The 57,671-nt window shown below is 72.9% G+C and carries 44 protein-coding genes and 3 pseudogenes (1 of these 47 only partly in view); 20 read left to right on the top strand and 27 right to left on the bottom strand.

The window, feature by feature from the left end; genetic code table 11:
* Positions 1-462: the 3' portion of a hypothetical protein gene (locus ACZ6SQ_RS06515; protein WP_469557318.1), read on the top strand. The gene continues 141 nt to the left of window position 1, outside the view; only the last 462 of its 603 coding nucleotides appear in the window; the start codon falls outside the window, past its left edge; it ends in the stop codon at positions 460-462.
* Between the two features lie 86 nt (positions 463-548).
* On the opposite strand, the gene ACZ6SQ_RS06510 is transcribed toward ACZ6SQ_RS06515, so the two are convergent.
* From ACZ6SQ_RS06510 to ACZ6SQ_RS06490, 5 genes are all read right to left on the bottom strand, one after another.
* Positions 549-1,139 (bottom strand): hypothetical protein, encoded by a 591-nt coding sequence (locus ACZ6SQ_RS06510; protein WP_469557317.1) that lies wholly within the window; start codon positions 1,137-1,139, stop codon positions 549-551.
* Positions 1,136-2,587 (bottom strand): ATP-binding protein, encoded by a 1,452-nt coding sequence (locus ACZ6SQ_RS06505; RefSeq protein ID WP_469557832.1) that lies wholly within the window; start codon positions 2,585-2,587, stop codon positions 1,136-1,138. The genes ACZ6SQ_RS06510 and ACZ6SQ_RS06505 overlap by 4 nt, the downstream gene beginning before the upstream one ends.
* A 74-nt stretch (positions 2,588-2,661) precedes the next feature.
* Positions 2,662-3,345 carry a response regulator gene (locus ACZ6SQ_RS06500; RefSeq protein WP_469557315.1) on the bottom strand — a complete coding sequence of 228 codons (684 nt, stop codon included), beginning with the start codon at positions 3,343-3,345 and terminating at the stop codon, positions 2,662-2,664.
* Between the two features lie 24 nt (positions 3,346-3,369).
* Positions 3,370-5,133 carry a murein biosynthesis integral membrane protein MurJ gene (gene murJ, locus ACZ6SQ_RS06495; protein WP_469557314.1) on the bottom strand — a complete coding sequence of 588 codons (1,764 nt, stop codon included), beginning with the start codon at positions 5,131-5,133 and terminating at the stop codon, positions 3,370-3,372.
* Positions 5,058-6,254, bottom strand: coding sequence for a lipid II:glycine glycyltransferase FemX (locus ACZ6SQ_RS06490; protein ID WP_469557312.1), 1,197 nt, complete (start codon positions 6,252-6,254; stop codon positions 5,058-5,060). Before ACZ6SQ_RS06490 ends, murJ begins: the two co-directional genes overlap by 76 nt.
* Before the next feature lie 204 nt (positions 6,255-6,458).
* Here ACZ6SQ_RS06490 and ACZ6SQ_RS06485 point away from each other — a divergent pair, with 204 nt between their 5' ends.
* Positions 6,459-7,670, top strand: a complete 1,212-nt coding sequence (locus ACZ6SQ_RS06485; RefSeq protein ID WP_469557311.1) for a L,D-transpeptidase — start codon at positions 6,459-6,461, stop codon at positions 7,668-7,670.
* 9 nt (positions 7,671-7,679) lie between these two features.
* Here the strand turns inward: ACZ6SQ_RS06485 and ACZ6SQ_RS06480 are convergent, their stop codons facing one another.
* From ACZ6SQ_RS06480 to ACZ6SQ_RS06455, 6 genes are all read right to left on the bottom strand, one after another.
* Entirely contained in the window at positions 7,680-8,756 is a 1,077-nt protein-coding gene (locus ACZ6SQ_RS06480; protein ID WP_469557309.1) for an aldose epimerase family protein, read from the bottom strand.
* Between the two features lie 88 nt (positions 8,757-8,844).
* Positions 8,845-9,903 (bottom strand): LacI family DNA-binding transcriptional regulator, encoded by a 1,059-nt coding sequence (locus ACZ6SQ_RS06475; protein WP_469557308.1) that lies wholly within the window; start codon positions 9,901-9,903, stop codon positions 8,845-8,847.
* Positions 9,904-10,019: 116 nt separating this feature from the next.
* Positions 10,020-11,072, bottom strand: a complete 1,053-nt coding sequence (locus ACZ6SQ_RS06470; RefSeq protein WP_469557306.1) for an ABC transporter permease — start codon at positions 11,070-11,072, stop codon at positions 10,020-10,022.
* Positions 11,069-12,043, bottom strand: a complete 975-nt coding sequence (locus ACZ6SQ_RS06465; RefSeq protein ID WP_469557304.1) for an ABC transporter permease — start codon at positions 12,041-12,043, stop codon at positions 11,069-11,071. Before ACZ6SQ_RS06465 ends, ACZ6SQ_RS06470 begins: the two co-directional genes overlap by 4 nt.
* Complete coding sequence (locus ACZ6SQ_RS06460) at positions 12,040-13,704, bottom strand: sugar ABC transporter ATP-binding protein (RefSeq protein ID WP_469557302.1); 1,665 nt, start codon at positions 13,702-13,704, stop codon at positions 12,040-12,042. The genes ACZ6SQ_RS06465 and ACZ6SQ_RS06460 overlap by 4 nt, the downstream gene beginning before the upstream one ends.
* Positions 13,705-14,430: 726 nt before the next feature.
* Positions 14,431-15,516 carry an ABC transporter substrate-binding protein gene (locus ACZ6SQ_RS06455; protein WP_469557300.1) on the bottom strand — a complete coding sequence of 362 codons (1,086 nt, stop codon included), beginning with the start codon at positions 15,514-15,516 and terminating at the stop codon, positions 14,431-14,433.
* Positions 15,517-16,176: 660 nt separating this feature from the next.
* Between ACZ6SQ_RS06455 and ACZ6SQ_RS06450 the strand changes: the two genes are divergently transcribed.
* Positions 16,177-19,455, top strand: coding sequence for a LamG-like jellyroll fold domain-containing protein (locus ACZ6SQ_RS06450; protein WP_469557298.1), 3,279 nt, complete (start codon positions 16,177-16,179; stop codon positions 19,453-19,455).
* Between the two features lie 232 nt (positions 19,456-19,687).
* Entirely contained in the window at positions 19,688-20,842 is a 1,155-nt protein-coding gene (locus tag ACZ6SQ_RS06445) for a S1 family peptidase (protein WP_469557296.1), read from the top strand.
* Between the two features lie 94 nt (positions 20,843-20,936).
* Here ACZ6SQ_RS06445 and ACZ6SQ_RS06440 read toward each other — a convergent pair.
* The 4 genes and pseudogenes from ACZ6SQ_RS06440 to ACZ6SQ_RS06425 all read right to left on the bottom strand — a co-directional run.
* Positions 20,937-21,371, bottom strand: a pseudogene (locus ACZ6SQ_RS06440) (AbfB domain-containing protein); the annotation flags it as partial.
* Positions 21,372-21,431: 60 nt separating this feature from the next.
* Positions 21,432-23,726: pseudogene (locus ACZ6SQ_RS06435) on the bottom strand (AbfB domain-containing protein); the annotation flags it as partial.
* Between the two features lie 283 nt (positions 23,727-24,009).
* On the bottom strand, positions 24,010-25,236 hold the full coding sequence (locus ACZ6SQ_RS06430) for a glycoside hydrolase family 26 protein (RefSeq protein WP_469557295.1): 1,227 nt from the start codon (positions 25,234-25,236) through the stop codon (positions 24,010-24,012).
* Between the two features lie 91 nt (positions 25,237-25,327).
* Positions 25,328-26,953, bottom strand: a complete 1,626-nt coding sequence (locus ACZ6SQ_RS06425; protein ID WP_469557293.1) for a glycoside hydrolase family 26 protein — start codon at positions 26,951-26,953, stop codon at positions 25,328-25,330.
* Between the two features lie 356 nt (positions 26,954-27,309).
* Here ACZ6SQ_RS06425 and ACZ6SQ_RS06420 point away from each other — a divergent pair, with 356 nt between their 5' ends.
* The 5 genes from ACZ6SQ_RS06420 (at position 27,310) to ACZ6SQ_RS06400 (ending at position 33,564) form a co-directional block, all read left to right on the top strand.
* The gene (locus ACZ6SQ_RS06420; protein WP_469557291.1) at positions 27,310-28,593 is read left to right on the top strand and encodes an ABC transporter substrate-binding protein; all 1,284 of its coding nucleotides are present in this window, start codon (positions 27,310-27,312) and stop codon (positions 28,591-28,593) included.
* 82 nt (positions 28,594-28,675) lie between these two features.
* Positions 28,676-29,638: a carbohydrate ABC transporter permease gene (locus ACZ6SQ_RS06415; RefSeq protein WP_469557289.1), complete on the top strand. Its 963-nt coding sequence runs from the start codon at positions 28,676-28,678 to the stop codon at positions 29,636-29,638.
* A 27-nt stretch (positions 29,639-29,665) separates the two neighbouring features.
* Positions 29,666-30,580: a carbohydrate ABC transporter permease gene (locus ACZ6SQ_RS06410; protein WP_469557287.1), complete on the top strand. Its 915-nt coding sequence runs from the start codon at positions 29,666-29,668 to the stop codon at positions 30,578-30,580.
* A gap of 28 nt (positions 30,581-30,608) precedes the next feature.
* Positions 30,609-32,414: a glycoside hydrolase family 43 protein gene (locus ACZ6SQ_RS06405; protein WP_469557285.1), complete on the top strand. Its 1,806-nt coding sequence runs from the start codon at positions 30,609-30,611 to the stop codon at positions 32,412-32,414.
* An 85-nt stretch (positions 32,415-32,499) separates the two neighbouring features.
* On the top strand, positions 32,500-33,564 hold the full coding sequence (locus ACZ6SQ_RS06400; protein ID WP_469557283.1) for a LacI family DNA-binding transcriptional regulator: 1,065 nt from the start codon (positions 32,500-32,502) through the stop codon (positions 33,562-33,564).
* Here the strand turns inward: ACZ6SQ_RS06400 and ACZ6SQ_RS06395 are convergent.
* Both ACZ6SQ_RS06395 and ACZ6SQ_RS06390 read right to left on the bottom strand, forming a co-directional pair.
* A complete protein-coding gene (locus tag ACZ6SQ_RS06395) occupies positions 33,548-34,618 on the bottom strand; it encodes a glycoside hydrolase family 43 protein (RefSeq protein WP_469557282.1) in 1,071 nt (356 codons plus the stop codon). The genes ACZ6SQ_RS06400 and ACZ6SQ_RS06395 overlap by 17 nt on opposite strands.
* A 135-nt stretch (positions 34,619-34,753) precedes the next feature.
* Positions 34,754-35,662 (bottom strand): oxidoreductase, encoded by a 909-nt coding sequence (locus ACZ6SQ_RS06390; RefSeq protein ID WP_469557280.1) that lies wholly within the window; start codon positions 35,660-35,662, stop codon positions 34,754-34,756.
* Between the two features lie 69 nt (positions 35,663-35,731).
* Here ACZ6SQ_RS06390 and ACZ6SQ_RS06385 point away from each other — a divergent pair, with 69 nt between their 5' ends.
* Together ACZ6SQ_RS06385 and ACZ6SQ_RS06380 are read left to right on the top strand one after the other, a co-directional pair.
* A complete protein-coding gene (locus ACZ6SQ_RS06385) occupies positions 35,732-36,769 on the top strand; it encodes an ArsR/SmtB family transcription factor (protein ID WP_469557277.1) in 1,038 nt (345 codons plus the stop codon).
* 19 nt (positions 36,770-36,788) lie between these two features.
* Positions 36,789-37,314 (top strand): annotated as a pseudogene (locus tag ACZ6SQ_RS06380) (NAD(P)-binding domain-containing protein).
* Here the strand turns inward: ACZ6SQ_RS06380 and ACZ6SQ_RS06375 are convergent.
* Together ACZ6SQ_RS06375 and ACZ6SQ_RS06370 are read right to left on the bottom strand one after the other, a co-directional pair.
* The gene (locus ACZ6SQ_RS06375; RefSeq protein ID WP_469557275.1) at positions 37,311-37,829 is read right to left on the bottom strand and encodes an SRPBCC family protein; all 519 of its coding nucleotides are present in this window, start codon (positions 37,827-37,829) and stop codon (positions 37,311-37,313) included. The pseudogene ACZ6SQ_RS06380 and the gene ACZ6SQ_RS06375 overlap by 4 nt on opposite strands.
* A 369-nt stretch (positions 37,830-38,198) precedes the next feature.
* Entirely contained in the window at positions 38,199-38,708 is a 510-nt protein-coding gene (locus ACZ6SQ_RS06370) for a substrate-binding domain-containing protein (RefSeq protein ID WP_469557274.1), read from the bottom strand.
* Between ACZ6SQ_RS06370 and ACZ6SQ_RS06365 the strand changes: the two genes are divergently transcribed.
* From ACZ6SQ_RS06365 to ACZ6SQ_RS06340, 6 genes are all read left to right on the top strand, one after another.
* Positions 38,691-39,020, top strand: a complete 330-nt coding sequence (locus ACZ6SQ_RS06365) for a hypothetical protein (RefSeq protein WP_469557272.1) — start codon at positions 38,691-38,693, stop codon at positions 39,018-39,020. The two genes, ACZ6SQ_RS06370 and ACZ6SQ_RS06365, sit on opposite strands and share 18 nt — an antisense overlap.
* Positions 38,995-39,996 carry a hypothetical protein gene (locus ACZ6SQ_RS06360; RefSeq protein ID WP_469557271.1) on the top strand — a complete coding sequence of 334 codons (1,002 nt, stop codon included), beginning with the start codon at positions 38,995-38,997 and terminating at the stop codon, positions 39,994-39,996. The genes ACZ6SQ_RS06365 and ACZ6SQ_RS06360 overlap by 26 nt, the downstream gene beginning before the upstream one ends.
* A 359-nt stretch (positions 39,997-40,355) precedes the next feature.
* Positions 40,356-42,113, top strand: a complete 1,758-nt coding sequence (locus ACZ6SQ_RS06355) for a PucR family transcriptional regulator (RefSeq protein ID WP_469557269.1) — start codon at positions 40,356-40,358, stop codon at positions 42,111-42,113.
* Between the two features lie 177 nt (positions 42,114-42,290).
* Positions 42,291-43,694, top strand: a complete 1,404-nt coding sequence (locus ACZ6SQ_RS06350) for a type III PLP-dependent enzyme domain-containing protein (RefSeq protein ID WP_469557267.1) — start codon at positions 42,291-42,293, stop codon at positions 43,692-43,694.
* Between the two features lie 113 nt (positions 43,695-43,807).
* Positions 43,808-44,629, top strand: a complete 822-nt coding sequence (locus ACZ6SQ_RS06345; protein WP_469557265.1) for a dienelactone hydrolase family protein — start codon at positions 43,808-43,810, stop codon at positions 44,627-44,629.
* Between the two features lie 151 nt (positions 44,630-44,780).
* A complete protein-coding gene (locus ACZ6SQ_RS06340) occupies positions 44,781-45,857 on the top strand; it encodes a hypothetical protein (protein WP_469557264.1) in 1,077 nt (358 codons plus the stop codon).
* 98 nt (positions 45,858-45,955) lie between these two features.
* Here ACZ6SQ_RS06340 and ACZ6SQ_RS06335 read toward each other — a convergent pair whose 3' ends face one another.
* A complete protein-coding gene (locus tag ACZ6SQ_RS06335; RefSeq protein ID WP_469557262.1) occupies positions 45,956-46,774 on the bottom strand; it encodes a M23 family metallopeptidase in 819 nt (272 codons plus the stop codon).
* A 214-nt stretch (positions 46,775-46,988) separates the two neighbouring features.
* Between ACZ6SQ_RS06335 and ACZ6SQ_RS06330 the strand changes: the two genes are divergently transcribed.
* Complete coding sequence (locus ACZ6SQ_RS06330; RefSeq protein ID WP_469557260.1) at positions 46,989-47,969, top strand: ArsR/SmtB family transcription factor; 981 nt, start codon at positions 46,989-46,991, stop codon at positions 47,967-47,969.
* Between the two features lie 16 nt (positions 47,970-47,985).
* On the opposite strand, the gene ACZ6SQ_RS06325 is transcribed toward ACZ6SQ_RS06330, so the two are convergent.
* The 5 genes from ACZ6SQ_RS06325 to ACZ6SQ_RS06305 form a co-directional block, all read right to left on the bottom strand.
* Positions 47,986-48,258, bottom strand: coding sequence for a peptidoglycan-binding domain-containing protein (locus ACZ6SQ_RS06325; protein WP_469557258.1), 273 nt, complete (start codon positions 48,256-48,258; stop codon positions 47,986-47,988).
* Between the two features lie 258 nt (positions 48,259-48,516).
* A complete protein-coding gene (locus ACZ6SQ_RS06320) occupies positions 48,517-49,050 on the bottom strand; it encodes a TetR/AcrR family transcriptional regulator (RefSeq protein ID WP_469557830.1) in 534 nt (177 codons plus the stop codon).
* A gap of 22 nt (positions 49,051-49,072) precedes the next feature.
* Entirely contained in the window at positions 49,073-49,909 is an 837-nt protein-coding gene (locus ACZ6SQ_RS06315) for an alpha/beta fold hydrolase (RefSeq protein WP_469557256.1), read from the bottom strand.
* Positions 49,910-50,005: 96 nt separating this feature from the next.
* Complete coding sequence (locus ACZ6SQ_RS06310) at positions 50,006-50,824, bottom strand: hypothetical protein (protein ID WP_469557255.1); 819 nt, start codon at positions 50,822-50,824, stop codon at positions 50,006-50,008.
* A gap of 5 nt (positions 50,825-50,829) precedes the next feature.
* Complete coding sequence (locus ACZ6SQ_RS06305; RefSeq protein ID WP_469557253.1) at positions 50,830-51,216, bottom strand: hypothetical protein; 387 nt, start codon at positions 51,214-51,216, stop codon at positions 50,830-50,832.
* Positions 51,217-51,283: 67 nt separating this feature from the next.
* Here ACZ6SQ_RS06305 and ACZ6SQ_RS06300 point away from each other — a divergent pair, with 67 nt between their 5' ends.
* Positions 51,284-55,702: a CHAT domain-containing protein gene (locus ACZ6SQ_RS06300; RefSeq protein WP_469557251.1), complete on the top strand. Its 4,419-nt coding sequence runs from the start codon at positions 51,284-51,286 to the stop codon at positions 55,700-55,702.
* A 15-nt stretch (positions 55,703-55,717) separates the two neighbouring features.
* Here the strand turns inward: ACZ6SQ_RS06300 and ACZ6SQ_RS06295 are convergent, their stop codons facing one another.
* The gene (locus tag ACZ6SQ_RS06295) at positions 55,718-56,275 is read right to left on the bottom strand and encodes a TetR/AcrR family transcriptional regulator (protein WP_469557827.1); all 558 of its coding nucleotides are present in this window, start codon (positions 56,273-56,275) and stop codon (positions 55,718-55,720) included.
* A 5-nt stretch (positions 56,276-56,280) separates the two neighbouring features.
* Positions 56,281-56,643: a DUF1304 domain-containing protein gene (locus tag ACZ6SQ_RS06290; protein WP_469557249.1), complete on the bottom strand. Its 363-nt coding sequence runs from the start codon at positions 56,641-56,643 to the stop codon at positions 56,281-56,283.
* Positions 56,644-56,794: 151 nt separating this feature from the next.
* Here ACZ6SQ_RS06290 and ACZ6SQ_RS06285 point away from each other — a divergent pair, with 151 nt between their 5' ends.
* The gene (locus tag ACZ6SQ_RS06285) at positions 56,795-57,535 is read left to right on the top strand and encodes a DUF6193 family natural product biosynthesis protein (protein WP_469557247.1); all 741 of its coding nucleotides are present in this window, start codon (positions 56,795-56,797) and stop codon (positions 57,533-57,535) included.
* The last annotated feature ends 136 nt before the right edge of the window (positions 57,536-57,671 follow it).

The following is a 57,671-nucleotide window of genomic DNA, read 5'->3' as shown; positions in this document are numbered from 1 at the left end:
GCCGCGTTCATCGGCGTGACGCTCCTCGCCGTGATGTCCGCCTTCGAGCGCCGGGCGCTGTGGTCACCGAGGCTCCGCTCGCCGTACCTGCGCGCGCTGGTGGCGTACGCGCTGGTCGTCGGTCTGTGCGCGGCGATCGCCCTGGCCCCGCTGCTGCAACGGCACGACTGGCTGTTCCCCGTGCCCCAGGCCCGCAGCGACTGCCAACTGCTGGGCAGGTACCAGGCGTTGGAGGCACAGGCCACGCTGGGGAACCTGGCCGGGCAGGACGAGACCGCCCTGGCGTTCGCGCGGCGGGAGCAGTCCCGCGAGGCCGTCGACGACTGCCTCGCGTCCACGACGACTCGGTGGCTGCCGCTCTACGGGACGGCTGTGGCAGTGCTGGTGGGGACGCTCTGCTGGTTCCGCGACCGCGACCGCGACCGTGCCCGGTCACGGACGCGGTCGGGCGCCGACGGGTAGGGCCCCGGGCGGTCGGGGCCGGTGCACGGGACGGGGCCTGTGTACGGAACCGGGCCGGTGTGCCGGGACGGGCCCGCTCACCGCCCTCAGCTCCCGGTCGGGTCGAGGCCGCACGTTCCCGACCTCGACACGCCGTCCGTACCGCTGAGCCGCACGGTGGCCAGTCCGCTGCCGCGCTCGCTGTAGGCGATCGTGCAGATCAGCTGGCGCAGGGCCGTGCTGTCCAGCCCTTCCAGCGCGATCGGCAGCTCGGCCCTGATCGCCCCGGTCCGCGCGACCTCCACCTGGACGCGCTCCTTGACCTGGGCGGTGGGCAGCGCGGTGTCGAGACCCGCGGCCCGGTCCCTCTCGTCGGGACCGAGCAGCAGCAGGGTGACCACCTTCTCGGCCGCGACCGGCGTCCCGTCGGGGTCCTGGCCCACGGAACCCGCCCAGGTGCCGCCGTCCGGGCCGATCCCGCCCGAGGAGAAGGTGGACCGGACCACCGGATTGAGGCCGCCGTCGGGAGAGCGGAAGAACAGCAGCACGTCGTAGTCCCGGTCGACGAAGGCCTGGACGCTCGCCGGAGCGCCCGCCTCGATGACATCGGTCTCCGGGATGCCGCAGCCGCCGAGCGGCAGCACAGCCGCCACGACGGCGACCACGCCCCCGCGCCGGCGCGTGCGCGCACGCCTCATTCCCCCGCCTCCTCCGCGTACAGCGGTATCTCGACGGTGAAGACGGCCCCACCCTCCGGCAGGTTCCCGGCGCGGATCGTGCCGCCGTGCAGCCGCACGTTCTCCAGAGTGATCGCCAGGCCCAGGCCGCTGCCCGCCGACCGGGTACGCGCCGCGTCGGCCTTGTAGAAGCGGTCGAAGATGTGCGGCAGCACGTCGGGCCGGATACCGGGGCCGCTGTCGACGACCTCGGTGACCAGCACGGGCGCGTCGGGGGAGCGGGCCTCCACGCGCAGACGCACGGTGACCGGCGCGCCGCCGTGCCGCAGGGCGTTGCCGACGAGGTTGGCGATCACGAGGTCGAAGCGGCGCGGGTCGAGCCGGGCGCGGATGCCGTCGGGCAGCTCGGCGCGGACCCGGCCGTCGGTCCAGTGGCGGTTGGCCAGGCTCTTGGCGATGGTCTCCGCGACATCGACCTCGTCGGCGTTGAGTTCGGCCGCCCGGGCGTCGAAGCGGGAGATCTCCATCAGGTCCTCGACGAGCACGGCGAGCTTGCCGGTCTCGGCGCTGACCAGCCGGACCGCCCGGGCGGTGTCGGCGTCCAGCCGGTCGGCGTCCTCGTCGAGGACCTCGGTGACGGCGAGCATGCCGGCGAGCGGGGTGCGCAGTTCGTGCGAGACGTCGGACGCGAAGCGGCGGGCCCGGGCCTCCGCCTCCCGCAACTCCGCCACCGACAGCTCCAGTTTGCCGGCGGTCTCGTTGAAGGTACGGGCCAGTTCGGCCAGTTCGTCGCTGCCCCGGACGGGGATGCGGGTGTCGAGCTGTCCGCTGCCCATGCTCTGGGCGGCGCGGCGCAGTTCCCGGACCGGACGCAGCACACTGCGCGCCGCGAACAGCCCGGGGACCAGAGCGATGACGAGGCCGGGCAGGGCGCCGTCACGGGCGGCCATGAGCATCGCGTCGATGTTGATCTGCTCGTCGGTCATCCGCATGACGGCGTAGACGACGAGTCCGCTGGGCAGCAGGGTGTCGGGGCCGGTCCTGAAGACGGTGGGCATGGCGATCGTCAGGTAGGGCACACCGTCCTTGACGACCCGCTCGAAGGAACCGTTGGGGTTGGCCCGCGCGGCACGGCGCAGTCCGGGCGTGATGACGGTCGAGACGGGGTTCTCGCCGGAGGAGACGCGCATCGAGCCGTACTCGGCGAACACCACCCAGGGGTGCGGCTTTCCCCTGCGGGCGATGTCGCGGAGGACCAGCTCCATGCCCTCCTCGCCCACCGGCAGGCGCCAGCCCGTCTGCTGGACCTGCTCGCGGAACGAGGAGACCGCGGTGTCCTGGGCCGTCTCCAGCAGCGCGTTACGGGCCTCGCGGTAGGTCAGGGCGGCCGTGGTGCCCGCGCTGACGGCGGCGACCACCAGGAAGGCGAGCACCAGCCGGGTGCGCAGCCCGAACGCCCGGGCCCGCATCCGCACCGGTCCACGGGAGCCGTCGGCCGGACCGCGCGCGTGGCGGCGGGGCCGTTTCCGGGCGGGGCCGAGGATCACAGCGGTCCGAAGCGGTAGCCGAAGCCCCGCAGCGTCTGGACGTAACGGGGGCTGCCCGCCTCGTCCTCGATCTTGCCGCGCAGCCGTGCCACGCACGCGTCGACCAGGCGCGCGTCCGCGTGGTAGTTGTGGTCCCACACGTGCTCCAGCAACTGCTGCCTGCTGAAAACCTGTTCAGGGGCCGAGGAGAGGTGCAGCAGGAGCTTGAGCTCGGAGGGCGCGAGCGTGAGCCGCCTGCCCGACTTGGTGACGGTCAGTCCGACGCGGTCGATGGCGAGTTCGCCGTGGAACTCGACGGCCGGCCGGCCCGGCTCGGTGTCCTCGATGCGGCGCAGCACGGCGCGGATACGGGCCTCGATCACCTCGGTGCGGGCGGGTTTGACGATGTAGTCGTCGGCACCGGCCTCCAGGCCGATCACCACGTCGAAGTCGTCTCCGCGCGCGGTGAGCATGATGATCGGCAGCTGGCTCTGCTCACGGACCCGCCGGCAGACCTGGACGCCATTCATGCCGGGCAGCATCAGGTCCAGCAGCAGCAGGTCGGGGCGGAACTCGACCAGCGCGGCGAGTCCCGCCTCGCCGGTCGCGGCCGTCCGTACGTCGTGGCCACGGCGGCGCAGACCGAGCTCGACCCCTTCGCGTACCGAAGGGTCGTCCTCGATGAGGAGCACGCGGGGCATGGATGGTTCTCCCTAGGGTGGTGGTCAGGTCCGGGCGGCTCTCCGGCGGACACCGGAGATCAGCGCGTCGAGTTCGGTCAGGCGCAGCGGACGGGCGAGCAGGGCGAAGGTGAGCACGACGACGACCCCTCCGGCGGTTGCGGCGGCCGGGGAACCCGCCCTCGCGGCCTCCGACGCCACCCAGTGACCGAGTGCGGTGGCCGGCACTGCGGCGACGAGCAGCCGGGCGTGCGCGCCTGCCGCGGAGGACCGCAGCGGCCGGGCGACCGCGAGACGGCGGCCGAGCACCCACGCCGTCACCGCCCAGCCCACGCACAGGGCCAGTGAGTACGCCGCCGCCATCCCCGTCACGGCCCAGCGGGCGGGCAGCAGTTGGGCGGCCGTCACGGACAGGCCCGCGTTGAGCGTGACGATCACGAGGTTGAGCAGGAACGGCGTACGGGTGTCGGAGAGCGCGTAGAAGGTGCGGGAGAGCACGTACTGGCCCGACATGGCCACGAGTCCGGGCGCGAAGGCCATCAGGATGCCGGCCATGGCGGCCGTGTCGCCGTCGCTGGTCCTGCCGTAGCCGAAGACCAGGGCCATCACCGGCTGCGCGAGGGCGAACAGCATGCAGGCGGCGGGCACCACCGCGGACGCCGAGGTGCGCAGGGCCTGGGAGACGTCCCGCCGCAGCGTCGCGGTGTCGCCGTCGACGGCGGCCGCGCTCATCCTGGGCATCAGCGCGGTCACCAGCGAGACGGTGATGATGCCGTGCGGTACGGCCCACAGCGCGTACGCGTTGTTGTAGGCGCTGTATCCCGGCCCGCCGTCCAGGCCCGCGGTCGTGGCCAGCCGGGTGGTGACCCAGTAGGCGGCCTGGTTGGCGAGGACCAGCAGCACCAGCCAGAAGGCCGACCGCAGCGGGCGGGTCAGTCCGCTGCCGCGCCAGTCGAACCGGGGCCGCCAGCGGAACCGGGCCGCGCGCAGCGCGGGGAGCAGGGCCAGTGCCTGTACGGCGATCCCGGCGGTGGTGCCCCAGCCGAGCACGGCCGTCTCAGCGGCGCCGAGTGTGTCCCCGCCGCCCGTCGCCAGGGCCAGATACAGGCCGAACACCGTGATGACGACCAGGTTGTTCAGGACGGGCGCCCACATCATCGCGCCGAACCGGCCGCGCGCGTTGAGGACCTGGCCGAGCAGGGTGAACAGCCCGAGGAAGAAGATCTGCGGCAGGCAGTAGCGGGCGAACGCGGTGGTCATGGCCGCCTGCCCGCCCGTGTAGTCGGTGTACCCGTCGACGATCAGCGGGGCCGCCCACACCGCGGTCGCGGTGAGCGCCAGCAGGGCGACGACGCACACCGTGACGAGCCGGTCGGTGTAGGCGACACCTCCGTCGGCGTGCTCCTTGGCCGCCTTGACCAGCTCGGGCACGAAGACCGCGTTCAGCGCGCCGCCCAGGAGCAGCATGTAGACGATGGTGGGCAGCGAGTTGCCCACCGCGTAACCGTCGGCGGTCGGTCCGATCGTGCCCAGCGCCGCCGCGACCACGGCCGACCGGGCGAAGCCGGTGGCGCGGGAGACGACCGACCCGGCCGCCATCACGGCGCTGCTGCGCGCCGCGGAGGCCTTCTTCGCGGCGGCGTGCCGCGCCCGGGGGCGAACGACCGTGCCTGCGGGGGCGGTACCGGCGGAGGCACTGTCCGGGCCGGTGTCCGTGGTCGGCTTCACCGGCTTCACCGGCGGTTCAGGTACGCCTGGAAGGCGCGGTAGAGCGCCTGGTTGGCGGTGCCGCCCAACGGTCTCTCCCATTCCCCCAGCGTCTCGACGACCTGTCCGCCGGTGCCGAGCTTCCACCGCAGCAATCCGTACGCACGTTCGTCAGGGTCGAGAGTGGAGGGTACCCCGCGCATGTCGTACACGTCGGCGCCGAGGGCGTGGGCGTCCAGCAGCATGCGCCACTGAAGGGCGTTGGAGGGCCGCACCTCACGGCGGTGGTCGGCCGAGGCACCGGTCTGGTACCAGACCCGGCGGCCGACCCTGATCATCGTGTGCGCGGCCAGGATCTCGCCGTGGTGCCGGGCGAGGTAGAGCTTCATCCGGCCGGGCTCCTCGGCGTTGAGCGCCGCGTACTGACGCTCGTAGTAGGCGAGCGAGCGGCCGAGCCGGAAGCCGTCGCGCCGCTCGGTGACGCCCAGCAGACGGTAGAACTCGGGGAGTTCGGCGGCGCTGCCCACCACCACCTCCACACCCTCCTTCTGCGCGCGGCGGATGTTGCGGCGCCACTCCTGGTTGAGTCCGGACCACAGGTCCTCGGTGGTGCGTCCGGCGAGCGGCACCTGGAAGACATGGCGGGGTTGCGCGTCGCCGTCGTCCCCGGTGCCGTCGCCGCCGCAGCGCCGCCAGTCCCGGGCCCGCAGCCGCTCGGCGACCGCCGTGCCGAGCGGGTCGACCTCGCTCGCGAGGACGTCCGCCAGCCGATGCCCTGCGCCCGTACGGGACTTGAGCAGAGCGGCGTCCCAGCGCCGGTAGGCGGGGGAGGGGCCCATGCGGACGGCGAACGCGCCCGTGCGGCGCAGATGGTCCAGCAACGGCGTCAGCCAGCCGTCGATGCCGGGATCGCTCCAGTCGGCGACCGGACCCTCGGGAAGGTAGGCGAAGTACTTGCGGGTGCCCGGGAACTGCCGCAGCAGCACCAGGGCCACACCCGTCAGCCGCCCCGCCGCCGGATCCGGACCCCAGCCGAGGAGCTGCGCGCGCCAGCCCTCCTTGACCTCGGCCCAGGACGGGCACTGGAGAAAACCGGCGCCGAGCGAGGCGCCGGCCGAGGACGCGAGGAAGGCGCGGTAGACCTCGGCGGTGACAGGTCCGAGGACGACGTCCGCGTTCCCCGCCCGGGGAATACGGCCGGGCGGTACGAGCAGCGCTGACACGGTGTGAGCCTCTCCTTCTCCCCGGTTCCGCAGCGGGGACGCAGAGGATGCTCACAGCGGCCCATGACCGCGCCGCGCGGCGAATGTGATGGGAGCATGACCGTTCCTCACCAATGGCCGTCACACTGCTCCACAGCGGATGACCTGGTGTTTTCCAGGCCTACAGTCACGAACATCCCCCGCTTCGGCACGTTGTCGTTCGTCATGGAGGTCCCGTTGCACCGCACATCCGTGTTCGCCCACGCCCCGGTACGCGCCGCCGTCGCGGCGGCCCTGCTGGCGCCGCTCGCCGCCTGCTCCTCGGGCGGCACTCCCGCCGGCCCCGACGCGAAGGGCACGAAGGACGCCGGCAACCGCCCGGTCACGGTCACCGTCACCCCGCAGGGGCGCGACGCCGCCCCGGGCGCGCCCGTGACGGTCAGAGCCGCGGGCGGCCGGCTCACCTCCGTGACCGTCACCGACGCCGAGGGCCAAAGGCTCGCCGGGAAGGTCGCGGCCGACGGCGGCTCATGGGTCTCCGACCGCAAGGCCGCCCCCGGCACGGCCTACACGGTCGCGGCCGCGACCCGCACCGAGGGCGGCACAGCAGGCAGCACCAAGGCCTCCTTCACCACCGCCGCGGCGGACAAGGTCAACAAGGTCGACTGGCGGCCGGGCACCGGCACCACCGTCGGCGTCGCCCAGCCCATCTCCCTGGTCTTCGACAACCCGGTGAAGAACCGGGCCGAGGTCGAGAAGCAACTGAAGGTGACCACCTCGGACGGCACCGAGGGCTCCTGGGGCTGGATACGCGACTGGTCGGGCCGCGACCGCGTCGACTGGCGCCCCCGCACGTACTGGAAGCCGGGCACCGAGGTCACGCTGAACGCGGAACTGAACGGCACCGACTCGGGCGACGGCGGCTGGTTCGTACGCGACTACACCACCGCCTTCACCGTCGGCGCCCGGCAGATCGTCCAGGTCGACCTGGACAAGCACCGGCTCACCCTCGTCCGCGACGGGCGGACCGTCCGGACCCTCCCGGTCTCCGGCGGCACACCGGGCGGCGACAAGCGCTCCTGGCGCGGCACGGCGGTGCTCATGGCGAAGGAGGGCACGATCAACATGAACTCCGAGACCGTCGGCCTCGGCGACGCCTACGACAAGATGGTCGAGCATTCGATGCGGCTCACCTGGTCGGGCATGTACGCGCACGCCGCCCCGTGGAACGCCCGGTACTTCGGCAACGCCAACCGGAGTTCGGGCTGCATAGGCATGAGCGACGCCGACGCGGCCTGGTTCTACGAGCAGGTGCGGCCCGGTGACCCGTTCGAGATCACCGGCGCCGACACCAAGGGCGTGGTCGAGCCGGGCAACGGCTTCGGGGAGTGGAACCTGTCGTGGGCCGACTGGCAGGGCAGGAGCGCCCTGCGCTAGCCAGGGCTCTCAGCGCTGCGTTCCGCGCGGGAAGCGGAACTCCGTGCGGCGACGGCCCGTCGTGCCGGGGAGCAGCACGGCGCTGGGGAACGCGGGCCGGTTGGGGGCGTCGGGCAGATGCTGGGTCTCCAGACAGACGGCGCCGTGGCGGCGCAGCGGGCGGCCGTCGGCGTCGCAGAGCGAGCCGTCGAGCAGGTTGGCGGTGTACACCTGGAGGCCGGGGGCCGTGGTCCACACCTCCATCACACGGGTCCGGCCCGGCGCCGTCAGACGCGCCGCCCGGCGCGGCGGCCCGGACTCGCCCTCGGCCAGGACCCAGCAGTGGTCGTAGCCGCCGGCCTGGCGGAGCTGGTCGTCGTCCGAATCGAGCTGTGCGTGCAGCAGTTGAGGGTCCGTCAGGTCGAACGGTGTCCCCGTGACGTCCTGGAGCGGGCCGAGCGGGATGCCGTCGGCGTCGACGGGGAGGAAGCGGGTGCCGTCCACCTGGAGGGTGTGGCCGAGGACGTCCTCCCCGTCGCCCGTGAGGTTGAAGTAGGCGTGGTTGCTCAGACTGACGACGGTCGGGCGGTCGGTGACGGTGGTGAACTCCAGCGCGAGCGTGCCGGCGGCGTCGAGGGAGTAGGTGGCCGTGACGTCGAGCGTGCCGGGGAATCCCATGTCGTCGTCCGCGCTGCGCAGGGTCAGCCGGAGCGCGGCCGTGTCGCCGTCCACCACGGGATCCGCCCGCCAGACCTTGGTGTCGAAGCCGCCGGGTCCCCCGTGCAGGGCGTGGCCGCGGTCGTTGACGGGGACGTGGTGCGCGGTGCCGTCGAGCACGAAACGGCCGTGCGCGATGCGGTTGGCGAAACGGCCCACCACCGCACCGAGGTACGGGCTCTTCTCCGCGTACTGGTCGAGCGAAGGCAGCGAGAGGACCACGTTGCGCGTGCGGCCGTCGGCGTCGGGGACACCGAGGGCGTGCAGGACACCTCCGTAGGTGAGGATCTCGGCGTAGGAGCCGGAGGGAGATTCCAGACGCCACAGCTCGACGGCCTCCCCGTCGGGGGCGGTGCCGAACGGCCGGTGGCGCAGGCTGGGTCGGGGCATGGTGAGTCCTCGGGACGGCTTCAGGCGGTGGTGGGGCCGCGGCGGTCGTGCGTCCTGCGCGCGCGGTGGGGCGGCGGTGCGGTGCGGGTCAGCCGCCGGTGGGCGCGGCGTCGTCCCGCGGTGCGGCGGTCACGCTGTGGTCGCCGCCGGTGGACTCCCGGACGACGAGCCGGTAGCCGGGGCGGATGCGCCGGGGCTCCGACACGGGACCGCCGGCCAGCCGCGCCACGAGCCGGTCGACCGCGTGGCGGGCGATGGCCTGCTTGTCGGGGGAGACGGTGGTGAGGCTGGTCGCGTTGTAGCGGCTCTCCTCGATGTCGTCGAAGCCGACCACGGCCACGTCCTCGGGGACCCCGAGGCCGCGTTCCATGAGGGTGCGCAGGGCACCCAGGGCGATGAGGTCGTTGTAGGCGAACACCGCGTCGGGCCGGGCCCCCCGGTCCAGGAGCGTGGCCATGGCCGAGGCGCCGTCGCCGCGGCCGTAGCCGTCGGTGGCGACGACGAGCGACTCGTCCGGCTCCAGGCCGGCGGCGATCAGCTCCTCGCGCCAGCCCCGCAGCCGCAGATGCGCGGGCTGGCGCTCGCGGCCGGTGCGCGAGCCCAGGAAGGCGATCCGCCGCCGGCCCAGGTCCAGCAGATGCCGCACGGCGCTGCGCGCGGCCGCCACGTTGTCGATGGCGATCTGGTCGTACGGGGCGTCGTACTCGCGCTCGCCCAGCAGCACCAGCGGTGAGGTCTCCTGCCGGGCGAGCAGATCCTCGTTCTCCAGATGGATGGGGCTGAGGATCAGCCCGTCGATGACATGGGACCGGAACTCCTGGCTGACCAGCAGCTCCCGCTCGCGCAGCCCGGCGGTGTGGTCGACCAGCACGGTGTAGTCGTGCTGGGCGGCCGCGTCGATCACGGCGCCCGCCAGCTCGGCGAAGTAGGGGTTGCCGAGCTCCGGCACCGCGAGGGCGATGATGCCGGTACGGCCCTTGCGCAGGTGGCGGGCGGTGAGATTCGGACGGTAGCCGAGCTCGTCGATGGCCTGCTGCACCTTGGCGCGCATCTGGGGCGTGACGTGGGGATAGTTGTTCACCACGTTCGAGACGGTCTTGATCGACACGCCTGCCCGCTGCGCGACGTCCTTGAGGCTGACCCCCACGGAACTCCTCCGGTTCGGCTCTGATCGGTGCGGATCGGCCGGGCCGGTGCGGCCCTGGCCCTTAGCGGGGGCCGCACCGGCCCGGGGTTCCGGGCGTCGGCTGGGTCCCGCCTGCGTCAGAGCGTTCTTCTGCTGCGTGAAATGTACCGCTGTGTGACAACCACCAGAATCAGGAAGCCGCCGCTGACCACCGACTGGTAGGAGGAGTTCAGCGAGCCGATCTGGTTGATCAGGTTCTGGATGACGGCCAGCAGCAGCACGCCCCACAGCGTTCCGCTGACCGCCCCGGCCCCGCCGACGAGCAGGGTGCCGCCGATGACGACCGCGGCGATCGCGTCCAGCTCCATGCCGGTGCCGATGATGGTCACCCCGGAGGACAGCCGGGCCGCGTTGACGGCGCCCGCGAAACCGGCGAGCAGCCCGCTCAGCACGTACACCAACACCTTGGCGCGGGCGACCGGCAGCCCCATGAGGGTGGCGGCGTCGTTGCTGCCGCCGACGGCGAACAGCGTCTGTCCGAAGGAGGTGCGCTGGAGCAGCAGACCACCGGCGCCGAAGAGGACGAGCGCGACCAGGATCGGATAGCCGAACCCGCCGACGCTGCCCTGCCCGAACTCGGCGAACGCGGACCCCTTGGGGACCAGATAGGTCGTGGCGCCCTCGTCGGTGATCGCGAGCAGCAGACCGCGCGCCCCCAGCAGGGAGGCCAGGGTGACGATGAAGGGTGCCATCCCGGCGCGGGCGATGAGCAGACCGTTGAGCGTGCCGATCGCCCCGCACACCACGAGCGGCAGCAGCAGGGCGGGCAGCAGACCCCACTGGGAGGCCCAGGCGGCGAGCACCCCGCCCAGGGCGAACACCGACCCGACGGACAGGTCGATGCCGCCGGTGATGATGACCAGGGTCATGCCGAGCGCCACGATCGCCAGGAACGAGGCCTGGACGAGCACGCCCCGGGCGTTGTCGAGGGTGGCGAAGGTCGGATACGCGAACGAGGCGATCACGACGACGAGGAGCAGGACGGCGAGCACACCCTGCCGCTGGACCAGGGCCGCGAGGCGTTCCCGCCCGGAGCCCTCGGCCCCGGAACGGTCCTTGGCGGGCTTGCCCCCGGCCTCGGGCGCCGGGGAGACCGGTCCCGGGGCCGTGACGGATGACGTGGAGTTCATCGGGATCGGCGCTCCCGTGCGACGTAGACGGCGGCCACGATGATGGCCGCCTGGGCGATCTGGGCGGTGGAGTCGGGCAGGTCGTGCTTGACCAGCGTGGCGCGCAGCAACTGCATCAGGAGAGCGCCGGCCACGGTGCCCAGCACCCGGACGGAACCGCCGCTGAGCGGGGTGCCGCCCACCACCACGGCGGTGATGGCGGAGAGTTCCATCAGGGTGCCGAGCGAGGAGGGGTCGCTGGCGGTCAGCCGCGCGGTGGCGAGCACACCGGCCAGGGCGGCGAGCACCCCGCACAGGACGTAGACGCCGGTCAGCACCCGCTTGACGGGCAGTCCGGCGAGGGCGGCGGCCTTGCGGTTGCCGCCGATCGCGACGACCTGGCGGCCGAACGTGGTCCGGTGCACCAGGAAGGCGACGGCGAGCGCGAGCAGGCCCGCGATCAGGACGACCAGCGGGATGCCGAGCACACTGTTCGTGCCGAGGGCCAGCAGGCCGGGGTTGGAGATCTGCTTCAGCTGCCCGTCCGCGAGCACCAGGGCCAGGCCCCGGCCGCCGACGAACAGCGCGAGTGTCGCCACGATGGGTTGCAGCCCCACCACCGACACCAGCGTGCCGTTGACCGCGCCGACCACCGCGCCCGCCAGCAGCGCCACGACCAGGGCGGGCACCAGGCCGTAGCCGAGGTAGAGCGGCAGCAGCGCGGCGGCCAGGGCCATCGCGGAGCCCACCGACAGGTCGACGCCCTCGGTGCCGATCACCAGCGCCATGCCGAGGGCGACGATGACGATCGGGGCGACCTGGATGAGCTGGGTGCGGAGATTGTCGACGGTGAGGAAGTGCTCGGTGAAGAACGCGTTGAACAGCAGCAGCGCGGCCACGGCCGCGTACACGCCGTACGCCTGGAACCACGCGGCGGTGGTCGGCCGCATGACGGGTCCGCGGGCCGGTGCCGCGGGGGCCTGGGTGGTCATCGGGGGGTCTCCTCGGCGCCCGGTCGCGGGGCCTTGTCCTGGGACGTAGTGAGAGAGGTGTTCGGGGACGCGTCGGCGGGCGGGGCGTGGTCGGCGAGGGCGGCGAGCAGCGTGTCCTCGGACACCTGCTCGCCGACGAGTTCGCCCACGGTGGCGCCGTTCCTGAGGACCACGATCCGGTCGGCGCCCTCGACGAGCTCCTCGATGTCGGAGGAGATCAGCAGCACGGCGAGGCCCTCCTGCGCGAGTTCGTCGACCAGGGCCTGGACCTCGGCCTTCGCGCCCACGTCGATGCCTCGGGTCGGTTCGTCGAGCAGCAGCACCTTCGGTTCCAGACAGAGCCAGCGGGCCAGGAGCACCTTCTGCTGGTTGCCGCCGGAGAGTTCGCCGACCTTCTGCTCGGGACTTGACGCCTTGATCCGCAGTCGCTTCATGAAGATGTCGACGACCCGGTCCTGCTGCGCGCGCGAGACGATCCCGGCGCGGGAGAGCCGGGGCAGGGCGGCGAGCACGATGTTCTCGCGGACCGAGAGACCGGGCACGATGCCCTCGGCCTTGCGGTCCTCCGGCAGCAGGCTGATGCCCGCCCGGATGGCGCTCGCCGAGGTGAACCGGCCGGCCCCGGCGGTCCCGGCGACCCGGACCTCCCCGGAGTCCAGCGGCAGGGCACCCGCCAGGGCCTTCGCGGTCTCGCTGCGGCCGGAGCCGAGCAGCCCGCCCAGGCCGAGGACCTCGCCGGGGCGCAGTTCCAGCGACACACCGTCCAGTTGGTGCCGGCGGGTCAGTCCGGTGGCGGTGAGGACGGGGTCGCGGGCGATGTCGTGGCCCTCGTCGCCGAAGCTCGTCACGCCGTGCCGGCGCACCTCGGAGATCTCCCGGCCCAGCATCATGGACACCAGCCGCACACGGTCCAGTTCGGCCAGATCGCCGGTGTGGATGTGCCGGCCGTCGCGCAGGACGGTGGCGCGGTCGCAGATCCGGTACAGCTCGTCCATGCGGTGACTGACGTACACGACCGCGATGTCGCGGCGGCGCAGGTCGCCGATGACCCGGAACAGCGTCTCCACCTCGCGGGGTTCGAGCGACGAGGTGGGTTCGTCCATGACGACCACCTGTGCCTCGATCGACACCGCGCGGGCGAGCGCGACCATCTGCTGCGTGCCGATGCCGAGCGTGTGCAGCGGCAGGCGCGGGTCGACCCCGACACCGAACCCGCCCAGCAGCTCGGCGGCCTCGGTGTGCATCCGCGGGAAGTCGATCAGCCCGAAGCGGTTCTTGGGCTCGCGCCCGAGGAAGATGTTGCGGGCCACGCTCATCAGGGGTACGAGGTTCACCTCCTGGTAGATCGTGGAGATGCCGGCCGCCTGTGCCTCGGCCGGGCGCGTGAACCGCACCGGGCGCCCGGACAGCAGCAGTTCACCGCTGTCGGGCCGGTGCACACCGGTGAGCACCTTGATCAGGGTGGACTTCCCGGCGCCGTTCTCCCCGACGAGCGCGTGGGTCTCCCCGGCGCGCAGGGTGAACGAGACGTCGTCGAGGGCGATCACGCCGGGGAAGCGTTTCCCGACACCGCGGGCCTCCAGCACCGTCGGGGCGACCGACGGATCGTCGCCGCGCGCCGCGGCCGCTGCGGCTGCCGCTGCCGCTTCGGGGGATGCCATGAACTGGGCCTTCCGGAGAGGGGTCTGGGGGAGGGGTGGGAGGGGCGAAGGACGGCGGGGGTCCGGGCGGGCGGGGCCGGGCTGACGGCCGCCCTCGGCCGACTTCGGCCGGGGCCGACCTCGGTCGTCGCCGACTTCTGCAGGGTCCGACTTCGGCCGGGTCCGTCCGCTCGGCCGGCGCCGACTTCTGCCGGTCCGTCCGCCGGGCCGGCACTTCACCGGACCACTCCGTTCGGCCGACGCCCGACTTCCGCCGGGGTCGCCCGCTCGGTCGGCGCCGGCTTCCGCCAGGACCGTTCCATCGGCCGTCGCCGGCTTCTGCCGGCTCCGCCCGCTCGGTCGTGTCCGGCTTCCGCCGGCACTGTCCGCTCGGTCGCCGCCCTGCGTGTGGACACGTCGGTCGAGGCGCGCCTCCACCCGGAGCCGGTCCGGCGAAGTACCGCTCCAGGACGGGGAGTTGCGCGGAACGAGTGCCGAGGCCGCGAGGGTGGGACCCCGGCAGGGTTCCCGGGACGGACCTCGGACGCGGCCGAGCCGGTCCAGGCGCCCGGCCGGAGGTCCCGCTGAGCCGGTCGCTCGGCTGGGTGGTCCCGCCGGGGCGGCTCCGCCCGGCGCGGACCGCCCGTACCACCGCGTCGGCCTGTCCCGGCCGGAGCCGTGCCGTGACGCGGTGCCCGGGGAGCCGGACACCCGGCACCGCGTCGCTCAGGTCTGCCCGGCGCCCGCTCAGTACGCCCCGCCGAGCGAGTCCTTCGCGTTGGACGGGTCGTACTCGCGGTCCGAGATGATGACGTCCTCGGGGATGCCCTCGCCGGAGTAGAACTTCTGGGCGGTGGCGAAGGCGAGCGGTCCGAAGCGCGGGTTGGACTCGATGACGGCGTTCAACTCGCCGTTGGCCAGGGCCTGTACGGCGTTGCGGGTGCCGTCGATGGAGACGATCTTGACGTCCTTGCCCGGGGTCTTGCCCGCCGCCTTGAGGGCGGTGACCGCGCCGAGGGCCATCTCGTCGTTCTCCGCGTAGACGGCGGTGATGTCGGGCTTCGACTGGATCAGCTGCTCCATGACCTGCTGGCCCTTGTCGCGGGCGAACTCGCCGGTCTGCTGGGCGACGATCTCCAGGCCGGGGGCCTCGGCCCCGACCTGGTCCACGAAGCCCTTGGTCCGGTCGGTGGTGACGCTGTTGCCCGAGGAGCCGAGCAGGATGGCCACCTTGCCCTTGCCGCCCGTCGCCTCGATCATCGCGTCGGCGGCGCGCTTGCCCTGCTCGACGAAGTCCGAGCCCAGGAAGGCCAGATAGTCCTTGCAGGCGGCCGCGTTGACCTTGCGGTCGATGGTCAGGACGGGCACCTTCTTGGCCGCGGCGGCCTGGAACGCGGGCTCCAGACCGTCGGAGTTGAGCGGCGCCACGATCAGGAACTGCGCCCCCTGCGCCAGCATGTCCTGGATGTCGCTGATCTGCTTGGACAGCTGGGACTGCGCGTTGGTCGTCAGCAGCTTCTTGACGCCGATCTTCGCGGCCTCGTCCTTGATGGACTGGGTCTCCGCGATACGGAAGGGGTTGGCCTCCTTCTCCGACTGGGAGAAGCCGACGACGGCGTTCTTGAGGTCGAGCTTCGGGGCGCCGTAGGTGCTCAGGGTGCAGCCTTCGCCGGCCGGCGCGGACGGCGTCTTGACGCTCTGCGCGCCCTGGCTGCTGTCACCGCTCGCGTTGTCCGTGGTCTCCGACTTGGAGCAGCCGGTCAGGGCCAGGGCGGCGGTGGCGGCGACGACGCAGGCGACGGAGAACGTGCGGGATCTGAGCGGAAGGGTCATCGAGGACACTCCTTGGCGGGGGACAGCACCGCCGAGCGGCGTGCGGTCGCGCTGGGTGGGAAGACGGAGCCGGTCTGGTGCGAAAAGACCGGGCGAAACCGGCTGCGAGCAGGCCGGACCGGCCAGGACCGGTCGCTGACCTGGGAGGACGAAGGACAGGAGCCGCCTTCCTGGAGGTCGGCGACTCCGGCTTTACAACGTTATAACCACGGCGTGGGGAGCTCGGCAAGACGCTGGCGCCACGTTTCCCGAACCTTTGGCCATGAACGATCGGCAAGCCCCGTCCGCCGTATGACGGTCACTCAACGCAGTGTGCGCACAGGGGGTGGACAGCCTCCCGGCGGCATGCTGTCATTCCGCTGCAGACAGATTTCCAACGTTGGAATTTTGGTGACCCGTCGCCCGTCGGCAGCTGCCGGCGAGGGCGTACGGGCCGTGAGCCGACGCCGTCGGCCGGTGCGCCGGTACACCGAAGGCGCAGTCGGTCGATACGCCGGTACGCCGAAAGCGCCGTCGGCCGGTACGCCGAAGGTGCCGTCGGCAACCGCCGGACGCCCGTGCCACCCGGAGGCGGACATGGCGCCTCCCAGTGGGCGGTTCAGCACGCCTCAGCTCCGCGGGGTTCCGGCTCCGATCCCCCTCTCCACGAGGAAAGACCCGATGACACGACGTAACACCCGTCCCCGATACGGAAGATGGGCGCTGCCCGCCGCGCTGGCCCTGCTGCTGTCCTCCGCCGCCCTCGTTCCCGCCGCCGCTTCCGCCGCCGAGCCCGTCGGCACAGCCGCCTCCGAGAGCGCCGCCGCCGCGGACATCGAGGTGCACGGTCTGAAGGGCGAGTACTTCAGCATGTCGGCGCCCGGCGCACGGGACTTCGCCACTCTCGGCGGCACCACCCTCGACCCGCAGATCAACTTCTCCGGCCTCACGGGTACGTTCCAGTCCCTCACGGGGCGCACCGAGCACACCACGGCGCGCTGGACCGGCCGGATCGAGGCCCCCGCGACCGGCGACTACACGTTCTACGCGATCGGGGACAACGGCTTCCGTCTGTTCATCGACGGCGAGCCGGTCATCGACCACTGGGTGCCCGACTGGGACCGGGAGCAGACCAGCGCACCGGTGCGGCTGACGGCCGGTGAGAAGCACGAGTTCCGTCTGGAGATGTTCCAGGACGTCGGCGGCGCGAACATGTTCCTGCGCTGGTCGACCCCGACCCTGCCCAAGCAGCTGGTGCCGGACTCGGCGTTCACCCCGCCGGACGACTTCGAGGTCTACCCGGTGGAGCCGACGGTGCCGGCGGACGGACGGCGGCTGCGGCTGCGGTTCGAGCATCCGGTGAGCGGGCTGTCCACCGTGAAGGAGCACCTCACGGTGGAGGCCGACACCACGCCGATGCCCATCAGCTCGGTCCGTGCCGTGTCCGGCGACCCCACCACCGCCCTGGTGGAACTCGCCGAGCCGATCCAGCGCGGACAGCAGGTCCGGATGGACTACGACGGCCAGGGCGGCCTGAAGAACGGCGACGAGACCGTCCCGCGCATCCTGCGCTTCGCCCAGAACTCCTCCACCCACCGGCTCACCACCGCGTGGGGCGACAAGGTGGACAAGCGGCACCCGCTGCCGGAGTACCCGCGCCCCCAGCAGGTGCGCGGCAAGTGGCGCAATCTGAACGGGCCCTGGCAGTTCACCGGCGCCGAGGCGGGTGAACTGCCGGTCTTCGGCAAGGACCTGGACGAGAAGATCGTCGTGCCCTACCCGGTGGAGTCGCAGCTCTCGGGTGTCGAGCGGCACGAGGACCACATGTTCTACCGCCGTCTGATCGAGGTCCCCAAGGACTGGAAGGTCGCTCCCGGCACCACGGGCAACCGGCTGAAGCTGAACTTCGGTGCGGTCGACTACCGGGCCACCGTCTGGGTGAACGGCAGGAAGGTGGCCGAACACACCGGTGGCTACAACGCGTTCAGCGCCGATGTCACCGATGCGCTGAAGGGCACCGGCAAGCAGGAGGTCGTCGTCGCGGTCACCGACACCGGCGGCGCGAACCAGCCGATGGGCAAGCAGTCCACCAACCCGGGCGGCATCTTCTACACCCAGTCCTCCGGTATCTGGCAGACGGTGTGGATGGAGCCGGTCGCTCCCGTGTCGGTCGACAACCTTGTCACGACCCCGGACATCGATTCGAGCAGCCTGGCGCTGACCGTCGAGTCCGGCGGGGCCTCGGCCCGCGCGCGGGTGGATGCCGTGGCCCGTGACACCGGCGGCCGCGTCGTCGGCCGGGTCACCGGTCCCGCCAACGAGGAGCTGCGACTGCCGGTGGCGAAGCAGCACCTCTGGAGCCCGGACGACCCCTACCTCTACGACCTCGAAGTACGCCTGACCGACGGGAGGTCGGCCGACCGGGTCGACGGCTACTTCGGCATGCGGAAGATCGGCATCGAGAAGGTCGGCGGCTTCCAGAAGCTCGTGCTCAACGGCAAGCCGGTGTTCTCCCTGGCCACCCTCGACCAGGGCTTCTGGCCGGACGGGCTCTACACCCAGCCCAGCGACCAGGCCCTCGCCTTCGACCTCGAGGCGCACAAGAAGCTCGGCTTCAACGCCGTGCGCAAGCACATCAAGGTGGAGTCGCCGCGCTGGTTCTACCACGCCGACCGGCTCGGTCTGCTCGTCTGGCAGGACTTCGTCTCCGGCAACATCACCGACACCACCGGACAGAAGGCGTTCGTCGACCAGGGGCGCGAGATGATGCGCCAGCATCACAACTCCCCGTCCGTCATCGGCTGGATCGTCTTCAACGAGGGCTGGGGCGAGTGGGACCGCGAGGAGACCGGGCGCATCACCGAGCAGGTCGAGGCGGCCGACCCGTCCCGTGTCGTGAACGCCCACAGCGGGGTCAACTGCTGCAACTCCAAGGGTGACTCGGGCAAGGGCGACATCATCGACCACCACGACTACAACAACACCGACCCGGCCTACCCCGACGCCCGGCGGGCGGCCATGGACGGCGAGCACGGCGGCTTCACCCTGCGCACCCCGGGCCACATGTGGCCGGGCGCCCCGACCGTGATCTACAGCGGCGTCGCCGACAAGGAGGCGCTGACCCGCAAGTACGTGGAGAACACCGAGCGGTACTACCTGGAGGCGGCCGGCGCCGAACTCTCCGGCTCGGTCTACACCCAGATCTCCGACCTGGAGAACGAGCTGAACGGGCTCTACACCTACGACCGGCGGGAGATCAAGGTCGACCCGGTCCGGGTCAGGGAGATCAACCTCAAGGTCATCGCGGCGGGCGCCGCGGCCGGCGACCGTGCCCCGCTGAAGGGCGGCGGCTCCTGGTCCCTCGACGAGGGCAGCGGCACCACCGCCGCCGACTCCGGCCCCAACTCCCTTCCCCTCACGCTGAATCCGGGCACGACCTGGACCGAGGGAGTGCGGGGCGGCGCCCTGAAGTTCGACGGCCAGGGTCACTTCGCCCAGACCGAGGGCCCGGTCCTCGACACCACCACCAGCTACACCGTCTCCGCCTGGGCCACCCTCGACTCCCTGCCCGGCAACTACGCGACCGTGGTCAGCCAGGACGGCCGCCGCCAGGAGAACCCCTTCTACCTCCAGTACGGACAGGGCGCGTTCGCCTTCAGCACGCCCGGCGCGAACCGCGCCCGGTTCGTCACGACCCCCGAACTCGGCCGCTGGTACCACCTGGTGGGCGTGCGGGACACCGAGAAGAACGAGATCCGGCTGTATGTCGACGGCACCCTCGTGGCCACGGCCGCACCCGGGCCGGCCGATGTCGGCACCGGCCCGCTCGCGGTCGGCCGGGCCAAGTGGGGCGGCGGGAACGTCGACTTCTGGAACGGCTCGATCGACCAGGTCCACGCCTATGACAAGGCACTTTCCACCGAGGAGGTGAGTGCCCTGTACACCGCCGAGAAGCGGTAGCCGCGACTCCTGGGACGAGCGGTGGGGGCCGCGCGTCCCAGGGCCGCCCCGGTCCGCGCACACCCTGTGGCGGACCGGGGCATCGGCATGCCCGGAGACAGGCCGCCCCGGTGGTCGCGTTACGGCCAAAATTTGGTATGGACCTGACAAGGGGGCAGGGTCTAGCGTTCCGGCAGGCGCTCTGAGAGCGCTCTCAGGTGGCTCCCCACCACTCCCCCCACCAGGAGGCCTCGTGAAACGCACCGTCACCCTGCGCGCCGTCGTCGCGGCCCTGCTGCTCGCGACCGGGCTCGGCACCGCCCACGCGGGCGCCGCCAGCGCCGCTCCCACCGCCACCCCGGCCGAGGACGCCGTCTCCGTCTCGCCCGGTCTGCTCGACGCCATGCGCCGCGACCTCGGGCTCTCGACACGGGAGGCGACCGAGCGCCTGCGTGCCGAGCGGGCCGCCACGGGCATCGAGAAGGCCGCCCGGTCGGCCGCCGCGGGCGCGTACGGCGGATCGTGGTTCGACGCGGCGACGGGCCGGCTCGTCGTCGCCGTCACCGACTCCGCCAGAGCCCCGGGCATCCGCGCCCTCGGCGCCGACACCCGGCTCGTGCGGCACAGCGCCGCCGCCCTGGACCGGGCCAAGTCACGGCTGGACTCCCTCACCGCCCCGGCCGGGGTGGCGGGCTGGCACGTCGACGCGCGGACCAACAGCGTCGTCGTCGACGTCGTGCGCGCCGAGCGGACCGCGCCCGCCGTGCGTGCCTTCGTCGAGCGGGCCCGCGCCACCGGCCCGGTCACCGTCGCGACGACGGCCGCGGCACCGCGCACCTACGCGGCGGGCACGGTCGGCGGCGACCCCTACTACACCGGCAACGTCCGCTGCTCGATCGGCTTCTCCGTGCACGGCGGCTTCGTCACGGCCGGACACTGCGGGCGGGCCGGAGCGGCCGTACGCGGCTGGGACGGGTCGGCGATGGGCACCTTCCAGGGCTCCTCGTTCCCCGGCGACGACTACGCCTACGTCAGCATCCACAGCGGCTGGTGGACCGTGCCGGTGGTGCTCGGCTGGGGAACGATCCCCGACCGCCTGGTCCGCGGCTCCGCGGAGGCTCCGGTGGGCGCCTCGATCTGCCGCTCGGGCTCCACGACCCACTGGCGCTGCGGCACCGTGCTGGGGAAGAACCAGACGGTCAACTACAGCCAGGGCGCGGTGCACCAGATGACCAAGACCAGCGTCTGCGCGGAGGGCGGTGACTCCGGCGGGTCGTTCATCAGCGGGGACCAGGCGCAGGGCGTCACCTCCGGCGGCTGGGGCAACTGCTCCAGCGGCGGCGAGACATGGTTCCAGCCGGTCAACGAGATCCTCGGCCGCTACGGTCTGACCCTGCACACCGCCTGACGCACGACCCGCGAGGTCACGAAGAAGGCCTGCCGGGAACGGTGACACCGTTCCCGGCAGGCCTGTGCCGTCGCTCAGTCGGGGCGGGACCCGGTCAGGGGGCCCAGGGCGCCTCCAGCGACCAGCTGCTGTCGGCGGTCAGGGTCTGCGGCCGGTCGAACCCGCCCGACCCGTTCCCCGAGGCGGTGTACACCGCCGACTCGAAGTGCCGCAGATACGATCCGGGGTGGTTCAGCGACTCGAAGGTGACCCCCGTCCCGCCGACGCCCGGCCGGGCGCAGAACGTGGCGTCCTGACGCAGGAGCGCCGTGCCGTCGTCCACGTCGGTGCGCACCCTGTTCGCCGAGTGCCGCAGATAGCGGCCGGGGTAGTTCACCGACTCGAACGAGTAGCAGGACGAGTCGGCGAGACCGCGCCGGACGGTGAACGTGGCGTCCTGCTTCAGCAGCGCGCTGCTGCCGGAGTCCACGATCTCGGTCCAGCCCAGGCTGTCGGCGTGGCGCAGATAGCGGTCGGTGTGACCCCAGGTCGTCACCCGCAGCGAACGCCGTACGTCCGTCGGCAGGATCACCGAACTGCGCCACAGCGCCGGGTCGGCCGTGTTCCAGATGGCGTCGGCGGCGAACGAGGACGCCGTGTCCCACGGGTTGGGCCCGCCGCTGCGGGCGAGATACACCTGGTCCGCGTAGTGCCGCAGATAGGAGCCGGGGAAGTTCAGCGACTCGAAGGAGGTACCGTCGGCCGCGAGACCGCCCCGTGAGCACCAGGTCGCGTCGGCGGCGAACGAGCCGCCCGTGTCGGCGTCGATCCGGACCCGGCCCGAGGCGTGCCGCAGATACCGGCCCGGCTGGTTCACCGCCTCGAAGGAGTAGCAGCGCGCGTCCCCGAGCCCGGCGACGGTCCGGAACGAGGCGTCCTGACGGGGGCCGTCGGCGGAGGAGCCGGTCAGGACGTCGGTACGGGCGGCCGAGTCGGCGTGCCGCAGATAGCGGTCGGTGTGGCCCGGGGTGGTGACCCGGAAGGACCGGACATGCCCCAGGGTCAGGGGCGGTGCCGCGTTGAGGTTGCGGGAGGCGGCGACGAGCGCGCCGTGCGCCGCCCGCAGCCGGGCGGTGTCGACCTTCTGCACCCGGCGGTCGTAGGTGAGCAGTCCGTTGTACTCGCCCTCTACGTCCGTGATCTCGGTGTAGACGTAGGCGGACAGCCCCTTGGTCGTCATGAGCTGCTGCACGTCCCGGACCATGCCGGTGTAGCGGTCGTCGAGCCGGGCCGCGCTGAACACCTGCTCGTAGGCGAAGAACTGCCCGTTGGGGCTGTACTCGTGGCCGGGGGTGCGCAGTCCGATGCCGCCGAACTCGCCGAGCACCGAGATCCTGTTCCCCGACGGACGTGGCCCGTCGGGGCCGGTGTAGACATGCCAGTCGATCATGTCTCCGGTGCCCGGATCACCCTTGGAGGCACAGCAGTTGTAGCCGCTGTGCGGATTCATCAGCCGGCCCGGGTCGTAGTTCTCCAGCTCGGTGGTGACCCGCCGGGTGTCGGCCAGGTTCCACTCGCCCCAGCCCTCGTTGAAGGGCACGTAGGTGACGACGGCGGGGGAGAAGCGGTGCTCGTCGATGATCTCGCGGGCCTCGGTCTCGAACTGGGAGATCTGCGCCGGGGTGCGGTTCGCGTCGAAGGGCAGCGTGGAGGGGATGTCCTGCCAGACCAGCAGCCCCAGCCGGTCGGCGTGGTAGTACCAGCGCGCGGGCTCGACCTTGATGTGCTTGCGGACCATGTTGAAGCCCAGGTCCTTGTGTTTCTGGAGGTCGAAGGCGAGGGCGGCGTCGGTGGGCGCGGTGTAGAGGCCGTCGGGCCAGAAGCCCTGGTCCAGGGTGCCGATCTGGAAGACGAACTCACCGTTCAGGGTGGGCCGCAGCACGCCGTTGACCAGTTTGGTCCCGATCTCGCGCATGCCGAAGTAGCTGGTGACGGTGTCGACGGCGGCCCCGGAGGCGTTGCGCAGGGTGACGCGCAGGTCGTAGAGGAACGGGTCGTCGGGCGACCAGCGCCGGGCGTCGGGCACCGGGACGGCGAACTCGGTGAATCCGCCGGTGGCGCGGCCGACCACCTGGGAGCCGTTCATCGCCTCGGCCAGGACGGTGTGGCCGCCGACGTCGCCCCGGGTGAAGACCCTGACCCGCGCGGTGTTCGTGGCCAGGTCGGGCCTGATGTCGACGGAGTAGACCGAGGACACGGGGGTGGGCTCCAGCCAGACGGTCTGCCAGATGCCGGAGGTGGGTGTGTAGAAGATGCCGCCGGGCTTGTCGGTCTGCTTGCCCATCGGCTGCTTCTCGCCCCGGCCGTCGGCCGGGTCGTAGACCCGCACTACCAACTCATTCCCGCCGCTGCGGAGTTGGGGTGTGATGTCGACCTCGAAGCGGTCGTAGCCGCCCCGGTGGGTGGTGACCTGGGTGCCGTTGACCCAGACGGTGGCCTCGTGGTCGACGGCGCCGAAGTGCAGCTGGACGCGCCGGCCGGACCAGTTCTGGGGGACGGTGAAGGCGCGGCGGTAGAACATCAGGTCCCGGTTGTCGTTGCGCATGATGCCGGACAGTGCGGATTCCACCGGGTAGGGCACGAGGATGCGTTCGGGGAGGGTCTGGCCCAGCGGCGGGGCCGCGTTGCGGTTGACGTTTCCGGCGCCGTCGGCCGGCGGGTTGAGGAACTCCCACTCTCCGTTCAGCGACTGCCAGTCGGGCCGCGTCATCTGCGGTCTCGGGTACTCGGGCAGGGGGTTGGTGGTGGACACCTGGTCGGTCCACGGGGTGGTCAGCGGCGGCGCCTTGGGCGCGATGGCGGCGGAGGCAGGGGTGGTTCCGGTGAAGAAGAGGCCTCCGGCCATCGCCAACAGGGCCGCCAGGCAGGCGACGATGCGTCGCATCGAACTCCTCCTGGGCAGGATGGCGCACCGGAGACCCGCCCGTTCTCGCGGCCCTGCGGCCGGTCGACGAGCGGGAATCCGTGCGGAGTCGGCGAGCGAGCGGTGCGAAAGCGGGCGTGGGGGCGCCCCGTGGGCCCGGTGGGGGCCGGGTGCTGGGGAACCTAACATGAAACATTCATCAACGGAATCACTCATGAACCGAAGGAACCGAACATTCTCAACTGCCCGTCCGTTCCTGGTGGGGTCACCGGCAGCGCGCGGTGAAACCGCCCGCCGCCAGTCCCTGGCAGAACGACGCCTTGGCGGTGCCGTACCGGGTCAGCCGACCGTCGACGAACCAGGTGGTGTCCGGGGCGAAGTCGAAGGAACCGTCGTCGATCCCGTCCCAGCCGTAGCGGAAGTCGAGGTCGATGTAGACCACGGACCGGATCACCCCGCGCAGATCGTGCTGTCCGGGGAGATCGGGGATCGGGCCCTGGTAGTTCATCAGCGAGAACAGACGCCTCACCCACAGGTCCCCGCGCTGCTGCTCCAGTCCGTCGGTGCCGCCGCCGTCGGCGGTGAAGTTCATCATGCCCGCCTCGGCGAGGACGACCGGCTTGCCGTGGTCCCTGGCGAACTTCACGAGTTTCAGCACATTGGCGTCGTGGTCGAAATTGCGCCATACCGCGGCCGGGTTGCCGTGGGAGTCGGTGCCGATGTACGCGTTACGGCACCGGCTCGAGGCCACGTCGTAGTTCTGCGGCGGAGTGCCGTTGTAGAGGTAGCCGCGGTCGTACACCGGCAGGCACAGCTCGTGCGCGAAGACGGACACCCCCAGCCAGTCGACGGCGGTGTCCCCCGGGTACATCGCCTCGAACTCGCCCCGGACCGGGTGGAAGACGAACTCCAGGTTGTGCGCCGTGGACCGGCCGTCGAGGTAGCCCGCCAGCCGGTTGAAGGCGGTCTTGTACGAGGAGCAGCCCGGGTCGGTGCAGTGGTAGTAGCCGCTGACCTCGTAGTCCAGGCGCAGCTTGAAGCGGGCCCGGGGGTGGGCTTCGGTGAAGGCGAGCAGCCGTTCCAGCGAGGCGGTGTGGCCGCCGGCGGCGATCTCGGCGGTGACGGCCCGGGACCTGGCGGCCTTCGCGTTCTCGTCGCCGCCGCCGAAGCCGGGCGGGTTGTCCTTCCAGCTGATCCCCACCTGCACGGTCTTCCCCTGGTCGGCGAGCAGGGTCGCGTACTGGCGGTGGGCGCCGTTCACCCAGTTCCCGGCGCGCAGTTCGTAGTACACGGACCCGCCGCCGGCGTCACGGCCGAAACTCTCGAAGTCGTCCCAGGCGGCGCGGGTCGACTGGCCGATCAGCAGTTCCGGTGGCCCGGCGGAGTCTCCCGCCGCCCGGGCGCCGGTGCCGGTGGGCAGCAACAGCAGCCCGGTCAGGGCCGCGGCGGCCAGGGACCGTACTGCCGTTCTCAGTCGTCGTGCGATCGCCATGTGTGTGCTCCGCTCTGGTGTGTGGGGGAGGGGCACCGGGTGCCGTACGCGCTCGCTGCGGCGTGCGGCACCCGGGCGGTGGGGGGACGGCTCAGGAGGCCTTCCAGGTGTAGGTCGGCGTCGTGAGCTGGCTGGTCTGGGTGCTGGGCTGGTAGTTGAAGGAGTAGGTGAGCGTCGCGCCGGACGGCACCTGGACCGGCAGCTCCCAGCGGTTGTCGGTGGAGTCGTGGGAGAGGAAGTAGTTCAGCGGCGGGCCGCCGTCGACGCGGTACTGCACGGTGACGAAGGTGGCCTGGAAGCCCTTCGGCGCGAACCAGACGGTGGTGCCGGACCCGGAGGTCACGCCCTGTGTGTACGTGCCGCTGCCGGGGTCGGTCGGGGTCGGGGTCGGTGTGGGGGTCGGCGTAGGAGTCGGGGTGGGTGTGGGGGTCGGCGTCGGGTTCGGTCCGGGGGTCCCGTTCGTCCACGTCGGCTTCCTGATCTCGGTGAGGAAGTTGGCGAGGACGGTCGGGTCGGCCTGGACGCGGGAGTCGCCCCAGTTGCCGTTGGCGCACCCCGGCCCGCCCGCCTGGGCACCGCTCGCGCACTGCCACTGCGTCTGCGCGTCCCAGTTCGTGTTGATGTAGGCGGCGGCCCGGATGACGTCCTTGTTGCGGTCGATCCAGTCGAAGTAGCCCGCGTGCCAGCCGTCCCAGATGGCCTGGCCGCTGGACGCGCCGGGGTTGTTGCGGAAGATGCAGCTCGTGGTCCTGGCTCCGGTCCGCGCGCCCTGCGGTGCCGCCTCGGCGACCATGGCGGGCTTGCCGTGCGCACGGGCGAAGTCCAGCAGCCGGCCCTGCTGCCCGACCGGATCGGTGTCGTACGATCCGCAGCCCCACTGGGCCTGCACCGAGCGGGAGTTGTAGAACGAGGACAGGCCGACCCAGTCCACGTACCGGTCACCCGGGTACCAGTCGTCCAGGTGGCCGGGATCGGTGACGATGTAGTTCCACTCCGGGTGGTCGGGGTGGGTGTTCACCGGCCACGCCGCGCTCTGCCAGACGGTGGCGACGCGGGTGGCGCCGAGGGCGTCGATACGGCCCTTGATGTAGCGGAACGCCTCTTTGTAGTACTCGGAGTTGTAGCAGTTCCAGGGGCCGTCGAACTCGTAGCCGATGCGCAGCAGGATGTCGCGGTCGTAGCCCTTGAGGCGGTTGATCATCTCGTCGACCTTGGACCGGTACTGGCTGATCAGACTCGGGTTCCCGGCCGTGACGTCGGCGTCGTCGCGTCCGATGACGGCACGCAGGGGCTGGTTGCCGCAGCCGGTGGTGGCGTCGGAGAGGTACAGCCCGACGGCGACGGCGGCGCCGGGGTACTCCCGCAGGGTCCGGGCGAAGTCGACCGTGCCCGCGCCCCAGTCCGCCGGGCCGGACATGCCGGCCAGCGGGGCGGGTGAGCCGCCCAGCACCAGATTGGTGTACAGCGTGACACCGCCGGGCGCCGGCGCCCCCAGGGAGGGCTTGTCCAGGACATCGGTGCGGTAGGCGGACAGTGTGTCGCTGTCCTGGCCCATGACCAGCATGACCTTGCCGTCCGCGGGGACGCCCCGGCCGGTGACGGCGGCGCTGCCCGCCTCGGCGTGCGGGGAGGGGGCGGCCAGGGCGAGCAGGGCTGCGGCGGCGACCCCCGCGCCGAGCGCCCGGCCCACGGGTCCGCGCAGTCTGAATCTCTTCATCGGTGTCTCCGGTTCGTGCGGACACGGCGGTGCGTACCGCCGCCGCCGGCTGACGGGACGTCAACGGCGCTCGCATGGTGCGGGCGGTGCCGCACCGGGTCAATCACTTGCGAAAGTTTCGTAGATTGCCGCAGTTCATCGGCAGGCTGCTACGAAATGTTGACGCGCGGTCCGGTGTAGAGGAACTGACTATGCAGGTCAGAGGCATAGTGTGGGTCGCGGGCGTCACTCGGCCGAAATGGCGCGGTGTTCTCCACCGAGAAGTGCTGCAAAGTTTCGCGAAATACTTGACAGAAGTTTCGGTGGACCGCGACCTTGATCCCACTCAACCCCGCACCCCGTCCCGGAGGACCGCCATGGGCCGTACGCGTGCCCGCAGAACCGCCGTCGCGCTCGCCGCCGCCACCGCCCTCGTCTCGCTCGCCGCCTGCGGCTCCGGTGGCTCGGACGCGGCCGACGGGAAGATCACGCTCACCGTCGCCACGTTCAGCGACTTCGGCTACAAGCCCCTCATCGAGGAGTACGAGCGCACCCACCCCGGCATCGAGATCAAGGAGCGCATCTCCCAGTTCGACCAGCACCACAACCAGCTCTCCACCCAGATAGCCTCCGGCAGCGGCGCCGCCGACGTCGTCGCCATCGAGGAGGGCTACCTGCCGAAGTTCCGCGCGGTGAAGGACGAGTTCACCAACCTCGCCGACCACGGGGCACTGGCCCGCAAGGACGAGTACCTGGACTGGAAGTGGCAGCAGGCCACCCTCGGCACCGCCGACTTCGTCATGGGCTACGGCACCGACGTCGGCAGCCTCGCCATCTGCTACCGCAAGGACCTCTTCGCGAAGGCCGGCCTGCCCACGGACCGTACGGAGGTCGGCAGGCTCTGGCCCACCTGGGCGGACTACTTCGCCACCGGTGAGAGGTTCCGGGCGAAGGTCGACGACAGGGCCTGGTTCGACAGCTCGGGCAACATCTTCACGGCGATGATGAACCAGACCGAGTTCGGGTTCTTCGACGCGAAGGACGAGTACGTCGGCGACACGAACCCGAAGGTCCGCGAGTTCTTCATGGCGACCGCCGAGGCCACGGCCGACAAGCAGTCGGCCAACCTCCAGCCGTTCAGCCAGCAGTGGAACGCGGGCATCAAGCTCGGGCGGATGGCGACCATGACCTGCCCCGCCTGGATGACCGGCCAGATCGCGACCGCCGCGGGTGACGCGGGCGCCGGCAAGTGGGACATCGCCGCGGTCCCGGGCGGCGGCGGCAACTGGGGCGGCTCCTTCCTCACCGTGCCCCAGCAGGGCAGGCACGTGAAGGAGGCCGCCGAACTGGCCGACTTCCTCACCTCCGCGGACTCCCAGAAAAGGATCTTCACCGGCCCGGTCGGCGCGCTGCCCTCCCTCGTCCCCGTCCTGGCGGACACCCAGGTCAAGGGCGCGAAGTCGGAGTACTTCGGAAACGCTCCGACGGGCGAGATCTTCGCCGGTTCCGCGACGAACCTGAGGCCCAACTACCGCGGCACCAAGGACCAGCAGGCCCGCATTCCGTTCGGCAACGCCCTCCAGCTCGTCGAGCAGGGCAAGGCGGACCCGGAGAAGGCATGGGACAAGGCCCTCGACGAAGCGGCCAAGAACCTGCGCTGACCCCGGACCGGCGGCGGCGACCCTCCTCCTCTCGCCGCCGCCTCCTCTCCCCGAGCCCGCCCCTCTCACGCGGAGATCCGCCATGGCGCTCCAGAACACCACCGCCACCCCGGCCGCCCACCGCGGCCGCTCCCCTTCCCGCCGGCCGCACCGAACGCGCCGCGAGCACCGGCTGCTCCCGTACCTGTTCATCGCGCCGTTCTTCGTCGTGTTCGGCGTCTTCGGGCTGTACCCGCTGCTCCAGACCCTGTGGGTGTCCCTGCACGACTGGGACCGCCTCACGGGAGCGGGGGACTGGGTCGGCCTCGACAACTTCACCCGGCTGCTTGCGGACTCCGACTTCTACACAGCCACCTTCAACACGCTCAGCATCTTCGTGCTGTCCACCGCGCCCCAACTGCTCGCCGCACTCGGCCTGGCCTGGCTCCTCGACCGTCGGCTGCGCGCCACCAGCGCCTGGCGGGCGCTCGTCCTGGTGCCGCAGTACGTGTCGGTGGTGGCGGTCGCCCTGGTCTTCTCCCAGCTGTTCGGACGCGACTTCGGCGTCGTCAACCGGGCCCTGCAGAACCTCGGTCTGATCAGCGACCCCGTCGACTGGACCGCGGACACCTGGAGTTCGCACCTCGCCATCAGCCTCATGGTGATGTGGCGCTGGACCGGCTACAACGCCCTGATCCTGCTGGCCGCGATGCAGGCCGTGCCTCGCGACCTGTACGAGTCGGCGCAGATCGACGGCGCGGGACGGTTCCTGACGTTCCGTAAGGTCACCCTCCCGGCCATCCGGCCGACCATCGTCTTCACCGTGGTCATCTCGACCATCGGCGGGCTCCAGCTGTTCGCCGAGCCCTTCCTGTTCGACCAGCAGGGCAACGCGGAGGGCGGGGCCGAGCACCAGTTCCAGACGCTGACGCTGATGCTCTACAAGTACGGCTTCATCAACAACGACGCCGGTTACGCGTCCGCCGTCTCGTGGGTGCTGTTCCTCGTCATCGCCGTCGTCGCAGCAGTGAACTTCCTGCTCGCCCGCCGCTCCGAGCGCGCCTGACCCGAACCGGCAACCAGGAGAACCCCCATGGCCGTCACCACACCCACCCGAGCCCCGGGCCACCGCCCCGGTGCCCCGGCCCGCCGCCGCGACCGCACCGCCCCCAGGCGGGGTCCCGGCGGCCCGGACAAGGCGGGCCCGATCGCCTACGCCCTCCTCGCGGCGATCACCGCCGCCTCCGTCTTCCCGCTGTACTGGAGCTTCGTCGTCGCCTCGCACGACGACAACTCCGTGCTCGCCGGGACGACCCCACCGCTGGTGCCCGGCGGCCATCTGATCGAGAACATCCAGCGCGTCTTCGAACTGTCCGCCTTCTGGCAGGCGCTGGGCAACTCCCTCGTCGTGGCCGGCACCACCGCCGTCAGCAACGTCCTGCTGTCCTCCCTGGCCGGCTTCGCGTTCGCGAAACTCCGCTTCCGGGGGCGCGATCCGCTCCTGGTGTGCGTGGTCGTCACCGTCATGGTGCCGACGCAGCTCGGCGTCATCCCGCTGTACCTGCTCGTCACCGACATGGGGCTGTACGGCAAGCTGTCCGCGCTGATCGTGCCCGCCCTGGTCTCCGCCGTCGGCGTGTTCTGGATGCGCCAGGCCATCGAGGAGAACATCCCGGACGAGCTGATCGAGGCCGCGCGCATGGACGGGGCGGGGCTGCTGCGCACGTACTGGCACGTGGTGGTGCCCGGCGTACGCACGACGGCGACCGTGCTCGGCATGTTCACCTTCATGTTCGCCTGGAACGACTACTTCTGGCCGCTGATCGCCCTGCCGCCGGAGAACGGCACCGTGCAGATCGCCCTCAACCAGCTCGCCGCCGGCTACTACACCGACTACACGCTGATGCTCGCCGGTGTCGTCGTCTCGGTACTGCCGGTGCTCGTCGTCTTCACCGTACTCGCCCGCCGCATCGTGTCCGGTGTGATGGCCGGCGCCGTCAAGGGCTGAGCGCCCCCGACCTCCTCGGAGAGACTCCATGACCGCCTGGCCCCTCACCGCCGACGAGGACCGGTCCGACCGGCCGGAGCACGGCCGGGACCACGCCCCGGACATCGTCAACCCGGTGCTGCCCGGCTTCCACCCCGACCCCTCGGTCCTGCGGGTCGGTGACGACTACTACATCGCCACCTCCACGTTCGAATGGCTTCCCGGAGTGGCCCTCCACCACTCACGCGACCTGGTCAACTGGCGTCCGCTCGGCGGCATCCTGCGTGAGCGGCGGCTCGTCGACCTGACCGGCCGGCCGGACTCCGGTGGCGTCTGGGCGCCCTGTCTGTCGTACACCGACGGCCTCTTCCACCTCGTCTACAGCGATGTCACCAATCTCTCCGGTGCCTTCAAGGACGTTTGCAACCACGTCATCACCGCGCCCGCACTCGACGGACCCTGGTCGGACCCGGCTCCCTTCCCCTCGCACGGCTTCGACCCCTCCCTGTTCCACGACGACGGCCCGGACGGCGACGGACGCAGCTGGGCGCTGTGGATGGAGTGGGACCACCGGCCCGGCAGACACCCCTTCGCCGGGATCCTCCTCCAGGAGTGGGACCGCGCGGAGCGCCGTGTCACCGGACCGGTCCACCGCGTCTTCACCGGCACGCCCCTCGGGCACACGGAGGGACCGCATCTGTACCGCCGCGACGGCTGGTACCACCTGGTGACCGCCGAGGGCGGCACGTCCTGGTCGCACGCGGTCACCGTGGCCCGCTCGCGCGAGCTGACCGGCCCCTACCGGGCCGATCCCGCGGGTCCGCTGCTGACCTCCGCGGGCCACGAGACGCTGCCGCTGCAGAAGGCGGGCCACGGCAGTCTGGTGGCGACCCCCGACGGCGAGTGGTACCTCGCCCATCTGACGGCACGCCCCCTCAGCCCGCTGGGGCCGTGCGTCCTGGGCCGCGAGACCGCCCTCCAGCGCGTGGAGTGGACGGCGGACGGCTGGCCGCGGATCGCGGGCGGGCAGCCGCCCGGACAGGACGGCGGAGCGCTGCCGCGGACCGTCGTGCCGGGCCCGGCCCTCCCGCCCGCGCCGGTGCCGCCCGCACCCGTCCGCGACGACTTCGCCGGGCCCGTGCTCGCCCCCCACTGGTCGACCCTGCGGCGCCACCCCGACCCGTCCTGGCTGAGCCTCACCGAACCTCCGGGCGGTCTGCGGCTGCGCGGCGGCCAGTCGCTCGGCTCCACGCACGGGCAGAGCCTGGTGGCCCGGCGCCAGCAGGCCACGGACTTCACTTTCTCCGCGCTGCTGACCGCCGACCCGCGTTCCCCGCTCCAGATGGCGGGCATCGTCCACTACTACAACTCCACGCTCTGGCACTACCTGCACCTGTCCTGGGACGAGCGGCTCGGCCGTGTCCTGCGGGTCGGACTGTGCGCGCACGGCCGCTACTTCGAACCCGCTCCCGCGGTGCCGGTGCCCGACGCGCCCCTCGAACTGTCACTGACGGTGCGCGGGGCGCAGGGGAACTTCGCCTGGCGGGCACCCGACGGCGGCCGTAGTGCGATCGGACCCGACGACGGGCGCCGCGCGATCGGACCCGACGACGGCTGCCGTCCGATCGGACCCGAGGGCGTCCGCCGCCCGATCGGACCCGACCTCGACGTCTCCCGCCTGTCCGACGAGAGCGCGACGATCGGCGACCCGGCGACGGGCCACTTCACGGCGTGGGGCTTCACCGGAGCCTTCGTCGGGCTGTGCGCGCAGGACCTCACCGGCTCCGCCCTGACCGCCGACTTCCGCTGGTCGGAGTACCGGGAAGGCCCCGCGGACCACCCCGGGGCCGGATGAGGCCGGTGGCCGGACCATGGCAGACTCGACCGTCTCCACCCCGGAGCGGCGCAGCACGCACCACCCAGCGGAACGGACACCTCGGATGACAGCGGACAGGCCCGACGGCACGGGCAGGGTCACCCTGAACATGATCGCGTCCGAGGCCGGCGTGTCCGTGTCCACCGTCTCCAAGGTCCTCAACGCCCGCGCCGACGTCTCCACCGAGACCAAGGAGCGCGTGGAGGCCGTGATGGACCGCCTCGGCTACCAGCGCCGGCCGAGCCGTCGCCGGGGAGCCGTGGTCGACCTGGTCCTCAACGAACTGGACAGCCTCTGGTCGGTGGAGATCATCCGCGGGGTCGACGAGGTGCTGCACCAGGCGGGCGCCAGCATGGTCCTGTCGGCCGTGCACGGACGCAGCGCCGACACCCGCGAATGGATCGACCAGCTCGCCGCCCGCCGCAGCGACGGCGCCATCCTCGTCGTCTCCGACCTCACCGCCCAGCAGCGCAAGCGGCTCGCGGCGCTGGACGTGCCCTTCGTCCTGGTCGACCCCGTCGGCAACGTCGACGCGCTGGTCCCCACCGTCGGGGCCACCAACTGGGCGGGTGCCGTCAGCGCCACCGAGTACCTCATCGGGCTGGGCCACACCCGCATCGCCCATCTCGCCGGACCCCGGCAGGTGTTGTGCAGCAGGGCCCGCGCGGACGGCTTCCGCGCCACCATGGAGGCGGCCGAACTCCCCGTGCCCGGCGGCTGGGTGCCGCACGGCGAGTTCAACGACGTGTCCGGCCGGGAGCAGATGGACCGTCTCCTCGACGAGGCGGAGGCCGCCGGACAGGAGCCGCCCACGGCGGTGTTCGCCGCCAGCGACCTCCAGGCGCTCGGCGCCTTCGAGGCCCTGCGCTCGCGCGGCTGGGCCATCCCGGACGACATCAGCCTGGTCGGCTTCGACGACCTTCCGGTGGCCCGCTGGACCCATCCGCCGCTCACCACGGTCCGCCAGCCCCTGCTGGACATGGCCTCCATGGCGGCCAACACCTTGCTGCGCATCATCGACGGCGAACCGGCCGACCAGCTGCGCCTCGAACTCGCCACCCAGCTGATCGTCCGGGGGAGCACGGCGGTCCCCTCGCCGCGCACCGGCCCGCTCACTCGAAGAACTTGAGGCTCCAGCCGGTGTTCGTGACCGGGCCGGGGACGTCGGCGCGCCGGTAGGTGGTGCCGCCCCACCAGCAGAAGGTGCCGGTGTACCAGTACCGGTTCGCCCAGGAGTACGGCGTCCCCTTCGGCACGGCGTGGAACATCAGCGGGAAGGTCGGCCCGGCGGGCGGGCTGGTGGCGATGTCGCCGTCGAGCAGCACGAAGCTGTGGTGGCCGGGCCCGTCGACGTTCAGCGTCGGGTCCCAGCCGCTCATCATGGTCGCCCGGTGGGAGCCGAACAGACAGCCGTTCGACTTGTACCAGTCCCATACGTACGTCGGGTCGCCGCCCGCCCGCAGCCGCAGATCGGCGAGGCAGTACCGGTCGCTCCAGCTGCCGTTGGCCGAGTAGACGATGTGCAGCTGCCCGTCGGGGTCCTTGATCGCCTCGGGTGCCTCGTTGATGTACGGGTTGCCGACGATCCGCTCCCAGCTCTCGCGCGGCTGCGAGATGACGTACCTCGGCCCTGTCGCGGTGGTGGGGCTGCTCATCCGGGCGACGTAGAGGTTCTGTTCGACGTTGGTGTCGCCGGCCCAGCCCGACCAGACGAACCAGCGCTGCCCGCCGAAGGTGAACAGGGTGCCGTCGATGGCCCACTTGTCGTCGGGGAGGGCGAGCCTGGTCTCGGCGGTGTATCCGCTGTCCGGGTTCGCCGAGCTGATCACGTACATCCGGTGGGCTGCGCCGCGGCCCGCCGTGAAGTAGACGTGGTAGCGGCCGCCGTCGCGCACGATCTCAGGTGCCCACACCTCGCCCAGGCCCCGGCTGTCCGACCACACCGGGCGGGCGGGCGCGGTGGCGAGTCCGGCAGTCGAGGAAGCCACTCGTACGGCGACGCCGCCACCGGTCGACTGCACCGACACATACGTGCCGCCCACCCGCAGCACGCTGGGGTCCGCGCCCCGCAGGGACTGCTGGCCGGCCTCGGCGGTGTCCGCCGTCGACAGGGCCGTCAGCAGCGCCGGCAGCAGGGACAGCGCCAGGGCCGCCGCCCCGCCCACGCGTGGTTCACGCTTCATGCTCGCTCCCGGTGGTCGGCCGTCGGGCGTGCTTTCCGTCGACGCTTTACATCGATGGAACATGTCGAGGGGCAGCGTCCTGTTTAGCGGTGAACATGTCAATGCGGGTGGGGGTGCGGGACGGCCGACGCCCCGTCAGCCGGGAGTCCCGTGGGCGGAGTCGAGCAGGGCCAGCTCCTCGTCCGACAGGCGAAGGCTTCCCGCAGCCACGTTGTCCTCCAGATGGGCGGGATCGCCGGTACCGGGGATGGCCAGCACATGCGGGCCGCGGTGCAGCGTCCAGGCGATCCGCACCTGCGCGGGAGCGACACCGCGCCCCCGGGCGACGGCGAGCACCTCGGGATGCTCGGCGCCGACCGCCCCGGCCTGCCGGCCCGTGGCGGCGATGGCGTAGAACGGCACGAACGCGACCCCTTGCGCACCGCACGTGCGGACGAACGCGTCCTGGTCCGGACGTACCCCGAGCCCGTACATGTTCTGCACGCACACCACCGGCGCGATGGCCCGGGCCTCGTCGAGATGGTGCGGGTGGACGTTGGACAGGCCCAGATGACGCACGAGGCCCGCCCGGCGCAACTCGGCCAGCACACCGAAACGTTCGGCGATCGAACCGGTCCCGACGATCCGCAGGTTCACCACGTCCAGATGGTCGCGGCCGAGCTGCCGCAGATTCTCCTCGACCAGTCCGCGCAGCTGCTCCGGACCCGCGTGCGGCAGCCAGGCCCCCGACGGGTCGCGCGGCTGGCCCACCTTGGTGGCGATCACGAGGTCGTCCGGGTACGGGGCGAGGGCCCGGTTGATGAGTTCGTTGGCCGAGCGCAGCGGCGAGAAGTAGAAGGCGGCGGTGTCGATGTGGTTCACGCCCAGTTCGACCGCGCGGCGCAGGACACGCACGGCCTGCTCCCGGTCGCGCGGCACGGCGTCGGCGACGAGCGCGCTGCCGGTCTGCGGCAGACGCATCGCCCCGAAGCCGATCCGGTTGACCGTGCGGTCTCCCAGTGTCCAGGTTCCCGAGGCCGCGGCGGTGATCGTCTCAGAGGTCATGGCCGGATGATCTCCGCACGCTAGGGTGGCCGCCATCGATTCAGGCATACATGAATCCCGGAGGCGGCTGTGCCGGCGGAGCTGGAGTTCTCGGTCGCGGACCTGGCACGGACGCGGTTCGCCGTCTCCCCGATGTGGCAGGTGGGCACGAGCTTCCGTCTGCTGGTCTCGGGCGCCGAGGATCCCCTGCACCGGCGCTGGCTGGAGCAGGTGCGGCCCCGGTTCACCGCCGCGGGCCTGCACCAGGGATGGCTGGCCGAGCTGATCCCGCCCACCGGCTACGCTCCCGACTTCCTCAACCCCGCTCCCGGCGGGCCGAATCCGGACCTGGCGGAGGAGCTGGCCACGATCCTCGCCGCGCCCGCCGACCGGGTCCGCCGCGACCTCGGTCATCTCGCCCGCCACCAGGGCGCCCTCGGCCCCCGGGCGCGGGCGCTGCACACGGACCCGGAGGCCCGGCTGCCGCGGCTCGCGGCAGAGGTCGAGACCTACTGGGAACTGGCCCTCGCCCCCTACTGGTCGCGCATCCGCGCGGTGCTCGACGCCGACATCCTCCACCGGGCCCGTCAGGTCGCCGGGCACGGTGCCGGACATCTGCTGAACGAGCTGCACCCGCTGGCCAGTTGGGACGACAACGTGCTGCGCGTGGTGCGTCGCCGACGGACTCTGTCGCGGGAAACGGCGGGGCCGGGGCTGCTGCTGGTCCCCTGCGCCTTCAAGGGACGGGGGCTGTCGACCCGGGTCTCGCCGCCGGATCCGCCCCAGCTCGCCTACCGGGCGCGAGGCGTCGGCACGCTGTGGGAGCGCCGTACCGTCACCGGCGGCGCCGCGCTCGCCGCTGTTCTCGGGCGGTCGCGCGCCCGGCTCCTCGCCGAACTCGACACGCCGTCCACCACGACGGAACTGGCCTGGCGCACCGGTATCTCCATGGCGGGGGTCTCGCAGAACCTGACCGCGCTGCGCGACGCAGGTTTCGTCACGGCGCACCGGGCCGGACGCGTCGTGCTGTACGCCCGTACCGCCGTGGGGGAATCGGTGCTCGCGGCCGGGTCCGGCGACGGCCCGGGCCCCACGACGGGCCGGTCGGCCGACGCACCGGCCCGTTGACGGGCCGGCCCGCGACCGGCTGACGCACGGGGGAAGGATCGGCGGAGGGGGCGGTGGAAGGGCCGGTGGCGCCGACCGCCTCCTGGGCCGCCATGACCTCGTCGCCGTGCTCGAACGCCCAGGCGCCGACGGGCTGATCGATTGCTCCGACCCGGTCGGCCCGGGCTTCCGGCTCCTGGCGGAGGGCGGCCCCTCGGCCGCGCGGCAACTGGCCTCGGCGGCAACGGGAGTTCACGTCGTGAAGGCGTTCGACCTCTGCCACGAGGACGTGTGGCGGATGCGGCCACCGGGCTTCGGCGGGCGTCCGCCGACGGTGCCGGTGTGCGGGGACGACGCCTCGACTCTCGCGCGGGTGCGGCAGCCGGTGCGGGACGTGGGCTGTCGGCGGCCTCGGGCGGGCGGGACTCCTGGAGGCGGTCGGCGCGCTGTTCATCGGGCTGTGGGTCGGCGAAGGGGCGGACGTGCGGGCGATCGCACCTCCGCCCGCCTACGCGACCGGCCCGGCCGCCCAGGAGGCGGAGAGCGGCACGAAAGCGACCTCCTAGACGCTCTCCTGCTCCTGCTCCCGCTCCAGCTCTCGCTTGAGATTGCGCAGGGTCCTGGCGATGTTGCGGGCCTGGAAGTCGGCGAAGGTGTGGCCCTTCGTGGCGACCCGGTCGAAGGCGTTCGCCACGAACGTCGGCCAGCGGCGGCGGTCGTCCGTCCAGGTCTCCGTCACGCGGGTGCCGTCGCCGGCGGGCTCGAAGCGGTACTCCCAGGTGGCGATCGGGCCGCGCAGGCGCGGGCGGCTGATCCCGATCTCGTGCACCCTGAAGGCGAACGTCCGGCCCGGGTCCGCGGCGGTGACCGTGCACCTGGTCACCCAGCGGAACCGTCCCCGCTTGTTCCGCCCCACGAAGCTGGTCCCCGGCGTGGCCGGACCCTCTGTCTGCTCCCCGGCCGTCCCCAGGTTCTCCGGGCTCCAACGGCCCATGTCCCCTGGACGGCTGACCGCCCGGTACGCCACCGAGGGCGGTACGTCTATGACGATGCTGTCGCTCACGCTGAACACACGGCCCACGACGCTGCCTCCCGACCGGAAACCCAAGCTACTGTCGAGTAGCGATAATGTCACGAGCCCCTACGCGTCAACCAGGGGCTCTCGGCGCCCCGAGGTGAGGGCGGTCGCGCAGCTCGGCGTCGGCGAGGCGCCGCCGCACCCACCCGTGCCGCCCCAGGCGGCACGCATGCCCGCGGTGGGGCGGGCCGAGGCGCGGGAGGTTGCCCAGCTCGTCGCGACGAGGCGTGGTGACGCCGCCTTGAAGGGGCGCGGGGAACTGCGCGATCAGCCACGTACAACCCGCACCCGAAGGACGAACGAGCCCCGCGGGCAACTGCGCGCCCAGCCACACACCACCCGCACCCAGCGGAGCGTAACGGTGGGCCACGGTCAGGCCCCCGCAACCCCCTCCGTGCTCTCGCGCAGCATAAGCCGGTGCCCCACCACCAGGTCCCGAGGAGCGTGCTCCACGACCACCTCCTCCTCCGCCGCCTCGTCCATACGCAAGCGCAGCAGCTCAACCGCGACCTTCGCCACCGCGGCCTTGTCGGGCGCGACCGTGCTCAGCGTCGGAACGCTGTACCGCCCGCCCTCGACGTCGTCGAAGCCGATGACCGCGACCTCGTCGGGAACCCGGACACCCCGCTCGTGCAGCGCCCGCAGCGCGCCGAGGGCGAGCTGGTCGTTGAGGCACAGCAGCGCGTCGGGCCGTACACCCGAGTCGAGCGCGCGGTGCACGGCCAGAGCGCCGTCGGGCATGCGGAACGAGGCGACGGAACCACGGCGGCCGGATCGTAGGCGAGGCCCGCCCGCGCGAGGGCGGCACGGAAGCCGCGCGTGCGGGCCTCGGCCGTGCCCAGCACCGCGGAGTCCCGGCCGCCGATGACGAGGATTTTCCACGCGCGGTTCGCCGGACTCACGGCGGTCCTGCCGGACGACCCGAACATGTTCGACTGCTACACCCAGCCGACGGACGTCTCCCAGGGACAGAACGGCGTCCACCGCTTCGACCGCGGCGTCAAGCTCGACATCGAGCGCCTCCGCGCCGCGCAACGGCGGCCGGCGGCGATCGAGGAGCGGGCCGGGGAGCAGCGACGGCGGCACGGGGAGTCCTCCGCGCGAGCCGCCCGCGGCCGTGCGGAGGACAATGGGATCCAGCCGTCCGGCGGGAAAGGCGGGAATCCGCATGGACTACGACACCGTCGTCCGTGAGCTGTACGGGCTGCGGCCGGAGGAATTCACCGCCGCCCGTGACGCCCACGCGGGAGACGCCCGGCGCGCGGGTGACCGGCCCCTGGCCCAGCGGATCGGCCAACTGCGCCGCCCCAGCCTCTCCGCCTGGGCGAGCAATCTCCTCGTCCGCCAGGAGCCCGAGCAGGTGGAACCCCTGCTGCGGCTGGGGGAGGGGCTGCGCGAGGCCCACCGCTCGCTCGACGGCCGCCGGCTGCGTGAGCTCGGCCGCCGCCAGTACGCCCTGATCGGGGTGCTGGCGGGGCAGGCGCGCAGGCTGGCCGCCCAGGCCGGGCACCCGATCAGCGAGGACGCCCAGCGGGAGATCGAGAACACCCTGCGCGCGGTCCTCGCCGACCCGGAGGCCGCCGAGCAGTGGGCCTCCGGCAACCTGGTCCGGCCGCTCGTCCCCACCGGTCACCTCCCCACCCCGGCACCCGGCGCCGCCCGCACCCCGGCCGCCGCCGCCGCGCGCCCCGCGCAGGCCGCCCCGCGCAAGGGCCCGACGGCCGGACGGGGCTCGAAGCCCGGAGCCGGCCCGGGATCGGGTCCGGGAGCCGGCCCGGGATCCGGTCCGGGCCAGTCGGCCGACCAGGCCAGGAAGGCCGACGCGGAGCGCCGCCGGAACCTGGCTCGCGCGCGCCGGGAGGCCGAGGCCGCCGCGGACGCCCTGCGAGCCCTGGAGGACGAGACGTCCCGGGCCACCGACGAGGCCCGCGAGGCCGGCCGCCGCGCCGAGCTGCTCGGGCACCGCGGGCGTGAGCTGACGGACGAGCTGCGTCGGGTCGAGGAGGAGCAGAGCCAGGCGCGGACGGCCGAGCGGCGGGCGCGCGAGCACGCGACGGCCCTGGCGCACCGGGTCCGCAAGGCCCGGGGGCGCGCCGAGGAGGCCGACGGAGAGCTGGGGCGCCTGGCCGAAGCCCGGCCGCCGTCCAAAGCGTCGCGCTCGCGGAAGTAGCGCGGCGCCGACACTGCCCGGGCCGAGCCCTAGGCCCTGTCGTCGAACTCCCGCCTGCCCCGCGACGCCCTGCACGCTCCCCCACTTCGTGGGAGGTGCCCCCACTCGCCGCACCGGGCACAAGCCCGAGTACGTCCGGTACGAGGGCTTGCACCCGGCACTCCCCCAGAGGGGACCCCCAGAGCACGCACCTGACGCCGCAGGGCCGCCCTCCGGGCGACGGCGGGAGTTCGACGACAGGACCTGGTTCCACACCCGACGCCGGTCGTGCTCGGCCCCTCGGCCGTCGGGACCGGGCCCGCGCACCCCTCGTATCCTGGCCCGATGCATCCACTCGCCCCCGCCCGCACCCACCGGCCGTGACCGCCGGACGACCCGGGGAGGACCTCGGCGACGAGGTGCCGTCCGGTACGACCCTGCGCGAGGTCCTGGCCCAGGACGAGGACGGCGTGCTGCGGCTCCTGCTGGCCCCGGCCGGGCAGGACGACGTCGTCGTGCGGGGCGTGATCATCGGCGTGGAGGACTCGGCGGGGCCGTACGACGGGCACATGGTGCTCGCCGTGGGGGCGCGGCCGGACGACGTACGCGCCGCGGACGTCGTGCGGGAGGCGGCGCGACGGGGCGCTGTCGCGGTCGTCCTGGGCGACAGCGGCGACGGTGGCGAGGACGGCGCCTCCGCCCCGGTCCTCGATGCCGCTCGGCGGGCCGGGATCGCCCTGCTGTCGCGCGCCCGGTGGGCCGAGTGGGGCGACACCCTGGAACTGGTGCGGTTCGCGCTCGCCCTCGGCGCGGTCGGCAGCCGGGACAGCCTGGCCCGGGGCGCCGCGGGCGGCGGCCTCGGCATGCTCGCCTCGATGGCCGCCCGCGCCTGTCGGGCGTCGATCACCGTGGAGGACACCCAGTTCCGCGTACTGGCGCACTCCGCGACCAGCGCCGACGCCGACGGGCTGCGGCTGTCGACGATCCTGGGCGGCCGGGTCCCCGAGTGGCGGGTCGCCGAACTGCGCCGCAGCGGACTGCTGCGCACCCTGTGGACCTCCCACGACGTCATCCACCGCGCGGCCGACGGGGACGATCCCGAGCGGCTGGTCGTCGCCATCCGCAGCGGCGGCGAGGTCCTCGGGTCCATCTGGGCCGCCGCGGACGGCGACCGGCTGTCCCCGGACGCGGCGCAGGCCCTGCGGCGGGCGGCCGAGGTCGCGGCGCCCTATCTGCTCCAGCACCGGCTGCGCGGCAGCACCGGCCGACGGCGTCAGGCCCACGCCCTGCGGGGCCTGCTGCTCGGCGAGGGCGACCACCACTCCCACATGTGGTCGCTGGAGCTGGACCCCGGCGTGCCCTGCGCCGTCGTCGTGGCCGAACGGGACCGTACCTCGGGACCCATCGCCGAACGCAGCCTCCGGGCCCTCGCGCTCCAGGCCTCCGCGTACCGCGCCACCGCGCGGGTCTGGCGCGAGAGCGACCGGCTGACCGTACTGCTGCCGGTCCCGGACGGCGATGAGCGGGACGCGCCGAACCTCGCGCGCGAGCTCGCCTCCCTCGCCGCCGACATGCCCGACGCCCCGGCCGTGTGGGCCGGTGCCGGGTCACCGGCCGCCACGCCGTCCGGCGCCGCCGACTCCTACGAGGAGGCACTGCTCGTCGTGCGGGCCCTGCGGGAACGGGAGGCCCGCGCCCCCGGGCCCGGCCACCCTGGGGCACCGGCGGCCACGGTGGCCACGGCGGACCCGCGCGGGTCCGTGGACCGCCGAGGGCCCGACGACCGGCAGGGGCCCGTTCGGCACGCCGGTCCGGGAGACCTGTCCTCCACCGTGGCCGTCCTGCGGGTGCTCGACGCGATCCGGCCGCTCTGGGATCGCCACGGCGGGCCCGTCCACGACATGGTCGCAGCCGACCTCGCCGCCGGAGGCGACCTGGTGCGCTCGCTCACCGCGTACCTCGACGCCGCGGGCGACATGTCCCGTGCCGCGCGGCGACTCGTCCTGCACCCCAACACCCTGCGCTACCGGCTGCGCCGGGTCCGTGAACGCTTCGGCATCGACCTCGACGACCCCGACACACGGCTCGTCGTCACGCTCGCCGTCCGCCTGGCGGAGACGGACCCGCCGACCCCGTGAGGGGCTGGAGCGGCTCTGAGGCGTCGGTGACTCCTTTGGCTGCTTTCGCCCTCCTTGTTGCGGTATTCGGAGCGGGGGACAAGGAATCCCCGATCCTTTGTCCTGCCTCACGAAGACGGGCGCGGGCCCGGCGGACGACCCTCGTGTCACTCCCTCGACACCGACGAAGGGCCACCCGTGACCACGCGTTCCGACGCCCCCGCGCACCTCAGCCCGCTTCCCGACACCTCCGCGCTCCTCGGCCCGCGGTCTGCCGCCCGCAGTGCGGGGCGCGCCGGCAGCGTCCTGCGCCACGCCCTCGACCACGGCCTGCTCGGCCCGCGGCAACCCGTCGCCGGTTTCCTCGACACCGACGGGATCGAGACGTCGGTGGCCTCCCTGCACGCCGCCTTCGACGCCGTCCCGGACGTGCTGCACACCTTCGCCGCCAAGGCCGCCTCCCTCGTCCCGGTGCTGCGACTCCTCGCCGGGCTGGGCATGGGCTGCGAGGTGGCCAGCCCCGGCGAGCTGCGGCTGGCCCGGGACGCCGGATTCCCGCCGTCCCGCATCGTCCTCGACTCACCCGCCAAGACCCACGAGGAGATCGCCGAGGCACTCGCTCTGGGGGTCGCCCTCAACGCCGACAGCCTCGACGAACTCACCCGTATCGACGCCCTGCGGCCCGCCGGCTGCGCGTCCGTCGTCGGACTGCGCGTCAACCCGCAGGTCGGCGGCGGCACCATCGGCGCGATGAGCACCGCCACCGCGACCTCGAAGTTCGGCGTGGCGCTGCGCGACCCCGGCGGCCGCGAGCGGGTCGTCGACGCCTTCGTCCGGCGGCCCTGGCTGACCCGGCTGCACGCCCACGTCGGCTCCCAGGGCTGCCCGCTCGAACTCATCGCCGAGGGCATCGCGGAGACGTACCGCCTCGCGGAGGAGATCAACGCGGTGGTCGGCAGGCGGCAGATCACCAGCCTCGACATCGGCGGCGGACTGCCCGTCAACTTCGACGACGACGAGGTGCGCCCCACCTTCGACGACCACGCACGCACCCTGCGGGCCGCGGCGCCCGGCCTGTTCGCGGGGCACTACGCGCTGGTGACCGAGTTCGGCCGGTCGCTGCTGGCCAAGAACGGTTTCATCGCGGCCCGCGTCGAGTACGCCAAGCAGGCCGGAGGACGGCGTATCGCCGTGACCCACGCGGGAGCGCAGACCGCGACCCGCACCGTCCTGATGCCGGGCGCCTGGCCGCTGCGCGTCGGCGCCTTCGACCCCCAGGGGCGGCCACGGACCGGACCGGCCGAGCCCCAGGACATCGCCGGACCCTGCTGCTTCGCCGGCGACATGGTGGCCGAGGGCCGCGAACTGCCCCTGCTCACCGAGGGCGACTGGGTCGTCCTGTACGACACGGGCGCGTACTACTTCTCCACGCCCTGGGCGTACAACAGCCTGCCCCGCCCGGCCGTGCACGGCTACACCCTGGACGGGGACGCCGTACGCCTGGCTCCCGTGCGGGACGCGCAGACGCTCGACGAGATCGCCGCCGAGAGCGGTGCACGGCACGCGGACCGGCTGCTCGCCCTCGCCCGGCCCGGCCGCTGAGCGCTGCGACGGCCACCCCGCCGACGGCCTGGCCAGGGGGCGGTGCGCGCCAGGCTACTTGCCAGTAGGATGCGGCCCGCTGTCAGGGAGCGGTGCCGACTTCAGGGGGACGCGTGGCCGACGACGCGCTGGCCGACTTCACGCGGGAACACTTCACGCACGGGGGCCGCTCGCACAGAGTGCTGCGTTCCGGGCAGGGCCCGGCCGTGATCGTCATGGCCGAGATACCGGGCATCACCCCGAAGGTGGCCCGGTTCGCCCGCGAAGTGCGCGAACTGGGCTGCACGGTGGTCCTGCCCGATCTGTTCGGCGTCGCCGGACGGGACCCCGATCCGGCGGCCCACGGATGGACCGGCGCCGCCGTGACGGGAGCGCGCGCCCTCGCCCGGGTCTGCGTCAGCCGGGAGTTCACCGTCCTCGCGGCCGGCCGCACCTCACCCGTCGTCACCTGGCTGCGCGCCCTCGCGGTGCGGGAGCACGAGCGCTGCGGCGGACCCGGCGTCGGCGCCGTCGGCATGTGCTTCACCGGCGGCTACGCCCTCGCCATGGCCACCGACGAACGCCTGCTCGCGCCGGTGCTCTGCCAGCCGTCCCTGCCGTTCGCCGTGACGGACCGCAACCGCCGTTCCCTCGACATCTCGGACGCCGACCTGCGCACGGTGCAGCGGCGCTGCGAGGCGGGTCTGACCGTGCTCGGGCTGCGTTTCCGGGGCGACCGGCTGGCCCCCGGCGAGCGTTTCGCGATGCTGCGGGAGAAACTCGGCGAGGCCTTCGTCGGGGTCGAACTCGACGACAGCGCCGCGAACCCCGACGGACTGATGCCCCCGCACTCCGTGCTGACCGAGCATCTCGTCGACGAGCCCGGCCAGCCCACCCGCAAGGCCCTCGACCAGGTGCTGGAGCACTTCCGGACCCGACTGCTGGTGTCCGGGTAGTCCCGGCGCGCACCCCGCGCGAGAGCGTCCCCCAGGGCACGTCGGCGGACGGGCGGCGGCCCGGTCCCGCGATATCCGCCGTGCCCCGACGGGCCGTTCACAGGCACCATGGCCCGAGAACATGAGCGAGCCACAGGAAACGGGGGCAGATGTGAGCGAGGTGCTGTACGGCGAGCGGTCGTGGAACCCGCTGGCGCGGACCGTGGAGCTGACCGACGGCGGACTGCGCAGAGGGTTCAGGACCACGCCGCCGACCGAACTCAACCTGATGGCCATGGCCGACGCGTACCTGCGCGGCCACTGGCTGGGCGGAGGCGGGACCGAACGGCCCCTGGAGCGGCTGCCGGAGGGACCGGGCGTCGTCCCGGTGACCCGCGCCACCGGCACCTCCAGGCCGGTACGGGTGCGGCAGGCCGCCGCGTTCGCCCGCGAACTGGGGGAGTTGGCCGTGCGGTTGTGCGGCGGTCCGGAACAGGTCGCCGCCCAGGCGGCCCGCGCCGGCACCGAGGGCGTACCGCTGTGGATCGCGCGGCGGTACGCACCCGGCCCCGCCGGGGCGGTGGCCGTCGCGGTGGACCGGAACCTGGTGCGCGTCGACGTATGGGGACCGCAGGCTCCCGTCGTACGGATCAGGGCGCCCTACGGCTTCCATGCGGCGGCCTACGACGCGACGAAGGGACTGCGGGTGACCGTCGGGGACCAGGAGGCCCGGCTCACCCTGACGAAGAAGCTGCGCAAGTCCCGCAGCAGCGCGGAGATACGGCTGCCGGGACGGCACTGGCTGCTGCGCCGGGAGAACGCGAAGAGTTCATGGCTGCTGCGCGACGGCCGGCCCGTCGCCCTGCTGTCCCGTCCGCCGCGGGGACAGCAGGTCGCGCCGGGCACGGTCCTGCTGCCGCTGGCCCCGGTGGAGTACGCCGGTTCCGACCCGCTGGACGCCGTGATGGCGCAGGTGTTCTCGGTCGCCTTCGGGCTCGGCGACACCACGGGCGCGGCCCGCTTCCGCGCGGCAAGGCGCCGGTCGCAGTCGGGTGAGCCGGTCGCGGTCGACATCTGGTGGGACCGGCCCTGGTTCAGCAACCTCGGCAGCGGCAGCGAGGACAACGAGTCCGGAGGCGGGGACGGCTGGGGCTCCGACGGCGGTGACGGCGGTGACTCCGGCGGGGGCGACGGCGGTGGAGGCGACGGAGGCGGAGGTGACGGCGGAGGCGGCGGAGGCGGCGACTGACGGCGCGGGGTGCCCTGACGGGAGTGTGCGAGGGCACGGCCGTCGGGGCCGGTCCCCGGGTCGCCGGGCGCGACCCGGGTGTACCGGCCGCCGTGGCGTCAGCAGTCGGGGATGACGGTCCCGCTGTTGTCGCGTGCCTCGTCGTTGCCCCAGCGGGAGAGGTAGTACGCGGAGACGTACTGGTTCGCCGGGCCGACGTCGAGGTCGGTGCGCAGCCACCAGTGGTTGTAGTTGCCGGAGGCGTCCCGGATCTCACGGCCCCAGACCTTGCAGAAGACATAGTTGGTGCCCGCGTAGAGCGTGCCCGTCTGGGTGGTGCCGGTCGCGGAGGCGTAGCCGGGGGCGTTGGCGAAGGTGTCGACCCAGTACTTGGCCGTGCCGCCGGAGCAACCGTTGTCGCTCGTCAGGTACTTCTGGTGGTAGGAGCCGGGATAGGGCGCCAGGGAGACGCCGTTGATGCGGATCGTCTGGCCCACGCCGTTGTAGAGCTGCTCGTAGTGGATGTGGGCGCCGGAGCTGTTGCCGGTGGAGCCGGTGGTGCCGATCCGCTGGCCCTGGGAGACACCCTGGCCGTGGCTGACGGAGAAGGCCGACAGATGGAAGTAGTAGGTCTTCCAGCCGCCACCGTGGTCGACGACCACGTAGTTCCCCGCGCCGCCCGCCTCGTAGTAGCGGTACGCGGTCCCGGAGGCCGAGGCCAGTACGGGCGTGCCCGCGGTGGAGCCGCCGTCCGAGCGCACGAAGTCCAGGGCCTGGCGAACCTCCGCGGAATGGTGGCTGTACGTCCACTGCTGCCCGCAGGGGTAGGGGGCCTTGAACGTCGGTGCGGCCTGGGCGGGGGCGGCGGCCAGGCCGATCAGCCCGGTCGCGCCGACGACGCCGGCGACGAGTACGGACAGGAGGCGTCTGAGGAACATGGCGCGGACTCCTTCGGCAGGAGGTGCGGTCGGCACCGGTGGTGGGGGGCGGGCGCACGCGCGGGGTGAGCGCGTCGGACGGATCGTATGGGCATGTTCATGACCGTACGGGGACGGCTTTCCGGCTCCGCCGAAAACCCCAGGCCACCGGACGGGCGCGAAACCCCGGACGGGGGACTTCCGTGCCACGCGGGGACGTTGTTTCATCGCGGGCATGCCCGGGACCCTGCGCATCCACCTCAGTGACGCCGACTTCCGCCATCTGCGGTTCGCGCGCTCCCCGGACCCGATGTGGGAGGCGATCCTCGGCCTGCACGTGCTGACCACACCGCCCCACCGGCTGCCCGCCCGGCTGCGCCTGTGGCGTCGCGGCGCGCGCAGGCGTCTGCAGGACGAGGATCTGCGCGGCACCTGCCGTCTGCTCACCGACCTCGCCCCGGCCGACGCCTCGTACTGGCCCGACTTCCTCACGCCCGTCGAGTCGGAGGAGGGTATGACGGCGGGCCTGCGCGTGCTGCGGGAGACCCCGCGGGCCAGGCTCGCCCGCGAACTGCGCGAGGCGTCCCGGCACCGGCCGCTGCCGGCCTGGACCCGCCGCCTGGCCGACGGCGACCGCGCCCTGCTCGACGACGTCGCGCACGCCCTCGGACAGTTCCACGACCGGCTGCTCGTGCCCGACTGGAGCGAGGTCGAGGCCACCGTCGCCGGCCATCACGCGCGACGGACGGAAGCGCTGGAAGGCGGAATCGGCGCGCTGCTCGCGTCCCTGGCGCCCTTCGTGTGGCAGGACCCCGTCCTCAGCGCCCCGTACCCTATGGACCGCAGCATCCATCCGAAGGGCCGCGGCCTGCGCCTGATCCCGTCCTTCTTCTGCCACACCACGCCCGTGGCCATCGCCGACCCCGAGCTGCCACCCGTCGTGGTCTATCCCCTCCACCCCCACGACCAGGACCACCACCCGCGCCAGGAGGCGGCCCTGGCCGCGCTGCTGGGCGCGAACCGGGCACGAGTGCTGTCGGCCCTCGCGGCCATCCGCACCACCGGTGACGTCGCCGCGCGCCTGGCTCTGCCGCCCTCCTCGGTCAGCGGCCATCTGACCGTCCTGAGGAACGCGGGGCTCGTCACGAGCGAACGCGCGGGGCTCCATGTGATCCACCGGCTGACGCCGCGCGGACGGCTGCTGCTGGAGGGGTGAGGCGCCCGGGCGGAGGTCAGAGGTTCCGCGTGGTGGGAAGGGCGTACGCGCACTGCGAGACGTAGTGCTCCGCGAGCCTCCGGTCGCCCCGGGCGATGCTGATCAGCGCGTCCCCCGACCGCTTCCCGAAGATCCCGTCGACCTGGAGCTGGAACTGCCCGGGGTAGCTCACGTTGACCCAGGACTGCAGCCGCTTCACGGCCGCGTAGGTCTCCGGGCCGAAGCGGCCGTCCACGGCGATCGGCGGGCTCGGGGTGAAGTGGTTGTAGAACTGCTGCACACAGGTCACGGCCGCGGGGACGTTCGCGTACCCGTAACCGACGTTCGGGGCATAGGGGTTGGCCTCCGCCGTGCCGGCGAGGCCGGTGTGACCCCCAGGACGCCCGCCGCGGCCGCGGCGACGATACGGCCGGCCCGGACTCTGTTCCTCATGACTCCCCCTGATGACGCAACTCGGCGCTGACGACCGCGTGTTCCTACGGTCGTGATCTTCGCCTCGCATCCTAGATCGAGCACGACCTCCTGCTTGCAAGGGGCTGCTCGGCGGTCAGAGCGCCCGCAGGCCACGGTCGGCGAAGGCGATCAGCCACTCGAAGCTCTCGTCGACGTCGGCGCTCCACTGAAAGGCGTCGGCCGCCTCCAGCGTGGCGAACCCGTGGCAGAGGCTGCGCAGCATCCGCAGGGCATGGTCGACGTCGGGGGCCCCGACGTCGTATCCGCGCAGCACGGCCATGAACGCGCCCAGCAGCTTCTGGCCGGAGACGGCGAGGGGATCGTCCGGGCCCGCCGGTTCCACCCCGATCGTCGCGGCGTACCGGCCCGGGTGCTCCACGACGAACGCCCGGAAGGCACGCGTCGCCGCGGCCAGTGCGTCGCGGCCCGCGTACCCCTGGACCGCGTGGCCGACCGCGTCGGCGACCTCGTCCAGCGCCAGGGCCGCGATACGCCGGTTGAGGTCGTCCTGACCGGCCACATGCTTGTACAGGGACGGGGTCCGCACCCCCAGCCGTTCGGCCAGCAGCCCCATCGTCAGTCTGCCGAGCCCCACCTCGTCGGCGAGCGCGGCACCGGCCGCGACCACGGCCGCCGGGTCCAGGCCCGCCCTAGGCACGGGCGGCGTCCGAGCGCAGGAAGGCGAGCACCAGCGAGACGGTCTCGTCCGGGAACTGGTCGTGCGGGTAGTGCCCGGCGCCCTCGATCATCTCCAGGCGGCCGAGGCCGGACGGCAGCGCGTCGACGACCGCCGCGCCCTCCGCGTACGGGTCGGCCCAGTCGGGGTCCTGTGCGCCCATGACGACCAGGACCGGGCAGCGGACGTTGCCGAGCTGCGCCCCGGCGTCGGTGGGGGCGCTGCGGCCCATGCTCTGCATGGCCTTCATCCGGCCCGGCTCGCGCAGCCGCGCCTCGATGCGGTCGAGCCGCTCGGCCCAGTCGGCCGGCTTCACACCGGGGTAGGCCACGTCGAGGTACGAGCGCCACAGCGGCACGCTGCCGAACACGCCGGCGCCGAGCAGCCGCAGCATGCCCTGACGGAACCGCTTCACGCGCAGGTCGCCGAGGCGGATCGACTGCTTGCGGGTGAACGGGGCCAGCTCGACGACCGCGGTGACCAGCTCGGGCTCCCGGGCGGCGGCGATGGTGGCGGCGCCACCGGAGACCGAGTGTCCGACGAGTACGGCCGGGCCGCCCAGGTGGCGGATCACGGCGAGCAGATCACCGGCGATGGCGGTGCGGCTCCAGGCCGGCCAGTCGGTGCCGGACTCGCCGCAGCCGCGCAGATCGACCGCCGCGACCCGGTGGCCCGCCGCCACCAGTGCCGGGATCATCCGACGGTACGCCTCGCGGCTGTCGCCCATCCCGTGCGCGAGCACGATGAGCGGGCCGGACCCGGTCACCTCGTAGGCGATCGTGCCACCGTCGACGTCAAGGTACTCGGTCATCGCTTCCCCCAGTCATTGGCTAACTCTGTTAGCTAAAAGCTAATGGCATTAGCCTGCCGTGTCAACGGCACCGGATCGTGCGGCTCCCGCCGTCCCTCATGTCTGCCCGGCGGGCGGCTCCGTCTCGCGCAGGGTGAACGCCGCCTCTGTCGTGCGGCACAGCGCCTGCACCGCGTGGCGCAGGGAGCGCCAGGAGGCCAGGCCGAGGAGGATGCCGAAGGGGGCCGCGGGCCACCACCAGGCGCCGAGCACCGTGAACGCCGCGCTCCAGACGAGTGCCTCGCAGGCGGCGTCGTAGGCGTCGCGGGCCTCGGCGAGGGCCGCGCGGGGCGGGTCGGCCGCGCCGAGCAGAAGGGTGGTCCAGCCGCCGGCGACGTCGCCGCCGGTCTCCCGTCTGACGTTCTCCTCGGTGACGCGCAGGCGGTCGCCGGACCACGTCGGCGACTGCGGGCGCCCGCCCGACCGGGCGCGGGCGGCCCGCGCGTCCAGCCGGTCGGCGCGCAGCGCGTGGCCGTCGGCACGGGCCCGCACGGACCGCCGGGCCAGTACGTCCGGCTCGGCCCAGCGCCGTGCGCGCCACGCGGTCACCCGCCGGCCCACCGGCATCAGCCACCACGGCCAGGCCCCGGACGCCAGCGCCCCGACGGCGGCCGCCACGTAGGGCACCGCGAACGCGGCACCCACCACCGGCACCGCGACGAGCACGAGCGAGGCGAAGGCGTCCGCGGACAGACCGCCGCCCGTCCGCAGGGCGTCGGCGATCCGCTCGCGCGCGAGGGCCGTGTCGTTCCAGTGGGCGTGTCCCAGTTCCCCGCCGCCGACGACCGCGACGACGACGAACAGCGCGGCGGGCAGCAGCCGCCGCAGGAACCAGCCGTCGGGTATGCGCTTCTGGAGTTCGAGCAGCAGGCCCATCGCGGTCAGCCGTCCACCAGGCGCATGGGCCCTCCGGCCAGGTCACAGGCCGGTGTGGCGCTCGCGGCTCCTGCGCGCAGTTCGACCCGGCCGCAGCGGCCTGTGGGGCACACCCAGCCCACCGACCGCGGCGTGGGGGCGCCCGGCCAGTCGCCGACACCCATGGTGGCGGGCAGCCCGAGCCCGTTCGGGACCCCGGCGGACTCCACCGCCTCGTGCAGCGCGCGTACCGCGTCCCGCCACCCGGTACCGGCCGGATCGGCGTCCCGTACGGCGGGGAAGGCCGACTCCCAGACGGCCGGGGGAACGAGCGGCCGCAACTCCTCGACGTTGCGGCACAGGTATTCCACGGCGTCCTCGTACACACCGCGCGCCTTCGCCCCGTCCGCCACCTCGGCCTCCCTCGAAGTCCTGATTACCACTGCTTACTGACAGCCGGTCAGACTAATGTAGGAGGCGATGACCGAGCTTCGGGAACGCGTGGTCGAACGACTGGCCACGGCACACGGCACCGGCGATCCCGCACCCGTGCGCGACCGGGAGGCGGTGCTCGACGCACTCGCCCTGCTGCGGGAGGCGGCACCCTCGCCCGAGGACCCCGTCGACCTCGAAGCGGTCGCCGCGGTGTTCTGGACGTTCTGGTTCCGCCACCAGGGTCCCGAGGACCCGGAGGCCGCGCAGAACATGAGTGTCGGTGTGGCCGCCTTCGGCTTCCTGTGCCCGCGCCTTCCGGAGGAGGCCGGACTCCCCGAGCCCCTCAAGGAGAACTTCGACCCCGCCGACCCGTCCCACGAGGCGCGGTTCGCGCACCTGGTGTGCTCGGTGCACGCCGACGTCGCGCTGAACGGACCACCGGAGGAACGGGCGCCCGCGCTGGACCGCGCGCTCGCCTGGTCGGACACCGCGCTCGACTTCGTACGCGCCGACGACCCGGTGGGCTTCGTCGAACTGGCCGTCTACGCACACGACTTGTGGATGAGCCGGTTCCAGACGGAGGCCGACCCGGACGGGCTGGTCACCGCCGCGCGCCACGGACGGGAGGTGTGCGCGCGACTGGCCGCCGAACCCGCCCTGTTCGACACCGACGTGGCGCGGGCCGCCGCTGCTGCCTGTCTGCGCACGGTCGTGGACTCGGCCCGGCTGCTCGGCACCCCCGGGATCGCCCGGATCGACCGGCTGATCGCGGTCCTGCCGGACCGTATCGTCACCCCGGAGACCGCCGACGGACTGGAGTCCCTGCGGAGCCTGAACGCCCAGCCCGTCACCTGGCCCGGCGAACGCGACCTGCGGGTCGGCGCGATGATCGCCGACGCGGGCGTCGACGAGCGGGACGCGGGCCGGATCGCCTGCGGCGTACGACGGCTGCGCGCGGCCCTCGCCGACACCCCGGCCGGCCACCCCGCGCACACCGCGGTCACCGTCGCCCTCGGCCGGGCCCTCGCCGCGTTCGCCCAGGCGCGCGAGGACGCCGACGCCGCCCTGGAGGCCACGGAACTGCTCACCTCGGCCGGGGAGATGAGTGCCGAGCACGGTGAGATGGTCGCCGTCTACCGGGAGTTCGAGGCGCTGACCGAGAGCGCTGCCCCGGACGCCTCGGAGCGGGCCGGACCCCTGCTCGGGCGCCTCGCCGAGCTGGACAGGGAGCGCGCCGACCGCGCGGGCCGGCACATCGACCTCGACCTCGAAGTCCTCTCCCTGAGCACCGGATTCGTGCCGGACGACAGCGCCGACGAACGCATCGGCCGCTACCGCGCCGCCCTCGCCGTCCTCCCCGCCGACCGTCCCCGTCGGCCCGCCTACGTCGCCGTCCTGGCCGCCCTGACGGGGCTGAGGGCCGAGGCGCTGCGCGGCGGCGCGCCCGCCCGAGCGGGACTGCTGGACGTGGAGTGCCGGGAGCTGACCGAGGAGACGCTCACCACCGCGCCACCCGGCTTCCCGGCGGCGGACCTGCTGCGCCGCGGACTGTTCGAGGCCGCGCTGCCCGTCGCGGCCCTCGCCGTCACCGCCGACATCACGCACGACGACGACCTGCCCGACGAACTCCGCGGAGTGCTCGCCCAGTTGTCCAGGATGGCCGACGTCCGCCTCGACGGCCCCGACCACCTCGACTCCGACATCGCGATCATCCGGGAGCTCCTCGACGCCGCCGACGAGGACGACCCCGAGCTGCGGCAGCACCTGGCGGGCGCCCTGGGCAGCGCCCTGTCCGCCAGCGTCGCGGAACGGCCCGACCCCGCCGTCCTCGAAGAGGTCGTACAACTCCTGCGCTACGCCCGCTCCGACTCCGGCGAGGCACCCGGCGCCTACGACCGGACGCTCGCCGACGCCCTCACCATGCTGTCGGCGGGCAGCTTCGACGCGGAGGGCGCGCGCGAGGCGGCCGCCCTGCTCGCCTCGATGCCCGGCCACGCCCAGCCGGTCCCCGGGGAGCCCGTCCCGTACGACGGCACGGCGGTGACCGGGGTCGACCGGGAAGTGCTGGCGGCACGCACGGAGTTCCACAACGCCCTGCAGAACTACATCCTGGGCCACGAGCCCGCCCAGCTGGAACGGGCCCGGAGGATCGCCCACCGGCTGCGGGAGATCACCCGCGCCGCGCCGGCCGACGGACAGGACCGGCCCTGGTACGACCTGATGGGCGACGCCTACGCCGACCTGGTCGAGACCGTGGGACCGGGCGGCCCGCGCCCCGACCTCGACGACACGGTCGTCGAACAGTGCCGCGGGACGTTCGCCGCGTGCCCCGCCGGACACCCGATGCGGCCCATGGTGACGATGACGCTCGCCCGGGTCCTGATGCAGCGCGCCGCCACCCTGCGCACCACCGAACCGGAGCGGTCACGGGCACTGCTCGCCGAGGCACAGGGCCTGCACGGCATCCTGCGGGAGGCGACGCCGGAGGGGTCGCCGATCGATCTGGCCGGCATGATCGGCACGGTCGCCGACCTCGTCGGCCGCGACCGCCTCCCCGAGATCGCGGACGACCCCGGCCCCGCGCGGCCCCAGGGCACCACCGGCACGGACGCCCCCGCACCGCCGGACACCGGCCCCTTCGGACCGTTCGCCGCGATGCTCGAACCCCTCCGCGCCCGCCTCTCGGGACAACCCGCCCCCGACGGCTGGAACAACCCCGCCCTGCCCGTCTGGATGCGCGCCCACGGCGAGATCGCCGCGGCGGCAGGCGCGCTCGGCCGGGGGACGCCGCGGATCGACCAGGCCCTGACACATCTCGAGGCGGCCGTCGAGGCGATGGCCGGCCTCACCGACCGCGGCAGCGACCAGACGTCCGCCGAGCACGGACTGTCGACCTTCGAGGGCGACATCCGGTCCGTCGTCGAACTGGTCCTGTCCGCCGTCGAACTGCGCGACGCCCCAGCGAAGGTCTCCGAGCGGATGCGCGTCCTGGAAGAGACCGTCGCGGCGCTGGAGGCGGGACGGCCGGCCGACCTCGGCGGCCTGCCCGCGCTCGACCACACGGTCCGGGGCCCCGAGGTGGACCGCACCGCCGAACTCCTGGAACGCGGCCGCGGACTGCTGCTGGCCCGCCGCATCGAGGCCCGCGCCGACATCGGCGATCTGCACTCCGCTCACCCCGAACTGGCCGCCGAGTTCGAGCGGTTGACCGACCGCCTGGACTCCCGGCCCGCACCGGACACCGGCGAGGCCACCGCGGGCGCCGCCGAATGGGCCCGGCTCGCGGGTCTGCGCGCCTCCAACGAACTCGACGACCTCGTACGGCGCATCCGCACGCTGCCCGGCTTCGAAGGCTTCCTGCGGCCGCTGACCGCCGAGGGGTGCAAGGCACTCGCAGCCGAAGGCCCCGTCGTCCTCCTCAACCACGGCAAGCGCCACTGCCACGCCCTCGTCATCACCCCGGAGTCGGTCACCGCGCTGCGTCTCGGACCCGGGGCCGAGGAGATCACCGACGCGGCGCGCCGGCTGCGCGACGCCGTCGACGCCATCAACGCGCAGGGCACCGAGCGCCCCTCGCCGCTCCGCCTCGTCGCCGCGGGGAAGGAGGTCCGCGAGACACTGGCGTGGACCTGGCACCGGATCGTCCGGCCCGTCCTGGACTCCCTCGGGGCGGCGGAACCCGTCCCGCGTCACGGCGTCTGGCCGCGCGTGTGGTGGGTGCCGACCGGCCCGTTCAGCGCCCTGCCGCTGCACGCGGCCGAGTGCACGGCGGCCGACTGCGCCGAGGACGGCTGCGGCGCCGCTCTCGACGCCGTGGTGTCGTCGTACGCGCCCGGCCTCCAGACCCTGACGTACGCGCGCGCCCGTGCCCGACGGCGTGACACCGCCGGGCACGGCGGCGCCCTGCTGGTCGCCGCGCCGGAGGACGACCTCCCCGGTGTCGCGGCGGCCGCCGACTACGCGGCCGGACTCCTCGGCGCGCGGCAGCCGTTGATCGGCCCGGACGCCACCCGCGCGTCCGTGCTCGCCGCGCTGCACGACGCCTCCTGGGCCCACTTCGGCTGCCATGCCGCGACGGACCCGGCGGAGCCCTCCGGCGCCCTGCTGCACCTGCCCAGCGGTGAGCCGGTCTCGGTCCTGGAGATCTGCCGGGTCCGCCCCCGCGCGGCGCGCCTCGCCTTCCTCGCGGCCTGCGGCACGGCCCGTACCGCCGAACGCCTGGTGGACGAGGCCATCCACATCACCAGCTCGTTCCTGCTGGCGGGCTTCCCGGCGGCGGTCGGCACCCTGTGGAAGATCGACGCCACCCACGCGGACCACATGACACGGGACTTCTACCGCCGTACGACCGCCGCCGGCGGCCCCGGTGTCGCGCGTGCCCTGCACGACACCGTCCGCCAGCTGCGGCGCCGCGTCCCGGACCGGCCGCACATCTGGGCGGCGTACGTCCACGCGGGGGCGTAGGCACGCCCGCGGGACTCAGGGCAGGGGAGTGCGGTGCAGATTGACGAGCAGCCGCCAGACCCGTACGGCGATCTCGTCGGGGGCGGCCTCGATGAGCCCGTGCAGCCAGTCGGCGACGACTCCGGCGAAGGTCGCGGCCACGGCCGAGGCGACCAGGCCCGGCTCCGGCGCGCCGACGAGGGTGCGCTCGGTGAGGCTGCGCGCCCGCAGGTCCTGGTGGAGCACGCGGCCGAGCGGGCCGCCGCCCCCGGGGCCGAGCAGCTCCCGGTACAGCCCGACGTGCGGGGCCAGGCGGTGGAAGAAGTAGACCAGGGCGGGCGGCGGGACCGCGGGGTCGGGCTTCCCGCGCCACGCGTGCAGCGCGTCGACGGCCTCGCGGACGACGTCGGCGCAGGCGTCGACGGCCAGTGCCTCGAGGTCGGCGTAGTGGACGTAGAACGTGGCGCGGCCGACGCCGGCCCGGCGTACCAGCGCGGCGACGCTGACCTCGGCGAGCGGCCGGTCGGCGCACTCCTCCAGCAGCGCCTGGCGCAGCCTCGCCCTGGTGCGCGCGGCGCGGGGGTCCGCCTGCATGCCGGTCACCCGGCCAGCAGAACGGCCGCGAGTGCGAGCGCCCCGGGCAGCGCCTGGGCGACGAAGATCCGTCGGTTGGCTGTGAACCCGCCGTACAGCCCGGCGACGAGCACGCAGGAGAGGAAGAAGACCTGGACCCGGAACCCGGTCGGGTCCGCCGCGATCAGACCCCACACCAGGCCGGCGGCCAGAAACCCGTTGTAGAGGCCCTGGTTGGCGGCGAGCGGCGCGGTGGCGCGGGCCATCTCCGCGTCGAAGCCGGACAGTTGACGCCCGGGCTTGCGCTCCCACAGGAACATCTCCAGGACCAGGATGTACGCGTGCAGCGCCGCTACCAGCCCGACCAGGATGTCGGCGGTTGTCGTCATGGGGTCGCCTTCCAGAGTTAATGGACAGGTGTCCATCTTAGCTGGACAGTCGTCCACGAAGTGCGCTGTGCCTGTGAACGTCGTCACGCGAAGTCGGGGCACTGTGCGATGAACCCCTCCGCGAACGGCGGTTCGGGCAGAATTCGTTGTCATGCCCACCCCTCCTGATCCCGCCGTCCTGTTCCCCGACGTGTCGGCCCGCGGCAGCCTCGCCTCGGCGCTGAGGGCCGTGGCCGGGGCTCGCCTCGACGCGGTGCCCGTCACGGCGTCGGACCGCGAGCCGCTGATGTACGCGAGCGTCCCCAGCCTGCTGCCTCACCGCGAGCCGCTTCAGATCAGCGCGTGGTCGTACGAGCGGCGTTGGTCCGTCCGCGGTGAGGAGTCGCACCAGGGCCTCGCCCTCGTCGAAGGGAGGACCGAGGACCTGGCGCAGGTCGCCAGGGCCGCGCGGGCCTGGTACGACGGGGCGGAGCTGCCGGACATCGCGCGAGCGGCTCCCTTCGTGCGTCTGACGGGCCGCTTCGAGGTTCCCGACGGCGATCCCGCGCGGCTGACGGAGTCCGAGTGGCGGAGCATGCGCCAGGAGGCGGCCGAGCTGGAACAGCCCTGGAGAGGTCCGTACCAGACCCTGGTCGAGACGGCGTACGCCGAGCCCGCCCTCCGCGCTCTCTACCCGTTCACCAGTCACTGGGTGCTGCGGTTCTCGAGCGGACCCCGCCCGCACCTGAGCATCGTCGGACCGTGCCTGACCGCGAACAACGACGGCACGTACGGCGTGGGCAGGGGCTTCATCACCCAGGATCTCGGTGTCTTCGCCACGGCGGAGGAGGCGGTGGCGCTGGCCGTGAGCCGGCTGCGGTCCGACCCGGAGACGGTCGCTCCCGGCGGATGACGTGACGTGAGGACGGGACGGGGGGGGGGGGGGGGGGGGGGGGGGGGGGGGGGGGGGGGGGGGGGGGGGGCCCCAGGAGACGGAAAAACCAAAGAGCCGCTCCTCCGCCCCCGTTGTATCCCACCAAACTTCCCCT

Source organism: Streptomyces sp. NPDC048600, assembly GCF_055587025.1.
Note: the sequence above shows the minus strand (reverse complement) of the source record. Positions and strands in the feature narration are given on the sequence as shown.

Bases quoted from the DNA above. Each gene is read 5' to 3' on its own strand.
- ACZ6SQ_RS06510 (WP_469557317.1), bottom strand. From the start codon at position 1,139: ATGAGGCGTGCGCGCACGCGCCGGCGCGGGGGCGTGGTCGCCGTCGTG.
- ACZ6SQ_RS06505 (WP_469557832.1), bottom strand. From the start codon at position 2,587: ATGCGGGCCCGGGCGTTCGGGCTGCGCACCCGGCTGGTGCTCGCCTTC.
- ACZ6SQ_RS06500 (WP_469557315.1), bottom strand. From the start codon at position 3,345: ATGCCCCGCGTGCTCCTCATCGAGGACGACCCTTCGGTACGCGAAGGG.
- murJ (WP_469557314.1), bottom strand. From the start codon at position 5,133: ATGGGAGAGACCGTTGGGCGGCACCGCCAACCAGGCGCTCTACCGCGC.
- ACZ6SQ_RS06485 (WP_469557311.1), top strand. From the start codon at position 6,459: ATGGAGGTCCCGTTGCACCGCACATCCGTGTTCGCCCACGCCCCGGTA.
- ACZ6SQ_RS06480 (WP_469557309.1), bottom strand. From the start codon at position 8,756: ATGCCCCGACCCAGCCTGCGCCACCGGCCGTTCGGCACCGCCCCCGAC.
- ACZ6SQ_RS06470 (WP_469557306.1), bottom strand. From the start codon at position 11,072: ATGAACTCCACGTCATCCGTCACGGCCCCGGGACCGGTCTCCCCGGCG.
- ACZ6SQ_RS06465 (WP_469557304.1), bottom strand. From the start codon at position 12,043: ATGACCACCCAGGCCCCCGCGGCACCGGCCCGCGGACCCGTCATGCGG.
- ACZ6SQ_RS06460 (WP_469557302.1), bottom strand. From the start codon at position 13,704: ATGGCATCCCCCGAAGCGGCAGCGGCAGCCGCAGCGGCCGCGGCGCGC.
- ACZ6SQ_RS06455 (WP_469557300.1), bottom strand. From the start codon at position 15,516: ATGACCCTTCCGCTCAGATCCCGCACGTTCTCCGTCGCCTGCGTCGTC.
- ACZ6SQ_RS06450 (WP_469557298.1), top strand. From the start codon at position 16,177: ATGACACGACGTAACACCCGTCCCCGATACGGAAGATGGGCGCTGCCC.
- ACZ6SQ_RS06430 (WP_469557295.1), bottom strand. From the start codon at position 25,236: ATGGCGATCGCACGACGACTGAGAACGGCAGTACGGTCCCTGGCCGCC.
- ACZ6SQ_RS06425 (WP_469557293.1), bottom strand. From the start codon at position 26,953: ATGAAGAGATTCAGACTGCGCGGACCCGTGGGCCGGGCGCTCGGCGCG.
- ACZ6SQ_RS06420 (WP_469557291.1), top strand. From the start codon at position 27,310: ATGGGCCGTACGCGTGCCCGCAGAACCGCCGTCGCGCTCGCCGCCGCC.
- ACZ6SQ_RS06415 (WP_469557289.1), top strand. From the start codon at position 28,676: ATGGCGCTCCAGAACACCACCGCCACCCCGGCCGCCCACCGCGGCCGC.
- ACZ6SQ_RS06410 (WP_469557287.1), top strand. From the start codon at position 29,666: ATGGCCGTCACCACACCCACCCGAGCCCCGGGCCACCGCCCCGGTGCC.
- ACZ6SQ_RS06405 (WP_469557285.1), top strand. From the start codon at position 30,609: ATGACCGCCTGGCCCCTCACCGCCGACGAGGACCGGTCCGACCGGCCG.
- ACZ6SQ_RS06400 (WP_469557283.1), top strand. From the start codon at position 32,500: ATGACAGCGGACAGGCCCGACGGCACGGGCAGGGTCACCCTGAACATG.
- ACZ6SQ_RS06395 (WP_469557282.1), bottom strand. From the start codon at position 34,618: ATGAAGCGTGAACCACGCGTGGGCGGGGCGGCGGCCCTGGCGCTGTCC.
- ACZ6SQ_RS06390 (WP_469557280.1), bottom strand. From the start codon at position 35,662: ATGACCTCTGAGACGATCACCGCCGCGGCCTCGGGAACCTGGACACTG.
- ACZ6SQ_RS06365 (WP_469557272.1), top strand. From the start codon at position 38,691: ATGACGAGGATTTTCCACGCGCGGTTCGCCGGACTCACGGCGGTCCTG.
- ACZ6SQ_RS06360 (WP_469557271.1), top strand. From the start codon at position 38,995: ATGGACTACGACACCGTCGTCCGTGAGCTGTACGGGCTGCGGCCGGAG.
- ACZ6SQ_RS06335 (WP_469557262.1), bottom strand. From the start codon at position 46,774: ATGTTCCTCAGACGCCTCCTGTCCGTACTCGTCGCCGGCGTCGTCGGC.
- ACZ6SQ_RS06330 (WP_469557260.1), top strand. From the start codon at position 46,989: ATGCCCGGGACCCTGCGCATCCACCTCAGTGACGCCGACTTCCGCCAT.
- ACZ6SQ_RS06315 (WP_469557256.1), bottom strand. From the start codon at position 49,909: ATGACCGAGTACCTTGACGTCGACGGTGGCACGATCGCCTACGAGGTG.
- ACZ6SQ_RS06310 (WP_469557255.1), bottom strand. From the start codon at position 50,824: ATGGGCCTGCTGCTCGAACTCCAGAAGCGCATACCCGACGGCTGGTTC.
- ACZ6SQ_RS06300 (WP_469557251.1), top strand. From the start codon at position 51,284: ATGACCGAGCTTCGGGAACGCGTGGTCGAACGACTGGCCACGGCACAC.
- ACZ6SQ_RS06295 (WP_469557827.1), bottom strand. From the start codon at position 56,275: ATGCAGGCGGACCCCCGCGCCGCGCGCACCAGGGCGAGGCTGCGCCAG.
- ACZ6SQ_RS06290 (WP_469557249.1), bottom strand. From the start codon at position 56,643: ATGACGACAACCGCCGACATCCTGGTCGGGCTGGTAGCGGCGCTGCAC.
- ACZ6SQ_RS06285 (WP_469557247.1), top strand. From the start codon at position 56,795: ATGCCCACCCCTCCTGATCCCGCCGTCCTGTTCCCCGACGTGTCGGCC.